The 41,193-nt window shown below is 66.5% G+C and carries 35 protein-coding genes and 1 riboswitch; of the genes, 10 read left to right on the top strand and 25 right to left on the bottom strand.

Annotated features, from left to right (window positions below):
• The 3 genes from BW38_RS00005 to BW38_RS00015 all read left to right on the top strand — a co-directional run.
• Window positions 1-1,515, top strand: a 1,515-nt coding sequence (locus tag BW38_RS00005; RefSeq protein ID WP_032978971.1) for an autotransporter outer membrane beta-barrel domain-containing protein, incomplete at its 5' end; no start/stop codon positions are given.
• Between the two features lie 446 nt (window positions 1,516-1,961).
• A complete protein-coding gene (locus BW38_RS00010) occupies window positions 1,962-4,031 on the top strand; it encodes an autotransporter outer membrane beta-barrel domain-containing protein (protein ID WP_235190003.1) in 2,070 nt (689 codons plus the stop codon).
• Between the two features lie 459 nt (window positions 4,032-4,490).
• Window positions 4,491-4,901: a hypothetical protein gene (locus BW38_RS00015; protein ID WP_032978965.1), complete on the top strand. Its 411-nt coding sequence runs from the start codon at window positions 4,491-4,493 to the stop codon at window positions 4,899-4,901.
• Between the two features lie 505 nt (window positions 4,902-5,406).
• Here BW38_RS00015 and thiL read toward each other — a convergent pair.
• From thiL to BW38_RS00040, 5 genes are all read right to left on the bottom strand, one after another.
• Complete coding sequence (gene thiL, locus BW38_RS00020) at window positions 5,407-6,369, bottom strand: thiamine-phosphate kinase (RefSeq protein WP_051562411.1); 963 nt, start codon at window positions 6,367-6,369, stop codon at window positions 5,407-5,409.
• A gap of 120 nt (window positions 6,370-6,489) precedes the next feature.
• Window positions 6,490-6,969: a transcription antitermination factor NusB gene (gene nusB / locus BW38_RS00025; RefSeq protein ID WP_025876637.1), complete on the bottom strand. Its 480-nt coding sequence runs from the start codon at window positions 6,967-6,969 to the stop codon at window positions 6,490-6,492.
• Window positions 6,966-7,433 (bottom strand): 6,7-dimethyl-8-ribityllumazine synthase, encoded by a 468-nt coding sequence (gene ribH / locus BW38_RS00030; RefSeq protein ID WP_025876639.1) that lies wholly within the window; start codon window positions 7,431-7,433, stop codon window positions 6,966-6,968. Before ribH ends, nusB begins: the two co-directional genes overlap by 4 nt.
• Before the next feature lie 158 nt (window positions 7,434-7,591).
• A complete protein-coding gene (gene ribB, locus BW38_RS00035; RefSeq protein ID WP_032978962.1) occupies window positions 7,592-8,692 on the bottom strand; it encodes a 3,4-dihydroxy-2-butanone-4-phosphate synthase in 1,101 nt (366 codons plus the stop codon).
• Entirely contained in the window at window positions 8,689-9,291 is a 603-nt protein-coding gene (locus BW38_RS00040; protein ID WP_032978961.1) for a riboflavin synthase, read from the bottom strand. Before BW38_RS00040 ends, ribB begins: the two co-directional genes overlap by 4 nt.
• Window positions 9,292-9,368: 77 nt before the next feature.
• A riboswitch (FMN riboswitch) is annotated at window positions 9,369-9,515 on the bottom strand.
• A gap of 242 nt (window positions 9,516-9,757) precedes the next feature.
• On the opposite strand from BW38_RS00040, the gene BW38_RS00045 reads away from it, so the two are divergent.
• The 3 genes from BW38_RS00045 (at window position 9,758) to BW38_RS00055 (ending at window position 12,040) form a co-directional block, all read left to right on the top strand.
• Entirely contained in the window at window positions 9,758-10,381 is a 624-nt protein-coding gene (locus BW38_RS00045) for an outer membrane beta-barrel protein (RefSeq protein ID WP_025876645.1), read from the top strand.
• 149 nt (window positions 10,382-10,530) lie between these two features.
• On the top strand, window positions 10,531-11,412 hold the full coding sequence (locus tag BW38_RS00050; RefSeq protein ID WP_032978957.1) for a hypothetical protein: 882 nt from the start codon (window positions 10,531-10,533) through the stop codon (window positions 11,410-11,412).
• Complete coding sequence (locus BW38_RS00055) at window positions 11,399-12,040, top strand: hypothetical protein (RefSeq protein WP_032978954.1); 642 nt, start codon at window positions 11,399-11,401, stop codon at window positions 12,038-12,040. Before BW38_RS00050 ends, BW38_RS00055 begins: the two co-directional genes overlap by 14 nt.
• Window positions 12,041-12,110: 70 nt before the next feature.
• Here the strand turns inward: BW38_RS00055 and ribD are convergent, their stop codons facing one another.
• The 6 genes from ribD to BW38_RS00085 form a co-directional block, all read right to left on the bottom strand.
• On the bottom strand, window positions 12,111-13,196 hold the full coding sequence (gene ribD, locus BW38_RS00060) for a bifunctional diaminohydroxyphosphoribosylaminopyrimidine deaminase/5-amino-6-(5-phosphoribosylamino)uracil reductase RibD (protein WP_032978951.1): 1,086 nt from the start codon (window positions 13,194-13,196) through the stop codon (window positions 12,111-12,113).
• Window positions 13,197-13,310: 114 nt separating this feature from the next.
• The gene (gene nrdR / locus BW38_RS00065; RefSeq protein ID WP_025876654.1) at window positions 13,311-13,832 is read right to left on the bottom strand and encodes a transcriptional regulator NrdR; all 522 of its coding nucleotides are present in this window, start codon (window positions 13,830-13,832) and stop codon (window positions 13,311-13,313) included.
• Window positions 13,833-13,926: 94 nt separating this feature from the next.
• Window positions 13,927-14,370: a hypothetical protein gene (locus BW38_RS00070; RefSeq protein ID WP_032978948.1), complete on the bottom strand. Its 444-nt coding sequence runs from the start codon at window positions 14,368-14,370 to the stop codon at window positions 13,927-13,929.
• Window positions 14,371-14,400: 30 nt separating this feature from the next.
• Window positions 14,401-14,820, bottom strand: coding sequence for a hypothetical protein (locus BW38_RS00075; RefSeq protein WP_032978945.1), 420 nt, complete (start codon window positions 14,818-14,820; stop codon window positions 14,401-14,403).
• Window positions 14,821-14,887: 67 nt separating this feature from the next.
• A complete protein-coding gene (gene glyA / locus BW38_RS00080; protein ID WP_032978943.1) occupies window positions 14,888-16,141 on the bottom strand; it encodes a serine hydroxymethyltransferase in 1,254 nt (417 codons plus the stop codon).
• A gap of 184 nt (window positions 16,142-16,325) precedes the next feature.
• Window positions 16,326-16,802 (bottom strand): RcnB family protein, encoded by a 477-nt coding sequence (locus BW38_RS00085; RefSeq protein ID WP_025876662.1) that lies wholly within the window; start codon window positions 16,800-16,802, stop codon window positions 16,326-16,328.
• Between the two features lie 253 nt (window positions 16,803-17,055).
• Between BW38_RS00085 and ettA the strand changes: the two genes are divergently transcribed.
• From ettA to BW38_RS00105, 4 genes are all read left to right on the top strand, one after another.
• A complete protein-coding gene (ettA, locus tag BW38_RS00090; RefSeq protein WP_025876664.1) occupies window positions 17,056-18,720 on the top strand; it encodes an energy-dependent translational throttle protein EttA in 1,665 nt (554 codons plus the stop codon).
• 245 nt (window positions 18,721-18,965) lie between these two features.
• Entirely contained in the window at window positions 18,966-19,655 is a 690-nt protein-coding gene (locus BW38_RS00095; RefSeq protein WP_025876666.1) for an outer membrane beta-barrel protein, read from the top strand.
• A gap of 63 nt (window positions 19,656-19,718) precedes the next feature.
• Window positions 19,719-21,035: an NCS2 family permease gene (locus BW38_RS00100; protein WP_025876668.1), complete on the top strand. Its 1,317-nt coding sequence runs from the start codon at window positions 19,719-19,721 to the stop codon at window positions 21,033-21,035.
• Window positions 21,036-21,107: 72 nt separating this feature from the next.
• Window positions 21,108-22,106, top strand: coding sequence for a DUF4434 domain-containing protein (locus BW38_RS00105; RefSeq protein WP_200867516.1), 999 nt, complete (start codon window positions 21,108-21,110; stop codon window positions 22,104-22,106).
• A gap of 25 nt (window positions 22,107-22,131) precedes the next feature.
• Here the strand turns inward: BW38_RS00105 and BW38_RS00110 are convergent, their stop codons facing one another.
• The 14 genes from BW38_RS00110 to BW38_RS00175 all read right to left on the bottom strand — a co-directional run bounded on the left by BW38_RS00110 (window position 22,132) and on the right by BW38_RS00175 (window position 40,975).
• Window positions 22,132-23,265 carry an acyl-CoA dehydrogenase family protein gene (locus BW38_RS00110; protein WP_032978977.1) on the bottom strand — a complete coding sequence of 378 codons (1,134 nt, stop codon included), beginning with the start codon at window positions 23,263-23,265 and terminating at the stop codon, window positions 22,132-22,134.
• Between the two features lie 4 nt (window positions 23,266-23,269).
• Entirely contained in the window at window positions 23,270-23,953 is a 684-nt protein-coding gene (locus BW38_RS00115; RefSeq protein WP_032978940.1) for an alginate O-acetyltransferase AlgF, read from the bottom strand.
• Window positions 23,950-25,428 carry an AMP-binding protein gene (locus tag BW38_RS00120; RefSeq protein WP_032978936.1) on the bottom strand — a complete coding sequence of 493 codons (1,479 nt, stop codon included), beginning with the start codon at window positions 25,426-25,428 and terminating at the stop codon, window positions 23,950-23,952. The genes BW38_RS00115 and BW38_RS00120 overlap by 4 nt, the downstream gene beginning before the upstream one ends.
• A gap of 27 nt (window positions 25,429-25,455) precedes the next feature.
• Window positions 25,456-25,689, bottom strand: a complete 234-nt coding sequence (locus tag BW38_RS00125) for a phosphopantetheine-binding protein (protein WP_032978935.1) — start codon at window positions 25,687-25,689, stop codon at window positions 25,456-25,458.
• Window positions 25,690-25,705: 16 nt separating this feature from the next.
• Entirely contained in the window at window positions 25,706-27,286 is a 1,581-nt protein-coding gene (locus BW38_RS00130; protein WP_032978933.1) for an MBOAT family O-acyltransferase, read from the bottom strand.
• Window positions 27,287-27,299: 13 nt separating this feature from the next.
• The gene (locus BW38_RS00135; RefSeq protein WP_051585189.1) at window positions 27,300-28,424 is read right to left on the bottom strand and encodes a cell division protein FtsQ; all 1,125 of its coding nucleotides are present in this window, start codon (window positions 28,422-28,424) and stop codon (window positions 27,300-27,302) included.
• Window positions 28,425-28,428: 4 nt separating this feature from the next.
• On the bottom strand, window positions 28,429-29,469 hold the full coding sequence (locus BW38_RS00140) for a twin-arginine translocation pathway signal (RefSeq protein WP_152543347.1): 1,041 nt from the start codon (window positions 29,467-29,469) through the stop codon (window positions 28,429-28,431).
• Window positions 29,470-29,490: 21 nt separating this feature from the next.
• Window positions 29,491-32,310 (bottom strand): hypothetical protein, encoded by a 2,820-nt coding sequence (locus tag BW38_RS00145; protein WP_032978929.1) that lies wholly within the window; start codon window positions 32,308-32,310, stop codon window positions 29,491-29,493.
• Entirely contained in the window at window positions 32,307-34,454 is a 2,148-nt protein-coding gene (locus tag BW38_RS00150) for a glycosyl transferase family protein (RefSeq protein WP_032978927.1), read from the bottom strand. The genes BW38_RS00145 and BW38_RS00150 overlap by 4 nt, the downstream gene beginning before the upstream one ends.
• Before the next feature lie 6 nt (window positions 34,455-34,460).
• Window positions 34,461-36,662 carry a membrane protein gene (locus BW38_RS00155; protein WP_032978925.1) on the bottom strand — a complete coding sequence of 734 codons (2,202 nt, stop codon included), beginning with the start codon at window positions 36,660-36,662 and terminating at the stop codon, window positions 34,461-34,463.
• Complete coding sequence (wecB, locus tag BW38_RS00160) at window positions 36,659-37,843, bottom strand: UDP-N-acetylglucosamine 2-epimerase (non-hydrolyzing) (protein WP_032978922.1); 1,185 nt, start codon at window positions 37,841-37,843, stop codon at window positions 36,659-36,661. Before wecB ends, BW38_RS00155 begins: the two co-directional genes overlap by 4 nt.
• 135 nt (window positions 37,844-37,978) lie before the next feature.
• Entirely contained in the window at window positions 37,979-39,175 is a 1,197-nt protein-coding gene (gene pncB / locus BW38_RS00165) for a nicotinate phosphoribosyltransferase (protein ID WP_032978918.1), read from the bottom strand.
• Window positions 39,176-39,284: 109 nt separating this feature from the next.
• On the bottom strand, window positions 39,285-40,124 hold the full coding sequence (locus tag BW38_RS00170; protein WP_032978914.1) for a glycosyltransferase family 2 protein: 840 nt from the start codon (window positions 40,122-40,124) through the stop codon (window positions 39,285-39,287).
• On the bottom strand, window positions 40,121-40,975 hold the full coding sequence (locus BW38_RS00175) for a glycosyltransferase (RefSeq protein WP_032978912.1): 855 nt from the start codon (window positions 40,973-40,975) through the stop codon (window positions 40,121-40,123). Before BW38_RS00175 ends, BW38_RS00170 begins: the two co-directional genes overlap by 4 nt.
• Window positions 40,976-41,193: the final 218 nt, after the last annotated feature.

Genomic DNA, 41,193 nt, shown 5'->3' with positions numbered 1-41,193 from the left:
AGCTTCGATCCGGTGTCCGTCACCAATGGCTGGCTGAATGTCGCCCTGCGCAACAAGGCGCAGATCGACGGCCGTTTCATCAATGTCACCCGTGCCGAGATCGACGGCGACAGCACCTGGCTGATGACCGGTGACAGCAACGTCGGCCAGCTCAGCCTCGGCAGTACCGGCACCGTGGCACTGGGCAATGGCAGCACGTTCAATACCCTCACTGCCGACACCTTCACCGGCAATGGCGGCACCCTGCTGTTCAACACCATGCTCGGCGATGACAGCTCATTGACCGACAAGCTGGTGATCAACGGCGACGCCAGCGGCCAGGCGAACGTGCGCGTGCTCAATGCCGGTGCCGCCGGTGCGAAGACCGACAAGGGCATCGAGCTGATCCGCGTGGGCGGTGCGTCCAATGCGCAGTTCGATCTGCAGGGCCGCGCGGTGGGCGGGCAGTACGAGTACTTCCTGTTCAAGGATGCCAGCAACGGCGGCTGGTACCTACGCTCGGCGCTGGCCGGCGCGCCGGACCCGTGCGTGGTCGATCCCACGCTGCCGGAGTGCAGGCCGATCGATCCGGTGGACCCCGTCAATCCGATCAACCCAGGCCCGGTGCTGCGCCCGGAAGCAGGCGCGTACCTGGCCAACCAGTTCGCGCTGGACCAGCTGCTGCGCCATGGCTTGCGCGACCGCCAGGGTGGCAGCACCGCCACCGACGGCGTGCGCGGCTGGGCCCGGGTGGACGCCACGCAGAGCAAGCTGTCGGCCGTGGAAGACCAGCTGGACCTGCGCGTGGACCGCTCGCGCCTGCAGCTGGGTGCGGACGTGGGCGTTTTCGACAACGGCCGTGGCCGCGTGGGTGTGATGGGTACCGTTGCGCAGTCCAGCGCTACCTCGCGTTCGGATATCACCGGCTACAGCGCACGCGGCAAGGTGGAAGGCGGCGCGCTGGGCGTCTACGGCAACTGGAGCACCGATGCGCTGTATGTGGATGCCAGCGTGCAGCGCGGCCAGTTCCGCAACCGCGTGCAGGGCGAAGGCCTGGCCGAGGAACGCTATGACTCGGATCTCTGGCAATCGTCACTGGAAGCGGGTTATCGCTTCAACATCGGCCAGATCGGCAGCACGGCGCTGACCCTGCAGCCGGAGCTGCAGCTGGTCTACACCGATGCGAACACGGATGTGCACAGCGAAGCCAACGGCACCGTGGTGCGCGCACTCGGTGACAGCGGTTTGTCCGGCCGTGCAGGCCTGCGCCTGCAGGGTGAAGGCCGCAGCGCCGCCGGTGCCTCGGTCAGCCCGTACGTGGTGGCGAACTGGTACCGCGATGGCGCCAGCAACGGCATGGCGTTTGACGAGGAAGCACTGAACGCCAGCGTACCGCGCAATCGCTACGAATTGAATGCAGGTGCGCGGGTGGACTTCCGCTCCGGGCTGAGTGCGTCGGGTGGGTTTGGCGTGATGCGCGGTGACCACGGCTACCGCGAAGCGACGGCTAACGTCAGCGTGGCCTACCGCTGGTAGTGCATCACCGCAGCGGAGATGCCTTGCCAACGCACTCGGCATCTTCGCTGTGCATTCCCCTTCTCTCCCCAGTCACCCATGCCATGAAATCAGATACAACCTCCCCACGCGGGCGGTCGCTACGTCCGCACTCAGCGCTTCCTGGATACTGCCTGCTGACCGCACTTGCCGTGTGCGTCGATACTGCCGCAGCAAGGGAACTGATCGGCGAATCCGCAGAGGTACTGCCGGGCCATCCGATCGAATCCTGGCGCTTGCGAGCGGATTCCCAGCTGCAGGTCAATGGTGCCGAAACGTTTGAACTCGAGGCCTTCGATGAATCCTCCCTTGTCCTGGCGGATGCCACAGTGCGCTTTGACCCCTCGAGGACGGATGTCGCTATCCAGCTGGCCGACAGATCGATACTCACCGCCAACCGCTCTTCAATCCTGGGCCAAGGCTTGATAATGAAGAACGCGGCGTCGGCCCGATTGTCCGGCAGCAGTGTGCAGGTCACGCGCGCTGCAGGGCTGGCTGGCTACGAATACTTCACCATCGGCATCGAGATGGAACCCAGCGCCGGTGCGCCATCGAGCGCAGACGTTGAACTCGATGCGACGTACGTGCGTGTAGAGCAGCCCGACTATCCGCAACGGGGCAATACCGGGGTCGGCATACGCCAGGCGCATGGCAGGGTGATGGTGCGCAATGGCTCCCGCATCGTTGCAGATGACATCGGCGTTATTCTATACAGCGCTGGCGATCCGCACAGCAGCCTTGTCATCGATGATTCAACCGTCATCGGTGGCAGCGGAGCAGCCATCCATGTCGCCACGATCGAGCGGGCACCTGTCTTCGACATCACCGTATCCAACGGTGCGCAGCTTCACGGCGGCGATGGCCACCTGCTGCGTGTCGGCTCATTTATTCCTGGCTACAGTGGCGCCTCCATCGTGCGCTTTACCGTTAACGGTTCGCGCCTTGCGGGCCACGTCGCCAGCGACGATGCCAGCGCACGCCGGGGCAGCTTGCACGTGGCCCTGCGTAACAGGGCGCAGATCGATGGGCGCTTCATCAACGTCACCAGCGCCAACATCGCCAGCGACAGCACCTGGCTGATGACCGGCGACAGCGACGTTGGCCACCTCACCCTGGGCAATACCGGCACTGTGGCGCTGGGCAACGGCAGCACCTTCAATACCCTTACCGTCGATACCTTCGATGGTGCGGGCGGCACGCTGCTGTTCAACACCCACCTGGGCGACGACAGTTCGGCCACCGACATGCTGGTGATCAACGGTGACGCCAATGGCCAAGCCAACGTGCAGGTGCTCAATGCCGGCGGCGCCGGTGCGAAGACCGACAAGGGCATCGAGCTGATCCGTGTAGGCGGTGCCTCCAATGCGCAGTTCGATCTGCGGGGCCGCGCGGTGAGCGGGCAGTACGAGTACTTCCTGTTCAAGGATGCCAGCGACGGCGGCTGGTACCTGCGCTCGGAGATTCCCGCAGGTCCGGACCCGTGCGACACAGATCCCACGCTGCCGGAATGTGCCGCGGTTGATCCGGTTGACCCAGTGGATCCCGTTGATCCGATCGATCCCGTTGATCCGATCAACCCGGGCCCGCTGCTGCGCCCGGAAGCAGGCGCCTATCTGGCCAACCAGTTCGCCATGGACCAGCTTCTGCGCCACGGCTTGCGCGATCGCCACGGCGGCAGCACCGCCACTGACGGCGTGCGCGGCTGGGCCCGGGTGGACGCCACGCAGAGCAAGCTGTCGGCCGTGGAAGACCAGCTGGACCTGCGCGTGGACCGCTCGCGCCTGCAGCTGGGTGCGGACGTGGGCGTTTTCGACAATGGTCGTGGCCGTGTGGGCGTGATGGGTACCATTGCGCAGTCCAGCGCCACCTCGCGCTCGGATGTGACCGGCTACAGAGCACGTGGCAAGTTGGAAGGCGGCGCGCTGGGCGTGTATGGCAACTGGAGCACCGATGCGCTGTATGTGGATGCCAGCGTGCAGCGCGGCCAGTTCCGCAACCGCGTGCAGGGCGACGGCCTGGCCGAAGAGCGTTACGACTCGGATATCTGGCAGTCATCCGTGGAAGCCGGTTACCGCTTCGGCATTGGCCAGATCGGCACTACCACGCTGAGCCTGCAGCCGGAACTGCAGCTGGTCTACACCGATGCAAAGACTGACGTGCATACCGAAACCAACGGCACCGTGGTGCGCGCAGCGGGCAACAGCGGCCTGTCCGGTCGTACTGGCCTGCGCCTGCAGGGTGACGGCCACCCGGCGGCGGGTGCCTCGGTCAGCCCGTATCTGGCGGCCAACTGGTACCGCGATGGCGCCGGCAATGGCATCGCCTTCGACGATGAAGTGCTGAAGGCCGGCATCCCGCGCAACCGCTATGAACTGAGCGCGGGTGCGCGCGTGGAATTCCGTTCCGGCTTCAGTGCCTGGGGCGGGTTCGGGGTGATGCGTGGTGACAGTGGCTACCGCGAAGCGACGGCGAACCTGAGCGTTGCCTACAAGTGGTGATGTAAACACGAACGGCGCCGGTTAGATCCGGCGCTGTTCTGCTCTCCGTAGCGCCAAGCATGCACTCGGCTCCACAACAAATGTCGCAACTGGCACGCGCAGGCGTGCTCGGCTTCGCGCAGCGCGTTCGATATGCGTCTGCAACATTTTCGAAATTGAAACTTTTCTGATTGGTATAGCAGCACCTGCGTGCACATCATGGCGCGCCACCGACAACGGGTGGCACGGGCTTGCAATCCCGTTAGGTTGATGTGTTGTTTACGCTTGCCTGTCGGCGTCGCGCTTTCCTTGTTGGGCGGCGTCGGCAGGCAATCCGTCCGCGCCCTATGGCGGGCGGTGCGTGGGGGTCTCGTACCCGCCGGCGTTTCTACATCAACCTCCGGTATTGCAACCACGCACCGTCCGCCGCCCTCGCCCAGCGCGAGGGCGGCCCCTTGCTCCGCACTCAAGGACGCCGCCATGACTTCTTCGCTCTATCCCTATCTGTTCGCCACACTGGGCGACGCCGTCGAACGCTTGCCGGACGATCTGGCCAAAGCACTGGAAACCACATTGGGCAGCACAATGCGCGCCCACGCCGACGAAGGCATCACCCTGCTCGGCTGCCTGCAGCGCATCCGCCACGTGGACGCTGCAGACGGCCAACCGTGGCCGGACAAGGGACGCAAACAGTGCTTTGGTTTCGCGATGGCACGCATCGACCGCGCCAATGCCGGGCTGACCTTGCTGCTGGAACTGCTGCACGCCATCGAACGCGTGCGCGTGGACGGCGATGCCGACCAGCAGGTGGGCGATGACGTGCGCGAAGGGCTGCTATTGGCCTGCCGTGGGCTGGCCGAGTATGTGGATGTGCAGTTGCGGGTGGCGTAAGCAGGGCTGCTGCACGCGCCGGCCCTGCCCTTGGTAGCTGCCAACCTTGGTTGGCATGGCCGCAAGGCCATATGCAGGACGAGACGGCGTGCCAACCAAGGTTGGCACCTACCGGAGCAACACGGTAGCGCCGGGCCATGCCCGGCGTTCTGGTAGGCGTCGACCTTGGTCGACACAGCGTCGGCACGAAGGCCTGACACATCCGTGCCAACCAAGGTTGGCACCTACCAGAGCAACACGGTAGCGCCGGGCCATGCCCGGCGTTTTGGTAGGCGTCGACCTTGGTCGACGCAGCGTTGGCGCGCAACCCTGACACATCCGTGCCAACCAAGGTTGGCACCCGCTAGAGCAGCGCGGTAGCGCCGGGCCATGCCCGGCGTTCTGGTAGGCATCGACCTTGGTCGACGCAGCATTGGCGCGCAACCCTGACACATCCGTGCCAACCAAGGTTGGCACCTACCAGAGCAACACGGTAGCGCCGGGCCATGCCCGGCGTTCTCGTGTGTCAGGCGAAATGCTCGTATCCGCTCGGGCCGTCGTGGCCTTCGGTGTGCACGCCCTGCCCTTCCATGATGCGGCCGATGCGGGTGATCGGCACGTCCAGCGATTCGGCGACGTAGTGCAGCGCGTCGCGCTGGTCGGCGGCGGCGGTGAAGCACAGTTCGTAGTCGTCGCCGCCGTGCAGCGCGCAATCACGGGCGCCATCGCGGCCGAGCAGTTCGCGCAGTGCCGACGACATCGGCAATGCATCGGCGTCGACTTCGGCGCGTACACCGCTGCGTGCGGCGATGTGGCCCAGGTCGGCCAGCAGGCCATCGGAGATGTCCACGGCGGCATGCGCGAATGCACGCAGCCGCAGGCCCAGGGTGACGCGCGGGGTGGGACGCAGCAGGCGCAGGCGCAGGGTTTCGTAGTCGGCCAGCAGGGTGGCGGCAGTGACGTTCAATGCGCCCTGCTGCCACAGGCGCAGCGCACCGGCAGCATCGCCCAGCGTGCCGCTGACCCAGATGTCATCGCCAATCTGTGCGCGATCACGACGCAGGGCCTGGCCGCGGGATACCTGGCCCATCGCGGTAACCGACAGCGACAGGGGGCCACGCGTGGTGTCACCGCCGATCAGGGCGATGTCGTGCTGGTCGGCCAGCGCGAAGAAGCCATCGGCGAAGGCATCGATCCAGTCTTCGCTGGCTTCGGGCAGCGACAACGCCAGCGTGCACCAGGCCGGGCGCGCGCCCATCGCGGCGAGGTCGGACAGGTTGACGGCCAGCGTCTTCCAGCCGATGTCGAACGCCGGAGTCTCGGCCGGGAAATGCACGCCGCTGTTGAGCGTGTCGGCGGTGACCACCAGTTGCTCGTTCGGGCGCGGCTGCAGCAGCGCGGCGTCATCGCCGATGCCGAGCACGATGTCGTCGCGCTCGACGGTGCGGGCGCGGATGCGGTCGATGAGGGCGAATTCGGCCAGGGACATGGGGCGCTCCCGCGTTTGTACGTGCCGCGCCGTGCGCGGTGGGCGGTAGTGCCGGCCGCAGGCCGGCAACCTCAGAATCCCTGCAGTTGCCGGCCAGCGGCCGGCATTACCACAGGTGGGTCAGTGACCCGATTCGACCTTGCGCCATTCCACGGCGGCACGATCCAGCACGCCGTTGACGTAGGTGTGGCCATGTTCGGAACCGAAGCGCTTGGCCGATTCGATGGCTTCGTTGATCACCACGCGGTACGGCACGTCCAGGCGGTAACGCAGTTCGTAACCGGCCAGGCGCAGCACGGCGCGTTCGATCGCGTCCACTTCGTCGATGCCACGGTCCAGGTACGGGCCGAAGGCTTCGTCGATGTCGCGACGGTTGTCGAGCACGCCATGCACCAGCGCTTCGAAGTACGCCAGGTCGGCGATTTCGCGGGCCTGTTCGTGGGCGAACTGGGCGATCAGCGACTGGCCGTTGCCGCCGGAGATCTGCCAGGCATAGATGGCCTGCACGGCACGACGGCGCGCGCGCGAGCGCAGCACCGGATCGATGCCATCGCGGCGGACGGGTTTACCGGAGGGCTTGCCCTGGGTGTTCTTGTTCATGGCAGCTGCTCCAGAAGGTTGACCATTTCCAATGCGGCGAGCGCGACTTCCTCGCCCTTGTTGCCGTGGCTGCCGCCTGCGCGGGCCTCGGCATCTTCCACGCGTTCCACGGCCAGCACGCCGTTCAGCACCGGCACGCCGAAGTCCAGCTGCACGCGCATCAGGCCTTCGGCACAGCGGTCGGCCACGTGTTCGTAGTGGCGGGTGTCGCCACGGATCACGCAGCCCAGGGTGAGGATGGCGGCGTGTTCATGGGCGGCGGCCAGGCGCGCGGCGACCAGCGGCAGCTCCCAGGCACCCGGCACGCGGATCACGTCGATGTTGGCTTCGGCAATGCCGTTGCCGGCCAGGCTCTGGCGGGCGCCAGCAACCAGCACATCGGTGATGCGGGCGTTCCAGCGGCTGGCCAGGATGGCGAAGCGCGCCGATTCGGGAGTGCGAAGATCGCCTTCGTAGTGGCTCATATGCGGCTTGGGATTCGATTAAGGGGTAATTCTACCGTGGATGGGCCCCGGCCGTGGCTGGCGGGGGCCCGGGGTGTGCCGACCAACGGTCGGCACCCACCAGCTGCAGTGGGCCGCCCCTTTGTGGGTGCCGACTGTTGGTCGGCACACCGAGCGGGTTACGGGGTGACCGTCTCCACCACTTCCAGGCCGTACCCGGCCAGGCCGATCTGGCGGCGGGGCGTGCCCAGCACGCGCAGCTTGCCCAGGCCCAGGTCGGACAGGATCTGCGCACCGGCACCGTTGCGGCGCCACTGGCCCACATCCTTGTCCTTGCCCGGCACCACCGGCGCCGGCTGCTGGCGCAGGCGGGCCAACAGCGCTTCGCCGTCGCGCGGGGCCGACAGCACCACCATCACGCCACTGCCTTCCGCGGCGATCGCGCGCAGGGCATCGGTGGCCGCCACGCCGAAGTCATCGCGGCGCCAGTGCAGCAGGTCGGCCAGCGGGTTTTCCACCTGCACGCGCACCAGGGTGGGCGTGTCCGCATCCGGGGTGCCGCGGACCAGGGCGAAATGCAGGTCGTGGGCGATGCGGTCGCGGTAGGTGACCAGCTTGAACGGGCCGAACTCGGTGTCGATATCACGCTCGTCCACGCGCTCGACAGTCTTTTCGGTGGCCAGGCGATAGGCGATCAGGTCGGCGATGGAGCCCATCTTCAGGCCGTGCTCGCGGGCGAACACTTCCAGCTCCGGGCGGCGCGCCATGCTGCCGTCCGGGTTGAGGATCTCCACCAGCACGCCGGCCGGTTCCAGCCCGGCCAGCATGGCCAGGTCGACGCCGGCTTCGGTGTGGCCGGCGCGGGTCAGCACGCCACCGGGCTGGGCAATCAGCGGGAAGATGTGGCCCGGCTGGTGCAGGTCCGACGGCTTGGCATTGGGCTTCACCGCGGTGCGGATGGTGTGCGCGCGGTCGTGTGCCGAGATGCCGGTAGTCACGCCCTCGGCCGCTTCGATGCTGACGGTGAAGTTGGTCTGGAACTGCGCGGTATTGGCCTGCACCATCGGCGCCAGGCCGAGGTCGGCGGCGCGGGTGCGGGTGAGCGGCAGGCACACCAGGCCGCGGCCATGGGTGACCATGAAGTTGATGTCGCTGGCCTTGACCAGCTCGGCGGCCATGATCAGGTCGCCTTCGTTCTCGCGGTCTTCGTCATCGACGATGACGACCATGCGGCCGAGGCGGATGTCTTCCAGGATGTCGGGAATGGGGGCGAAGTTCATGCGCGGGCTCCTTCACCCAGCAACCGCTCGACATAACGAGCGACCAGGTCGATTTCCAGGTTCACCGCGCTGCCCACGCCGGTGGCGGAGAACGCGGTATTGGCCACGGTGTGCGGGATCAGCGCCACTTCAAAGCCTTCCTCGTCCACTTCGTTCACGGTGAGGCTGACGCCGTCCACGCAGATCGAGCCCTTCTTGGCGATGTAGCGGCGCAGGGCGGCCGGCGCGGCGAAACGCCAGCGCTGGGCACGCGCATCTTCATGGATGGACAGGACCTGGCCGAGGCCGTCGACGTGGCCGCTGACCAGATGGCCGCCGAGGCGGTCGGTCGGGCGCATGGCACGTTCGAGGTTGATGACCGCACCTTCGGCCAGTTGGCCCAGCGTGGTCAGGCCCAGGGTCTCGGTGGACGCATCGGCCTGGAAGCTGCCGGCGTCGAACGCGATGACGGTGAGGCAGACGCCGTTGATGGCGATGCTCTCGCCCATCTGCACGTTGTCGAACGGCAGGCTGCCGACGTCGAAGGTGAAGCGGACATCGCCGCCGATGGATTCGCGTGCGGCCAGACGGCCGACGCCTTCGATGATTCCAGTAAACAAGTAACGTTCTCCGCGAAAAGTGAGCGAAAAACGCCGCAAGGCAAACAGGCGGGCGCAGGGCCGCAAAGGCCCTGTGGCACCGTCTTCTTTCATCCGGACTATGACCGTCGGCTCCGGCATTGGACCGGATCTGCTGACCCCCGACGGTAAGGCCGGGGCGCTCGCGGGCTCGTGCTTGCGCACCTACCGCCGGTGGGGAATTGCACCCCGCCCTGAAGACGTTTGTGTACCGGCGAACCGGCCCGCCAAGTGTAACAGCCCGGGCTGAACGGGGCCGGATGCCCCGGGGGTCGGATCCCTTTCCGCAGGAAAGGGCTCTGACCCCACCCGGGCGCGTCCGAGCCTGTGACGGCCGTCGCTCGCATTTCGTAAAACTTTCATTAAAATCGGCGGTCGGACGACATGAGGTCGCCACGGACTGCCGCACAGGTGGGCCGCCAATGGACTGAAATTCACAGGAATTCCCATGCGCAAGATCCTGATCGTGGCCGCCCTGCTGGCCGCTGCCCCGTTCTCGGCCTCCGCCGACGCCCTGAGCTACACCTACGTCGAAGGCGGCTGGACCCAGGTCAAGACCGACGACGACGTGTTCAACGACCCGAAGGTTGATGGTGGTTACGTGCGCGGTTCGATCGCGCTGGCCGAGCAGGTGCACGTGTTCGGCGGCTGGAACTACGGCAGCAAGTCGTACGACTACGACTACGGCTCGATGAAGCTCAAGCTGAACCAGCCGGAGCTGGGCATCGGTTACCACATGCCCTTCAGCGACCGCGTCGACTACACCGCCGACATCGCCTGGGTCCGCCAGCAGGCTGAAATCACCGTCAAGGACGTGGACTACGGCCGCTTCAGCGTGAAGGACCACACCAACCTGGTGCGCGCCACCATGGGCCTGCGTGGCAAGCCTTCGCGCATGACCGAAGCCTGGATCAAGGCCGGTTACATGGACGGTGGCAACGAATTCAAGGGCACCTGGGTCGGCACCGTCGGCGGCCAGATCAACTTCACCCGGACCTGGGGTCTGGTGGGCGAGATCTCCGGCTACCGCGACGTCACCCAGTACTCGGCCGGCGTGCGCGCCAGCTTCTGATTGCCCGATCCTCGTCGTGCGATCGAACGGGCTCCGCAAGGGGCCCGTTTTTTGTTGGCCGTCGCGCGCAATACGCTTGGCTGCGGCACGCCATCGAATGCAATGACAATTGCGCTAGGCTTGCCGCCCTCTGGAACAGGAACACCGTCATGAAGACCCCGATCCGCGGCCTGCTGGCCACCGCACTGCTGTGCGCCCCCTTGTTCGCCGCGGCTGCCCCGGCGCAGCTGAGCCCCGAACAGACCTTCGATCTGTACGCACGCGCATTGCTGGAAGACGATGCCGCCGCCACGCGCACGCTCAACGATGCATTGAAGCCGGCCTTCGACGGCCAGGATTCGGTAACGCCGGTGCCGGGCATGATGGCCCAGGCGCTGGCCGAGCCGTGGCAGACGGTGCTGGCCGTGGCTGGAGTGAAGGGCGATCCGGCAGCGGCGGAAGCGATGTATGCCAAGGCGCTGAAGGCCTCGCAGTGCCGTGCCACGCGCAGCACGGTGGAAGACAACGAATTCGTGGACGACCAGAAGATCGCCAAGGTCGATTTCAGCTGCCAGCTGGCCGACCTGGGCAGCGTGCAGCCGTTGTTCCTGGCCAGCCTGACGGGTGGGGACAAGGCTCCGCGCGCGCGCTTCACCGAGGCCTATACCCAGGCCCTGCAGAGTGGCCCGCGCAAGGCCGTGACCGGCACCCTCACCCTGTACACCGCCAAGGACAAGGGCTACTGGTACAGCAGCAACTTCGATGATCTGGTGGGCCCGGTGCTGGATGCGCTGGCGCCGTTCGATAGCTGGATGCAGGACGTTGAAGCAGCCAAGGCACCGAAGGTGACCGGCGTGCCGGCCTGCGATCTGCTGCTGCAGCAGCACCGCAGCTGCGTGGCGAAGATCGCACCGGACCAGATCAGCGGTGTGGATGCGATGACCGAAGAGTTGAAGGCCAAGACGCAGGTGATGTCGGCCGAGGAAATGACGCAGGAGTGCAAGGCACTGCGTCCGATGGCCGAGATGATGTGGACCGATGCGTGCGCGTGAGTTCACTGCGCTGAAGCGACTGGGGCTGGCTGCATTGCTGGCCCCGGTTGCGGCACTGGCGGCGCCGCCTGTGCCCACGCCCGGACACGTGTTCGAGCTGTACGCACAGGTGATCGTGCACGGCGATACCGCCGCCCAGGCCGAGCTGGGCCGCTATCTGGGTACATCCAATGGCCCGGCGATCGCGGCGGCGCTGGCGAGCGTAAGCCATCTGGAGCAGGCGCCTGAAATGGCCGATTGGCCGCAGGCCGCCGCGGCCCTGCGCAGGCGCCAGACCTCGGTGCGTTGCAATGTCGGCAGCGTGCACCATCCGCAGGCAGACATTGCCGATGTTGACTACCGTTGCCACCTGCCGGACCTGACGGCCCTGCTGCCCGTCTATCGGCATCACCCGGTGCCATTCAACGGACCGCATCCCCCGCAGATGGCGAGCGAACTGGCGAGCGCGTATACGCAGATGATCGCGACGGCACCGGACCGGGAAAGGATCATCACCGTGTCCTTCGAGCGCGATCATGACGGCGGCGCTTGGCGCGTACAGAACCCCTCGCCGCTGATGGGCGAACTGGCCGATGCGTTCCTGCCGTTCTTCGAGTGGAACGAGCACCCGCCTGGCGAGGATCGTTGAACTGAAAAAGGGGACGGAGGGGATTACGGCGTTTTTGCCACAAACGACGTAATCCCCTCCGTCCCCTTCTTCATGGCCGCAGCAGCAACCGCAGATCCTCACCCACCTGGCGCTGGTCGACCACATGCAATCGACGCTGTTGGTCCATCACGTCGATGCCGAGGTCGGCCAGCAACGGGCGGCCGCTGTCGCCCAGCAGTGTTGGCGCCTGGTACATCAGCAACTCGTCCACCCAGCCACCACGCACCAGCGCGCCGGCCAGCGTTGCACCGGCTTCGGTGTGCACCTCGTTGATGCCGCGCTCGGCCAGCAGTGCCAACACCGCGCCCAGATCAAGGCGACCGTGACGCACCGCCACGCTGGCGAACGCAGCATCGGCAGCGTCGGGCGGGCTGATCATTGCATCGTGCAGGTACAGCGTGGGCGCCCCACCTTCGCGCACACGGCTGCATTCCAGCGAGCGCAGGCGTGAATCGAGGACGACGCGCAGTGGCGGCATGACTTCAGTGTCAGCCAGGCGCACGGTCAGCATCGGGTCGTCGGCGATGACGGTGTCGGCGCCGGTGAGGATCGCGCCAGCGCGCGCGCGCCAGTGCTGCACATCTTCGCGAGCGGCGGGGCCGGTGATCCACTTCGAGCTGCCGTCGGCCATCGCGGTACGGCCATCGAGGCTGGCGGCCAGCTTCACCCGCAACCACGGACGACCGCGCTCCACGCGCGACAGGAAGCCCTTGTTGAGTTCCCGCGCCTGTGCCGCCATCAAGCCCTCGGCGACCTCGATGCCGGCGTCGCGCAGCAGGTCGAAGCCACCGCCATCGACTTTCGGGAACGGGTCGCGCATTGCCGCGACCACGCGCGACACGCCGGCTTCGATCAGCGCCAGTGCGCACGGCGGCGTGCGGCCGTAATGCGCGCACGGTTCCAAGGTGACGTAGGCGGTGGCACCACGCGCTTCGGTGCCGGCTTCGCGCAGGGCGAACACTTCGGCATGCGGGCCGCCAGCGCGCTGGTGCCAGCCCTGCCCGACCACGCGCTCGCCATGGGCGATCACACAGCCGACCATCGGATTGGGACGGGTGGTATAGGCACCGCGCTCGGCAAGCCGCAATGCGGCAGCCATGTGCAGGTGGTCAAGGACGGTGAACGATATGCTCATGCCGCCATGGTACCGCCGTCAGCACGATGCCAGCCAAGGCCCAGTAGATCCACGCCATGCGTGGATGGGCGGCACGGCGCCAACCAAGGTTGGCGGCTACCGAAGCAAAGGCCGTCAGCCCTTCTTTTTCTTGGTCAGGGCAATCACATCGCCCAGCAGTTGCAGTTGCTCGGTGCTGGAAGGCAGGTCGCGTTCGAGCTTCTCGATTTCCTCGCGAAAATCGGCCACGTCCTCAAAGCTGCGGTACACCGAAGCGAAACGCACATAACCGACATGGTCAAGCTTGCGCAGTTCATTCATCACGAACTCGCCTACTTTGATCGACGGCACTTCGCGTTCGCCGCTGATGCGCAGCTGATGCACCACTGCGCGCACCGCCGCTTCAATCTTCTCTTCCGGCACCGCACGCTTCTGCAGCGCGCGGTCAAAGCCGGCGCGGACCTTGCGGGCATCGAAGGCTTCACGGGTGCCATCGCTCTTGACGATGGCCGGCAGCTTCAGTTCAACGGTTTCCAGCGTACTGAAGCGTTCGTTGCACGCCTCGCACTCACGCCGACGGCGAATCGTCGCGCCGTCTTCGGAGACGCGCGAGTCGATGACCCGTGTATCGGCATGCTGGCAGAAGGGGCAATGCATTGAACGCCTGGCTCAGGGGAATACCTGCTGCCACGGTCGTGGTAGCGTCGCAAAGGTACCTGAGAAGGGGTTTTGCAGCAAATGCAGGCGGCAATCAGCCTTGTCCGGCAAGGCCCGGAGCGCGACGCAACCACACCAGATGCGCAGTCGGCACCAGCAGCGGCACGCCCGGTACCAGATAGCCCAGTACCTGCCAGGGGCTGCCGGCAAACAAGCTGAAAAGCACCACGCCGATCACCGCCAGCGCCGCCATGGCGCCCAGCGCCAAGCCGATCCAGGGAATACGGGCGGTGTGCCGCAGGCCATCGCGCCCGCGCTTCAAGTAGCAGATGCTGAGCCACAACCAGGCCAGCAAGCCGATCACACCCGCCAGCGCCCACAGCAACAGCACCGCACCTTCGTCGCCGCGCATCAGGCCGTGGCGGGTCAGGAAGGTGTAGATGCCGAAGCCGGCGACGCCGCCACCGGCCACCAGTGCAGGCAACCCCAGCAGCAGGCATTGGGCGATATACAGGCGTTTGTGCAGGCGCTCATCCATGCGTTCGAATCTCCTTGCTGGCTGCTTGCTTCACGTGCGTGGTCGCAGCCACAACAGCATGGCGGCCGGGACCAGCATCGACGGCCCCAGCAGCAGCAGTCCGAAGCCTTCGGCGTGAACCTTGACGCTCCACCACGCCGCCAGCCCCAGCGGCGGGAAGGCGGCCAGACCTCCGGCCAGCAACATCCACCACCAGACCGGCCGCACCCGCAGGCCGGCACGTCCGTGCATCAGGTAACCCGCACTGAGCCACAGCCAGGCCAGGCAGCCGGCCATGCCGGCCAGGCCCCACAGCGGCATCAGCGTCACCGATGCCAGGGTGCCGTGACCAAACTGGCCCAGGCCCATCAACAGCAGCAGCATCGCTGCGGCCCCGCCGCCTACCAAGCTGGGCAGGCCGAAGAGCACAGCCAAGGCTGCATAGAGATACCTGAGGCGGCGCTCATCCATGCGCGGGTACTCCGGTGCCGGGGTCAGAACCCTTCCCGCAGGGAAGGGCTCCGACCCCAGTGCCCGATCAACCGTAGACCGGGTACTTGCGGCACTGCGCGCTGACCGCATCACGCACGCGGGCGATCACGGCCTCATCGGCCGGGGCGTCGAGCACGTCGGCGATCCAGTTGGCCAGGTCCACGCAGTCCTGTTCCAGGTAACCGCGGGTGGTCACTGCCGGGGTGCCCAGGCGCAGGCCCGAAGTCACGAACGGCGAACGCGGGTCGTTCGGCACCGAGTTCTTGTTGACGGTGATATGGGCCTTGCCCAGCGCAGCTTCCGCGTCCTTGCCGGACACGTCCTTGCCGATCATGTCGACCAGCATCAGGTGGTTCTGGGTGCCCCCGGAGACGATCTTGTAGCCGCGCGCGATGAGCGTGTTGGCCATCGCCTGCGCGTTCTTCACCACCTGCTGCTGGTAGGCCTTGAAGCCCGGCTCCAGCGCTTCCTTGAAGGCCACGGCCTTGCCGGCGATGACGTGCATCAGCGGACCGCCCTGGATGCCCGGGAACACGATCGACTGCAGCTTCTTGACCAGGTCTTCGTCGGCGCCCTTGGCGACGATGATGCCGCCGCGCGGGCCGCGCAGGGTCTTGTGGGTGGTCGAGGTGACCACGTGCGCATGTTCCAGCGGGCTCGGGTAGACGCCAGCAGCAACCAGGCCGGCGACGTGCGCCATGTCGACGAACAGGTAGGCACCGACCTTGTCGGCGATGGCGCGGAAGCGCGCCCAGTCGATCACCTGCGAGTAGGCCGAGAAGCCGGCCACGACCATCTTCGGCTTATGCTCCAGGGCCAGGCGCTCGACTTCGTCGTAATCGATCAGGCCCTGGTCGTTGACGCCGTACTGCACGGCGTTGAACAGCTTGCCCGAGGCGTTGACCTTGGCGCCGTGGGTGAGGTGGCCGCCGTGGGCCAGGCTCATGCCGAGGATGGTGTCGCCCGGCTGGAGCAGCGCGAAGTACACGGCCTGGTTGGCCTGCGAACCGCTGTGCGGCTGCACGTTGGCGTAGTCCGCGCCGAACAGTTCCTTCAGGCGGTCGATCGCCAGCTGTTCGGCGATGTCCACGTATTCGCAGCCACCGTAGTAGCGCTTGCCCGGGTAGCCTTCGGCGTACTTGTTGGTCAGCTGGCTGCCCTGGGCTTCCATCACCGCCGGGCTGGTGTAGTTCTCGCTGGCGATCAGCTCGACGTGGTCTTCCTGGCGCTGGGTTTCGGCGGCGATGGCCTTGGCCAGTTCGGGATCGTAGGTTTCGATGCGGACGTCACGCGGGAACATCGGTTACTCCAGCAGGCGGGGAAAGGGATGCGGCTCAGCCCTTGATTGTAGCCCCGCCCCGGCCTGCTGGGGCCGAAACGACCGGGGCCGGATTCGACGAACGAATCCGGCCCCGTATGGTGTCGAATGGCGTTGTGGGGTCGGAGCCCCTTCCGTTGGAAAGGGCTCCGACCCCGGCGCTGCATCAACGGTTGTTGATGATGTAGTCGGCGATGATGCCGGTTGCCACGGCCACCAGCAGCATGTTGCCGCGGTCATCGCGGATCCAGTGGTGGCCGGACGGCGGGCGGCGCAGGTGGTAGCGCGGGTAGTCGTTCACGACGTAGATCGGGCCGCGGTAGTAATCGCGATAGCGGTGGCCGCGCTGCCAGCCATAGCCATAGCCGGGCCGGTAGCCCGGGCTGTAGACCACGCGCGGCGGCGGCGGTGCCGGGCGGTAGTAGCCATGGTCGTAGCGGCGGTCGTGGCGGTAGTCACGGCGCGCTTCGCGGCGGTCGCGTTCCCAGTCGCGACGGTCGTGGCGCCACTCGCGGCGATCTTCGCGCCATTCTCGGCGGTCGTGGTCGCGACCACGGTGATCGTTGTCGGCGAAGGCCGGGGCGATGGCGCCCAGCGCCAGTACAGAGGCCACGGCGCCGGCCATGAGTCGATGGATGTGCATGGGAGACCTCTGCTGGGGTGGGTGGTGAGCCCATATTGCGCATTCGATCTGAACGGTTTCCGGCTGGAAACGCTTCCCGCTGAGGGACTGTGACGGCCCATTCAGTCCTCGGCCAGCCCCGGGCGCTGCGGACGGCGCGGGGCGTAAGCGGTTCCGGCTATAATTGGGGGTATTCCATTCAGTCTGTGCCCGCTGCCGCAACGGGAAGTTCCCCGTGACGGACCGGGCGCAGGGTCGCGCCTACGGAGACCTCATGTCCTCGCAATACATCTACACCATGAACCGCGTGTCCAAGGTGGTCCCGCCCAAGCGGCAGATCATCAAGGACATCTCGCTGTCCTTCTTCCCGGGCGCGAAGATCGGCCTGCTGGGCCTGAACGGCGCCGGCAAGTCCACCGTGCTGAAGATCATGGCCGGCGTGGACACCGATTTCGAGGGCGAAGCCCGTCCGCAGGCCGGCATCAAGGTTGGCTACCTGGCGCAGGAACCGGAGCTGGACCCGACCAAGACCGTGCGTGAAGCGGTTGAAGAAGGCGTGGGCGAAGTGCTGCAGGCACAGGCTGCGCTGGACGCGGTCTACGCCGCCTATGCCGAGGAAGGCGCCGATTTCGACGCGCTGGCCAAGGAACAGGAGCGCCTGGAGGCGATCCTCGCCGCCGGCGATGCGCACACGCTGGAAAACCAGCTGGACGTGGCCGCCGATGCGCTGCGCCTGCCGCCGTGGGATGCCATCGTCGGCAAGCTGTCCGGTGGTGAAAAGCGCCGTGTGGCGCTGTGCCGCCTGCTGCTGCAGAAGCCGGACATGCTGCTGCTCGACGAACCGACCAACCACCTCGACGCCGAGTCGGTGGAATGGCTGGAACAGTTCCTGGCGCGCTACACCGGCACCGTCGTGGCGGTCACCCATGATCGCTACTTCCTGGACAACGCCGCCGAGTGGATCCTGGAACTGGACCGTGGCCGCGGCATTCCGTGGAAGGGCAACTACACCGACTGGCTGACCCAGAAGGATGAGCGCCTGAAGCAGGAAGACAACCAGGAAAAGGCTCGCCAGAAGGCGATCCAGAAGGAACTGGAGTGGTCGCGCCAGAACGCCAAGGGCGGCCGCACCAAGGGCAAGGCCCGTCTGGCCCGCCTGGAAGAGCTGCAGTCGGTCGATTACCAGAAGCGCAACGAGACCAATGAAATCTTCATCCCGCCGGGCGAGCGCCTGGGCCAGGCGGTGATGGAATTCAAGAACGTCTCCAAGAAGTTCGGCGACCGCCTGCTGTTCGACAACCTGAACTTCCTGGTGCCCTCGGGCGCCATCGTCGGCATCATCGGCCCCAACGGTGCCGGTAAGTCGACCCTGTTCAAGATGATCACCGGCCAGGAAAAGCCGGACACCGGCGAGATCGTGGTCGGCCCGACCGTGCAGCTGTCCTACGTGGACCAGAGCCGCGACGCGCTGGAAGGCAACCACAGCGTGTTCCAGGAAATCGCGGGCGGCCTGGACATCCTCAACATCAACGGTATCGAGATCCAGTCGCGCGCCTACATCGGCCGCTTCAACTTCAAGGGCCAGGACCAGCAGAAGATGGTCGGTTCGCTGTCCGGTGGTGAGCGTGGCCGCCTGCACATGGCCAAGACCCTGCTGCAGGGTGGCAACGTGCTGCTGCTCGACGAACCGTCCAACGATCTGGACATCGAAACCCTGCGTGCGCTGGAAGATGCGCTGCTGGAGTTCCCGGGCAACACGTTCGTCATTTCGCATGACCGCTGGTTCCTGGATCGCATCGCGACCCACATCCTGGCGTTCGAAGGCGATTCGCACGTGGAGTTCTTCCAGGGCAACTACCGTGAGTACGAAGAAGACAAGCGCCGCCGCATGGGCGACGACGCTGCGCCGAAGCGCCTGCGCTTCAAGGCGCTGAAGTAAGCAAGAACGAAAGGCCGCGCTCGCGCGGCCTTTCGCCTTTCATGGGCCGCAATCGATTTTTGTTGACGCTTTTGACCTCTTCGCGACGCACTTCAACGCGACCCGGCTGAAGGCTGCCCGTGTAAAGCAGTGTTGATTCCTTGTCGCACACGGCATCCTCCGTACTTTGCAACTCGTTGTATGTTCCCGGCCCAATGCTTCGGTTTTCCTACGCACCCGATTCATCCCCCTCGTAGGAAAACACCATGAAAGCACTGATCTCCACCACGGCAGCGCTGCTGCTGTCGGGCACTGCCGCGGCCGCGCCGGCGAACTGGGAAGGCATCTACCTGGGTGCCCATGCCAGCCATGGCGAAGGCCACAGCCAGGACCGCAGCAACGCCAATGCCTCTGAAAAAAGCATCCGTGGCTTCGCTGGCGGGCTGCAGGCCGGCCGCAACTGGCAGTTCGACAACAATGTGGTTGCCGGGATCGAAGGCACCCTTTCCTTCGGCAACATCACCCAGGAGTGGAAGGACCGCGACAACCACCAGTACAGCCCTTACTACGGCAAGGATGCGGTGACCCGTTCGGGCGCAGTCAACCTGACGCTGGGTTACGCGGCAGGCCAGTGGCTGCCGTACGTCAGCGCCGGCGTGAGCGTGGCCCGCCAGGAGTTTTCGCTGGGCTGCGACAAGTCGCTGGTGGAGGCCACCAACGGCTGCCGCGTTGCCGAATTCGAAACCCGCGCATCCCATGTATCCACCGGCGCGAACGTCGGCGCAGGCGTGCTGTACCGCTTCAGCGACCAGCTTTCGGCGGGTGCGGAGTACCGTTACACCCATCTGGGCTCCAGCCCGGTTTACCTGGAAGATCCCAACTACCCGGCTGCGGCGCGACGCAGCTTCCATACCAACTACAGCAGCGTTACGCTGAAGTTGAACTACCACTTCTAACCGCCTGGCGACGCACCCGCCGGTCCTTCGGGCGGCAGGGCGTGCAGGTACGAGAGATCTGCGATGTCCCTGTTCGAACGCCTGTTCCAGCTGCAGCAGCACGGCACCACCGTGCGCACCGAACTGCTGGCCGGTGTCACCACCTTCCTGACGATGTCCTACATCGTCTTCGTCAATCCCGAGATCCTGGGCACCACCGGCATGGATGCTGGGGCGGTGTTCGTGGCCACCTGCCTGGCCGCGGCGCTTGGCTCGGTGGTGATGGCGCTGGCGGCCAACTTCCCGGTGGGCATGGCCCCGGGCATGGGCTTGAATGCGTTCTTCGCCTTCACCGTGGTCGGCGCTGCCGGGCTGCCCTGGCAGCAGGCGCTGGCGGCGGTGTTCATTTCCGGCCTGGTGTTCCTGGTGCTGTCGCTGACCGGCGTGCGCGCGTGGCTGGTGTCGGGCATTCCGGCGTCGTTGCGGTCGGCGATCGTGGCCGGCATCGGCCTGTTCCTGGCCATCATCGCGCTGCAGAAATCCGGCGTGATCATCGGCAACGAGGACACGCTGGTGGCGCTGGGCCCGCTCAATACCGCGCCGCCGCTGCTGGCACTGGGCGGCTTCCTGCTGATCGCGATCCTGGAAGCGCGGCGTGTGCGCGGTGCGATCCTGATCGGCATCCTGGCGGTGACCGCGGCCGGCTGGGCGTTGGGCGATCTGCAGTACCACGGGCTGGTGTCATTGCCGCCGAGCCTGGCGCCGACCTTCCTGCAGCTGGACCTGCCTGGCCTGCTGCACCACAACGGCGGCGCGCCGATCGCCGTGCTGCTGCAGGTGGTGCTGGTGTTCGTGCTGGTGGAAGTGTTCGATGCCACCGGCACGCTGTATGGCGTGGTCGGCCGTGCCGGCCTGCTGAAACTGCCGGGTGCGCAGAAGCGGTTCGGCCGCGCACTGCTGGCCGACAGCACGGCGATTGTGGCCGGCTCGCTGCTGGGCACCAGCAGCACCACCGCCTTCGCCGAAAGCGCCTCGGGCGTGCAGGTAGGTGGCCGTACCGGTTTGACCGCACTGGTGGTCGCTGCGTTGTTCCTGGCCGCGCTGTTGTTCTCGCCGCTGGCGGCGATGGTGCCCGGCTATGCCACCGCGCCGGCCCTGCTGTTCGTGGCCGGACTGATGCTGCGCGAACTGGTGGAAGTGGACTGGAGCGACCTGACCGAATCCGTACCCGCCGCGCTGTGTGCGCTGGCGATGCCGTTCACCTATTCCATCGCCAACGGCCTGGCCTTCGGCTTCATTGCCTATGCTGCGCTGAAGGCCGGCACCGGCCGCTGGCGCGAGGTGCACCCGGCGGTGTGGCTGGTGGCGGTGCTGTTCGTGCTGCGTTACGCGCTGGAGTGATCCGGCGGGCGCAGTTTCATCGTGCGTGGCCCGGTTCACTCGTTGCGAACGGTGCTCTGGGATGATGCCTGCATGTCCACGCCCCTGCTGCCTCCCGATCCATCTTCGCCGCTGCGCCGGCGCCTGCTGCGCGCTGCCCTGCTGGCGCCCGTTGCGGCGGCATTGACCACCCTGCCCGGCTGTTCGCTGCCGGAACAGGTGGACGGCACCTTCCTGCAGCCGTGGCGCAGCCACCTGCAGTGGCGCATGGCCGATTGGCAACGCTCGCTGCAGCTGGCACGCCGACTCGGCTGCAGGCAGCTGGTGCTGCAATGGAGCGGCATCGTCGGTGGCGCCGAGGGTGATTGGCAGCTACCCGATACCAGTGTGCGCATGCTGTTCACCGCAGCCTCGGAAGCCGGTATCGCGGTTCGCGTCGGCCTGCCGTTCCAGCAACGCTGGTGGCAGGCCATCGGCGGAGACGACGCCGCACTGCAGGCCTTCTTCGCCGACAGCCTGACGCAGGCGCGGGCCTGGCTGGCACAGGCGCCCTGGTCTCGCCTGCAGGCATTCAATGGCTGGTACATCCCCTACGAACTCGAACAGTACCACTGGGCCGATCCCGCCCGTCAGCAATGGTTGGCGCAGTGGCTGCACGGCATCTCCCAGGCGGCGGTCGAGCGTGGTGGCGACTGCGCGATCTCCTGCTATTTCAGCCGCCTGCAGACCCAGGGCGACCTGGTGACCCTGTGGGATGCCGTTCTCGCGCAGGCATCGGTCAGACCCATGGTGCAGGATGGCGTGGGTGTTGCCGGCGCCGGCAACGTACAGCAGCTGCAGCCGCTGCTGCAGCATCTGCGCACGCGTGGCGTGGCCTTCGATGCCATCGTCGAACTGTTCCGCGAGCTGCCCGGCGAGAACAACGACGGCACCCAGTTCAAGGGCGAAACCGCTGATGCCGCCCGTATCGAGCGACAGCTGGCCTGGGCGCGCGACAGCGGCGCCGAGCACGTGCTGGTGTACGCGCTGGACCCTTGGCTGTCGCAGGACACGCCGGAAGCGGCCGCATTGCGCAAGCGCTGGGGGATCTGACCCCGGTACCGACGCGCAAGAAGCGTTACAGCGTGCGGCCGATGATGTCGCGCAGGATCTCGCTGGTGCCACCGAAAATCCGCAGTGCACGCGCGTCGGCCCAGGCACGCCCTATTCCATATTCGCTGCTGTATCCGTAGCCGCCGTGCAGCTGCAGCAGGTCGTCCAGCACCTTCCCTTGGACTTCGGTGGCGTTGAGCTTGGCCATCGCCGCGCGGGTGGGATCCAGTCGGCCGCTGATCTGCTCGCCCAGGCACTGGTCGAGGAAGCTGCGCAGCATCGCCAGCTGTGCCGTGGCCGAGGCCAGCACGAAGCGCGTGTTCTGGTGGTCGATCAGCAGCCGACCGAAGGCCTTGCGCTGCCGCACGTAGGCCACCGTCTCAGCCAGCATGCCTTCGGCCGAGGCGGCCGCGCGCAGCGCGATGGCCAGCCGTTCGGCCGCCAAATGCTCTTCCAGGTAGGCGAAGCCACTACGCTCCTGGCCCAGCAGGTGATCGGCAGGCAGGAACACGTCTTCGAAGAACAGTTCGGTGGTGTCCTGCGCATGCTGGCCGATCTTGGCCATCGGGGCACCGCGGCTGACACCGGCAGCGGCCAGGTCCACGCAGAACAACGTCAGGCCGCCGGCACCGAGTTCCGGGGCGACAGTGGCCACCACCACGGCGACGTCGGCATTGCTGCCATTGGTGATCCAGGTCTTCTGCCCGTTCAATCGATATCCGCCGTCCACTACGTCGGCACGGGTGCGGATCGTCTTCAGGTCACTGCCGGCGCTGGGCTCGGTCATCGCGATCGCACCGATCGCTTCACCCCGTGCCATCTTCGGCAACCAGGCATCGCGCACGGCTGGCGTGGCGTACTGCATCAGGTAGGGCGCGACCATGTCCGAGTGGATCGAGAAGCCGATGCCCAGATAGTTGGCGCGTGCCAGTTCTTCGATCACGCAGGCGGCGTGACCGTAGTCGCCTCCCATGCCGTACGGCTCGGGCAACTGGCAGTTGAGCAGGCCGGCCTCGCCCGCCGCGCGCCACAGCGCACGTGGCGTGATGCCATCGCGCTCCCATTGCGCGTACCCGGGCGCGATCTGTGCGTCGATGAAGCGACGGACCTGGTCGCGGAACAGTGCGTGGTCCTCGCGGAATACCGGCCGGTCTGCCATCGGATCAGCGGCCCACCGCGTCGGTGCCACTGAGCTGGCCCTGCAGCACCGGTGCGTTGGCGGCGCCGGTCAGGAACAGGCTGTAGTGATCGCCGGGCTGCAGCGCGGGAAGTTCGAGTGCGGGACTGTCCTTGCCACCGCAACCGGCCACCAGCCGCGCCTTGACCGGATTGATGCCACGCGCGGCGCTGCGGCCAGCGGCAACCGCCGGGAACACCACTGCGCCCTTGTCGGCCATTGCCAGCTTGCCCTGGGTGCAATTGCCGGCGAGGTTGTAGAAGCGGATCTCGGCCTTGAGGGCGTCACTGCTGCCACCACCGTCTTCGAGCACGTTGAAGGGCTTGGCCGCTGCGCCGGGATCCAGCACCAGGGTGGTGAAACTGCCGGCGGCCACCGCTGGCTGCGTGCGGGCCTTGCCGGCCACGCGCACGCTGAACGGCTTGCCGCCTTCAACGATCGCATAACGGGTAGCGCGTGTTGCCGGCCCGACGTTCTGGTCGGCGCCATTGCCGATACCGGCCTTGAGCACCGTGCTGCCCGGGTTGAGCACGCGCACGAAGGCAGAGCCAGCGGGCGGGCGCGCGGCATACAACTGGGCCAGGCGCCCTTCCGGTGCGCCTTGGGCGAAGGCTGCGCACGGCGACAGCAGCAGCGCGGTGGCGACCAGCGATTTCAGGACAGTGTTCATGCGGGTTTCTCCGTCGTGCGGAGCGTGCGCGCCAGGATCTGGTAGCGCTGCTCCAGTTGCTTGCGATCCACCTTGTTGCTGATCGTCTGCGGCAGGGCATCCACGGCGAACAGCTCGGAAGGAATCATATAGGGCGGCATGTAACGTTCGAGCTGGCCCTTCCAATCTGCCAGGTCCGCTGGCGGACGCTGCAATGGGCCGGTCTGTGGCTGCGTGGTTTCGACAAAGCCGATCATCCGCACCAGGCTGCCATCGGGCCGCCGCAGTACCACGGCGGCTCCTGCGACCACGCCAGGCAGGCGGGCCAGGCCGACATCGACCTCGGCCAGTTCAATGCGGTAGCCATTGAGCTTGATCTGGTCGTCGCGGCGGCCACGGAAGTAGAACCGGCCCTGCGCATCGACATCACCGAGATCACCGCTGCGGTACGCACGCTTGCCGTTGTGTTCGAACAACACGCCGGCATCCAGGTCCGGGCGCTCGAGATAACCACGCATCACATGGTCGCCGGCCATGCAGATCTCACCATCATCGAGGAACACCTCGGCATAGGGCTTGCCGATGCCGATCGGGAACGGGTTGGGTGCCGCCGCACGCAGGGCCGGATCGATCTCCACCCATGTGGTGGAACAGGTCGCTTCGGTCGGCCCGTAGGAATTGATGATGCGCACCTGCGGGAAACGCGCCCACAGTTCTTCAGCCACGCGCGGCGTGAGTGATTCGGCACCGAACACGAACACCTGCAGGTCGGGCAGGTGCGTGGCATCGAAACGCGGATTGAGCATCTGTTGGCGCACGAACGAGGGCGTGGATGCCCATACGGCCACGTGCGAATCGCGCAGATGGTCGACGAAATGTTCGCTGCTGGCGATCACCTCGCGCGGGCACAGCACGCAGCAGCCACCCAGGCCCAGTGCGCCACACAGGTCGAACAGCGAGAAGTCGAAGCTGAAGAGCATCTGGTTCATGAACGCCGGCGCCGGGCCCAGCGCCAGGCAGTCGCGGATCCAGCCGGTGAACAGGGCAACACTGTCGCGGCCGATCTGCACGCCCTTGGGGTCGCCAGTGCTGCCGGAGGTGAACATGATGTAGGCCAGGTCCGGCACCGCCAGCGCTCGTGGCGCATCGGCACCAGGCAGGAACGCATCGACGGCCGCATCGTAGATCGCACGCGCATGCACCAGCGTGGTGATGCGCTGCAGGCGGGCTGGCGGGTTGATGGTGTCCACCGGTACGTAGGTCACACCCAGGCAGAGGCAGCCGAGCATGGCCACCACGAAGGCCGATTCCTTGTGCCCGGAGATCACCAATGCGTCACCGTGCACCAGGCCGGCAGCACGCGCACGGTCGATCCACTGCTGGGTGGCACGATGCAGCCCGGCCCAATCAAGTACCCCATCGGCCGCGTGCAGGGCGGGAGCCTGCGTGGCGACATCCAGGTCGGCGAATCGGCATTGGTCGAAATCGAAGTACATCGCGCTACCTCCGGTGCCCGCAGGCGTTCAGCTGGGGCGGTGCTCGGCCACGTAGTCGGCCAGCACCTGCACCGAATCAACCAGGGCGTCGATTTCATCCACCGGCAGAGTGACGCCAAGACGGTCCTTGACCTCGACCATCAGCTGCACTTTGGACATCGAATCGAAGAACGATTCCATGTATTCGTCCGGCTGCACGCGGGTACCAATCACCGCCTCGACGATATCGATGAGCTGGTTCTGGATTGTCTGCTTGTCCATGTTGGAATCCACCTTGTCAGAACTGGAAGTAAAGGAAACGGGCTTCTTTGTGCAGGTTCAGCAGGCACAACGTCAGCAGCACCAGCATCATCAGCAGCCAGGCCCAGTTGGGCTGCCAGCGCATCCACGTGCGCGGTGCCGGGCTGGGTTTTGCCAGCGCGGGAGAGTACACACCCATGATCTGGTGCGCGTTCGGTGCCAGCCAGACAATGGCCAGTGCCAGCAGGATGTACAGCAGCTGCAGGTGATGGCCCAGCAGCAGGCGCGCACCGTCGGCCAGGCCCATGCCCGCGACATGGCCCAGGTTCTCCATGCTTTCCCAACCGCGCACGCCGAACATGCCCTGCACCAGCTGCCACGCATCGTGCACGCCATCGGCGCGGAAGAACGCTTGCGCCACCAGCACCGCGCCGAAGGTCAGCAGCAGGTAACCGGCGTGCTGGAACGGATTGAGTTTTCGCATCGCGGCCGGCTTGCGACCGCCGACAAAGACCCGCCACGCATGGTTGATGACCAGATAGGTGGCATGCAGCAGGCCGAAGATCAGGAACTGCATGCCGGCGCCATGCCAGATGCCGGCCAGGCCCATCGCCCACACCGTGGGCAGCACGATCATCGAGAAGAAGCCGCCGGCCGATGCCACCGCAGTGGGGCCGGTGGCACGGCCATGGCGGGTACGCCAACGGGTCACGGCCATCGCTACCGGGTAGTACAGGTAGGCGGTGATGTAACGGGTGAGCGTCATGTGCCAGCGCGCCCAGAAGTCGATGATGCTGGTGGCCTTGTACGGCGAATTGAAGTTCAGCGGGAAGCGGATGCCGAACATGCGGGCCAGGCCCAGCGCCATGTCCGAATAGCCGGAGAAATCGAAGTACAGCTGCAACGCATAGCTGAGCGCGGTGGCCCACGCGCCCCAGAACTGCACATCGCCGGTGGAGGCGAAGCCGGCATCGGCATACGGCGCGATGCTGTCGGCGAGCAGGACCTTCTTGGCCAGGCCGATGACGAACAGCATGCCGCCGATGGACAGGTTCTCGGCCTGGAAACGATAGGTCTCGCGCTTGCTGAACTGCGGCATCATCTCCTTGTGGTGCAGGATCGGGCCGGCAATCAGGTGCGGGAAGAAGGTCACGAACAGGACATAGCTGAGCGGGCTGCGGTCGTTGACCACGCCGGCACGGCAGTCCAGCAGGTAGCCGATCTGGGTGAAGGTGAAGAAGGAAATGCCCAGCGGCAGGATCAGCGTGTCCATCGGGCCGACGTTGAAGCCGATGTCGTGGACGAAGTTCACCATTGCCGCGAAGTACTTGTAATGCACCAGCAGCAGGATGTCGGCGGCCACGCCCAGCGCGGTGGCCAGCAGCTGCAACCGGGGACGCTTGGCCAGCGACAGGATCACCAGGCTGACCAGGTAGTTGAAGATGATCGAGCCGGCCAGCAGGATCACGAACTGCGGATTCCACCAGCCGTAGAACACGATGGAGGCCACGCACAGCCACAGCGCGGCCAGCCGTGGCCGCAGCGCGCCCAGCAGGTAGTGCACGCCCAGCGCGATCGGCAGGAAAATCAGCAGGAACAGGAAAGAGTTGAACAGCATGGTCGGTCGGCGCTCAGTCGATACCGGCCAATGCCTTCTGCTCGCCTTCGGTCAGCGGCAGGGACAGGGCCATTTCGGAAAATTCCCAGATCACCAGTTTCACGGTGGGTGGCCACGTCGGCTGCTGCGGCAGCGCCGCCAGCAGTGCGCCGGAAAACTGGCCGCCGTCCATGCTCTGGTTCCACACTTCGCGCCCCAGGCCATGGCCCAGGCGTTCGGCAAACAGGCTGCGACGTCCGTTGGAGCTGCCCAGCAGCAGCACCTCCACCGGCGGGGTGTCGTCCAGCAGTCCACCGCTGCGCAGCGGCGCGATGACCTGCTCCGGCTCCAGGTCCAACGGCGGCCGCCATGATGGCGGCGCGTGTTCCAGGCCTGCCAGCACGATCAGGTCGCCCATGCGTGGCTTGGGCGTGCCCGGCGCTCCGACCTCGAATGCCTGGCTGCCCTGCCCGCCCAGCAACGGCAGTGCCACCGCGCTCACCGCGTCGGCGGCACGCTGCGCGCCGATGCGGTTCATGTGCACGTCGGTGCGGAAGAACACCGGCGCGTCCTGCCCGGACAACACCGGCAGCAGATCGACACTGGGTACCTTCGCCGCCGCCAGCGCCTGCTGCCACTGCCCGTAGCGCGCACGCATCGGTTCGGAATAGCGCAGGCCACAGGTGTGCGCCTGCTCGATGCGCGACTTGTCCGGCACCACCACTACCAGCAGCTTCGCACCGGTGGCCTGCAACTGCTGCGACCAGTGCTGCATCAGGCGCACGCGATCGTTGAATACCTTGGCACCGGCACCCGGCTGCGGACGCAGGCCATCGCGGTAGAACAGCCAGTCCGGGCACCCCAGCGCCACCTGCTCGCCAAGATCGCCCAGCAGGCGATAGCGCACGGCGGCCCCCAGCAGGTCGCCCTGGGCCTGGATCGGCAGCCGCAGGGCCTGGTTGATCGCCTGCCCGGCTTCGCCATCTGCCCAGCGCGAGGGCAGCAGTTTTTCGGCCGGCAGCTTGGCGTTGGCCAGCATCCAGGCACCAGCGCAGACGCCGATCAGCAGCAATGCCGATACCACCACGGCGGTCAGCCGATGGGCACGCGGTGGGGCAGCAGGTGGCAGGGGCGCGGGCGCCCCGGGACGGGCATTCATCGGATCACTGCCCCAGCGCCTTGTGCAGGCGTGCCTTCCATTGTTCGGGGGTCATGATCGAGGCGTTGTCCCACTGGCCGCGTGCATCCGGGCCCTGCGGGTAGGACGGTTCGAACATCTGCCAGACCAGCACCTGTGGTTTGTTCTGCTTGAACCCGGGTGATTCCAGGTATTCCAGCAGCATCACCCAGTGGCCGACGTTGCCGGGCTTCCAGTTCACCGATACCGGGCGGTCGATCAGGTTGGACAGCTTCTGCGGGAAACCGAAATACGGCTGCACCATGCTGTGGCCGGTCACGTGCACCGGCGCCGGTGCATCATCCAGCAGCGACTGCTGTTCGGCCTGACGGCGCACGGTGAAGGTATCGCGGCCGATCGCCCTGCGCTGTTCATCGGTAAGGAACAGCTCGGCCAGATCGCCGAAGCGGCGTTCCTTGATCTCGCTGCCCAGCGGCATGCCGCTGCCGGCCTGCCCGGCAAGGGTCGGCACCTGCTCTTTCACCTTCGCGGCGACGGCAGCGGCCACTGCGTCGGCGGCGGGCTGGGTCCAGTGCTGGTCGCTGCGATAGAACACCTCCTGGCCGCCCTGCTTGACCTGCCGCATCGCCTGCAACGCATCGACAGCCGGCACGTGCGCATTGACCAACCCCTCCAGTTCCAACGCATAGCGACCACGCACCGCATCGCCCAGCCGCTTGCCATCGGGCAGCTTGTCTTCATAGAACAAGGCCTTGTCCGGCAGCACCAGCACCTGCAGCTTGACCCCGGCGGCGGCCAGCGTGCGCTGCGCCTCGGCGATCAGCGCCGTGTTGCGGGCGACGGCGGCACTATCTACGTCGGTCAGGCTGCCCCAGGCCGGGAACAGCCAGCCATCCTTGCCGGTCAGCACGATGGACGAGTCCTGGTTGGCCGCGGCAACGGGCGCGGCAGGTGCCTGCGCCTGCAGGGGACCGGCAGCGGCCAGCGCGCACACGGCGGCCAGCAGCAGCAAGCGCGGTCTACGTGCGGACGGTACGCGGAGCGTTGCAGAGAAAACTGATTTCATCGGCAGATCCTTCATGCAGCATCAGTAGTAAAGGGTGGCAGTGGCGAACAGTCCCTTGGCCCGCTGGGTATCGCCGCCGCCGATGGCGAAGCGGTAGGACACCGACAGGTCCAGGTAGGAGCGCGCCGCGTTGTAGTGATCTTCGCGGAACCAGTAACGGACGCCGACGCCAGGACCGGCCCCGAGCGACCAGCTGCGCTGGGTGTCGGACAGGTTGAACGACTGCGGCCCGATGCCGGGATAGTCGATGCCGCGCACCCGCGAGCGCTGATCCTGCCAGTCCGCACCCAGCACCAGGTACGGGGTGACCAGCCAACGGGTCTGGTCGGCACCGAAGCGATAGTTGCGCCCGGCGCGAAGTTCGGCTGCGGCAAAGGCCTGCTGGCGACGCAGGCGACCGTTGGATTCGCTTACGCGCTGGGACGGGGCGCCGTTGGCATCGAGCGCATCGACGGTGAAGTGGGCGCGGTTGTCATCCCAGCTCAGGCCGGCCTGGGCATAGCCACTGACCGTCCACCACTGGCTGACGTCGGTGCGCACGCCGGTGCCGTTGTAGAACCCGTAGGTGGCGTAGGTCATCCAGCCACCGGCGCTGTCGTTGAGCCGGTAACGGGCCAGCAGGTTGGCCTGCAGCGGGCGTTCGGATTCGATCTGGATCTGGCAGCGCATGGCGGCGGAGTCGGCATAGATGCCGCCGCGCCGGGTCGCGCTGCCGAGGAACTGGCGGCGTTCCAGGCCGACGCTGAGGCCGGTCTGGCCGAAGGCATAGCGCACGCCGAACGAACCGACGGTGGACGGCCAGCCGGTGATCGAACGCGAACGGCTGAGGCGCTCGGCACGTTCACGGTTGTCCGGCGTCGCCTGCCCGGTGCAGGGGTCGGTGAACAGCAACGATTCGAACGTACCGCCTTCGTCGTACAAGGTATTGGCGATGCGCGCGTAGGCTTCCAGCGTGCCGTGCTGGTTGTTGGTGGCCTGCGGCCGCCAGAAGGCTTCCAGGGTGCTGAACACCGAAGCGCCGGGCGTGCTGATCGATGCCCCGCCCAGGTTGGTGGCCGCCTGGCGCGCCCCACGGTAGCCGGCCGAGGCGGTCACGCCCCAGTCGCGCGAGTAGCCGGCGATGGCACTGCGCGTGTTGTAGCGCTGCGCCCTGTCCAGTGGCAGCTGGCCGGCGTCGGCAGCGTCGATCGCGCCGCGCAGCAGGGTCACGGCCTGGCGGTGATCGCCGCTGGCGGCACTGGCATAGGCCTGGTCCATAATCACCGTCTTGGGCGCCTTGCCGGTGGCCTCGGCGGCTCGGAAGTCAGCCAGCGCCAGCGCCGGTTCGCGCGCCGCCTGATTGAGGTAGCCACGCTGCATCAGCAGGCCCGCATCATCGGGGTGGGTGGCCAGCGCGCTGTCCAGGCGCTGGCGCGCCTCGCCCTGCTGGCTGCGGTTGCCGGCGGCCAGGGCCGTGGTCAGCAGCCCTTGCAAGGTCGCACTGTCCGGAGTTTCCTGCACGGCCTGGCGCGCTTCGCTGATGGCCTGCTGGTAATCCTGCCGGCCATAGGCCGCATAGGCGCGCTGTGCCGGGCCGCCTTCGCCCTGCAGATCGGCGGGCATCAGTTCGCACTGGGTACCGTAAGGCGTATCGCGGCACTGCTGGAACGGCGCCGGATAGGACTGCAGCGTCAGGGTCTGGCCGGCGCGTGCGCCACGGATCGCCTTTTCGCGCTGGGTCACCGCCTCGCGGATGCCCTGCCGTGAGGACGCGTCTACGTCGTCCAGGGGATCGGCCTGCAGCGGCGCCAGCAGCGCGGTGGCACGGTTGCGATCACCGGCAGCCACCGCAGCGTCCACCGCCAGCAGGCGCACGTTTCGGCGCTGCTGGTCATCGAGCCAGTCCTGCTGCAGGGCCGCGTCGAAATCGGCGTTGGCCTGGGCAGTGTTGCCCTGGCGCTGGCGCAGATAGGCCCGCATCACCAGGGCGACGGTATCGTCGGCATCGTTGTCCAGGGCCTGGTCTGCGGTGCGCTCGGCTTCTGCCAGCTGCCCATCGAGCAACTGCGTGGTCATCAGCAGCAGGCGGTGCGAGGCGACGTCGGGCGCACGTGCCACCGCTTCGCGGGCGAACCCGACGGCGGCCCGGAAATCCTGCGATATCAGCGCCTGGTAGCCTTCCTGTGCCGGTTTCACTGCACGCTGACGGCCCAATGCCACGCGCTTGGCGCGTAGATCTGCCACATTCGGTGCGCCCAGCTGCAGTGCGGTAGCCGCCGCAGCGTCGGCCTGCTCCAACTGCTGCTGCGCTTCCAGCGAGGCGACCCACAGCATCGCCCATGCACCCTGCTGCGGCTGCTGACGGAAGGCCTGTTCGGCCTTGCTGGCGGCCACCGCCATCTGGTCGTTGTTGTAGGCGGTATAGGCTTCGGTCGCGATGGCGAATGCCTGCTGGTAAGCGCGCTCAGCCGGCGTCTGTCGTGCCGCCGGCACGGCGCGGGTACCACCGCCGCTGGCAGCAGCGGCCGCCGGCGCGGTGGCCAGCCCCGGCAATGCCGGATCCTTCAGCCCCGCATCCAGCGCACGCCGCGCCTGCTGGCGTGCCTCATCACTGCGACCGAGCTTCTGCAGCGAATAGATCTGCAGCAACCGCAGGCGCACCACATCCGGGCGCAGCCGCGATGCTTCGCCGGCCTGTCGCAGGGCCGTGCTGTAATCGCCACGCTCGTAGGCGGCGAACGCCTGCTCGGCCATGCGGTAGGCGGGCCCGGACAGCGGCAATGGCACGTCGGCCTGCGCGTATGCCGGGGCAGCGGCCGCCAGGGCAACGGCGATGACGGTGGACAGCAGCGAGGTCTTCATACCGTTGCAACTCCGGGAGGCGGCGACTGCAGCATCGCCGCGCGGCGGCGTTGTTCTTCCATCGCCTGGGCGATGGCGTCTTCGGTGGCGATGCCCCGCTTGACCAGGTAGTCGCCGATGCGTCCATCACGCTGGGGCTTGTACTCATCCAGTGCGATCTCGAAATGTGCATGGTCGATCAGGCGCATTTCCACCAGCAGGTCGCCCAGCAACGGCACGGTATCGATGCGCCAAAGCTCGGCGCCACTGATCATGCGCAGGCCGGCGTTGATCTCGCTTTCGCGGGCAATGCTCTGCTCGACCTGGGCGTTGCCGGTTTCCTGCTTCAACAGGTCCAGTGCGGCCTCCGACAGTGGATTGGCCACGGCCAGCCGCAGGGTACCTTCCTGCAGGGGCGGCAACGGCAGCATGCGCCACTGCACGCAGGCGTCGACGCTGACCGGGAACCCGCCCCGGCCCAGATAATCGACGTCGATCACCGCACGCTGCAGGTCGCCCTGGAAGGCAATCGCCTCGGCCAGCGTTTCATCATCCAGCCAGCCCTGCGACAACAGGATCCGGCCCAGAGGCTGCTGGCGTCCCCCCTGCTGTTGCTGCAGCGCTTGTTCCAGCCGCTCGGGCTCGACGGCCTGCCAGGTGGTCAGCAGTTCACCCAGGCGCTTGCGGGTCTGCACCAGTGCTGCGGCATCGGGGAAATCATGCATGGTCTTGTCCCAGACCATGCGCTTGCCGAAAAACAGATAGGCCAGGAACATCCGCCACGCGCGTGCGGTGGCCATGAAGTTGACCATGTTGCCGACCACCATGCGTGGGATCGACATCAACGCGTGTTCCCATCCATACAGCCGGTTGACGAAGTAGAAGCGCTGCACCACGCGCGTGGCCAGGGCAGCGGTGGTCAGCAGCGCGACGTTCATCTGCCAGCTGCCCGCCTGGAACACGCTGGGGTACTGCAGGTTCCACACACCGGTCATCTTCAGCAGCCAGAACAGCAGCAGCTGCAGGAAGATCAGGTAGGCGATGATGCTGACAAAGGAGGTGATGATGCCCTTGCGATCGCGCGCCAGCAGGTACTTGGTCGCCAGCGAGCCGCGCCAGCCCAGCGTTTCCCAGCTCTGCAGGCCGATACCCAGTACCCAGCGCGCCTTCTGCCGGTAGGACGCACGGAAGTTGTCGGGAAAGTACTCGCGTACGCACAGCGCCATCTGCTGGGTGCGCTCACGCACTGGCCCCCAGCCGAACCAGGACGGTCGCCGCACCAGGAACTGCACCGGGAAGCGGGCGAAGATCGAGTGCATTCCCATCGTCGCCAACCGTGCGCCGACGTCATAGTCTTCGGTCAGGCTGTCTGTATTGAACGGCTGGTTGCCGGTGGCCTCGCTCAGCGCCAGCAGCGCACGTCGCGAGAAACAGGTGCCCACGCCCGCCGACGGCACCATGCCGGACACGCTCTCGCGGACCACCAGGTCCTTGGCATGCCATTCGGCGAACTCATCCATGTACACGCCCGCCACCAGTTCGTACCACTCGCGGTCCAGCGAGGTCACCGGCAACTGGATCATGTCCTTGCGTGGCAGCAGGTAGTTGAAGAAACGCAGTTCCATCGGGTGCAGCACGTCTTCACTGTCGTGCAGGATGACGCCGGCGAACTCCATGTCGTGGCGCTTTTCGTAGTCGAAGATCGACAGGATCAACCAGTTCAGGCAATCGGCCTTGCTGGTGGGGCCGTCATGCGGCACTTCCACGCGGCGCAGACGCTTGTAGCGCCGGCGCATGCGCTCGACTTCGTCGATGGTCTGCTGGTCGTTGGGATAGGTCCCGACGAATACGATGTACTCGCGATAGTCGAGCACATCGATCATGTTCTCCACCATCTGCGCGATGACGTCGTATTCCATCCACGCCGGCACCATGATCGCCAGCGGCTGTTCCGGCCGCTGCAGCAGGTCCTGCTGGGTCAGCGGCTTGTACTCACGGCGCTTCTTGACCGTCAGCGTGCGCCAGCTTTCGCGGACCCAGTACCAGACGTCGATGAACAGGTCATCGAGGCTGGAAATCAGGATCAGCACGGCCACCGCCGCTGCCACTGTCTCCAGGGCAGCGTAGTAGTTGGCCAGCTGGATGTTCCAGAACAGACCGTCCACGTCCGGTCAATGCCCGACGTTGGCAGACTTGCGGCGACGGCGGACCTGGGTAATGCGGGCAGCGGCCAGTGCGAACACCACCACGCCGACCAGCAGCAGCAGCCACACCATGTGCTGTTCCCACTTCGACTGCGGATTGCCTTCCTGGGCGATCCGCGAACCATAGGGGTCCTGGCTGTCGAAATCGCGCACGACGTCGCTGCCATCGATCACCGCCAGGTCACCCCGCAGCAACCGGAACGGCGCAGCCAGCACCGGTCCCTCGGTGCCCAGGTCGCTGTACAGCACACCGATCTGCCCGCCTGCCGAGGCGACCTGCACGGCGGCCGCCCGCTGCAGGCCGCTCAGATCGAGCAGCGGCTGCGGCTTGCCGGCAATCACCAGCTGGCCATTCTTCAGGCCCGCCAAGGAGACACCGGACGGCGCCAGGGCGAAGGCCAGGTAAGGCCTGGTCGGACTGATCGCCGCGCCCGCATCCACTACCTTGAGGCTGGCCGCTTCCGGCGATGCCCCCACCGCGCTGGCAATGGCGATGACCTTGGCCAGCGAGGCCGGTGCATCCTGCAGCCAGGTAGCCGGCACGAACACTTCATTGGCATGCGCCAACTGGCTGGCCGCGCCGATGAAGTCTGCGCCAAGCGTGCGCTTGGCCAGCTTCAGGTGGCTGCTGGGCAGGATCGACACCGGGAACGCGGTGGCGGGATCATGGCAGTAAGGCCGCGCCGGCTGGCGCAGGAAGCTGACCCGCACTTCATTGCGGGCCGACAGCGCGTAGGTGGGTACCTTGGCAACCAGCCGCTGCGGTTTGCCATCGGCCGACAGCACCTTGGCCCCCAGCAGGTAGTCGTTGAAGTAGATCGTCGCAACCGCGCCCTGCCCGGCCGCATTGGGCGCAGCCGATACATCCAGCACCACTTCTTCCGGCAACCGGCCATCGGCCGACAATGCACCCAGTTCAAAGGTGGCGCTGCGATCGCCACGAGTGACGATGTCCTGCGTACCGGCGATGTTGCCCAGCCGGCTCAGCAGTACGCGATCCCCTTCCATCGCGGGTGCGACCGCCTGCGTGACCTGCAGTGAACGCCCCAGTGCATAGTTGCGCCACTGCTCGGACAGCAAGCCTGCCACCTTGCCCCCGGCCGCGGGGTCGACCACCAGGGTCGGCCGTCCGGCAACAGTGGTCACGCTCACCGAGGCATTGGCCACCGGCTTTTCCAATGCCGCCATGTCGGCCGCCCGCCAGGTGCTGAATGCACTGGCGGCATCGGCGCCGCTGGCCCCGACCTGCGCGGCCAGCGCATCCAGTGCAGCGCGTACGCCATTGCGCAGCGCATCGCTGCCGATCATCACATCGGCGGCGAGCGGGCCGCTGTCACGCAGCGACAACAGCGCGCCGACTTCGGCCAGATCCTTGATCGCGTGCGCGCGCTCACCGGCCGCCAGCGCCGCATAGGCAGGCACGCCCTGCAGGCTGGCGGGAATGTTGATGCCGGTCAGGTCCACGCTGTCACCGACCTTGGGCAGCGCGACCACGTCAACCTGCTTGCCTCCGGTCTGCAATGCTGCACCGATGCGCCACGCCGCATCGTAGGTCGATGCCTGCAGCGCCTTGCCCTCCACCAGCAGGCGCACGCGCGGCGGCAGTGCGCCCCAGGCCTTGGCCACGGTGTCCACCGCACGTCCATCGAAGCGATAGCTGAAGCGCGAATCCGGCGACAGCCGCAGCACGTTGGCTGGCGCGCTCTGGTCCGCGCAGCGGTAGTCGGAAACGATCGACCACCAGCCCACGCCGACGCGGACGAAGCCGTTCTCACGGGGCTCGCCGTCAATGGCCAGCAGCTGGCTGGCGTCGCCCTGCGCATCGGTGATCGAACGGGCCGCCATCGGATCGCCATCGACCGACCATAGCCCGGACGTGCGCCCGGTATGGCCACGCACATAGCGGCCATCGAGCTGCAGCTGCGCATCGCGGGTCGGCACGCCCACAGGTACGGGCAGGTAGACCTCGCGCTGGCTCTCCTGCCCGCTGAGCACCAGCGGCTGGCGGAAGCCAAGCTGGCGCAGCGTCATCTGCCGGCTTACCGTGCTGTCCCCGGTCCATTCGGTGAACTGGCCGGCAGCGCTGTCGGCAGCGCCAGCGGCAGCGGAGCTCGCCAGGGCCAGCACGGAGGAAACAACGAGGAAGCTACGTCGGCCGGTCTGGGTCATGGCGTCACTTCTTGTAGAGGGGTGGGAACAGGGCCGGCACTGCGGTGGCCGGTAGCAAATTCGGGCAGTGGATGTCCGCGCAGGGCCGCGACGATGCGCGCACTGGCTCGGCCATCACCGTAAGGACTGGCGTCGGGGTCGAAACGGGTTGCATGTGATGGTTGTTGCAACGCGGCGTTGACGGCATCGACGATCCGCGTCGGCGCCGTGCCGACCAGCTTCACCACCCCGGCATCGACCGCCTCCGGGCGCTCGGTTACATCGCGCATCACCAGCACCGGCTTGCCCAGCGCTGGCGCTTCTTCCTGCACACCGCCGGAGTCGGTAAGGATCACGTCGGCGCGTTGCATCAGGCGCACGAAGCTCAGGTAATCCTGCGGCGGCACGAGGTGCACGTTGCCCAGATGGCCCAGCTCGGCATTCACCGGGCCCTGCACGTTGGGGTTGAGGTGCACCGGATAGAGCACCTGCAGGTCTTCGCGCTGGGCCAGCTCGGCCAGTGCGCGGCAGATGTCCAGGAAGCCCTGGCCGAAGCTCTCGCGGCGATGGCCGGTGACCAGCAGCAGGCGACGCTCGGGATCAAGCATCTGGAAGGGCGCATCGGCGCGGGCGCGCAGTGCCGGGTCGCGATCGAGCTGCTGTACGGTCTGCTGCAGGGCGTCGATGACGGTGTTTCCGGTCACCAGGATCCGGCCGCCGAGGTGTTCGCGTTCCAGGTTGGCGCGGGAACTTGGTGTGGGGGCAAACAGGAAATCAGAGACGACATCGATGACGCGGCGATTCATCTCTTCCGGCCACGGCCGGGTGATGTCGCCGGTACGCAGGCCCGCTTCGACGTGTCCCACCGGAATGCGGTGATGGAAGGCAGCGACTGCAGCGGTCATCGCCGTGGTGGTATCACCGTGGACCAGCACGCGATCGGGTCGCACCTGCGCATACAACGCATCCAGGCGCTCGAACAGCTTGGCGCACAGGCCGTTGAGGGTCTGGTTGGGAACCATCACATCAAGATCGTGATCGGCGGTGATCTCGAACAGCGACATCACCTGGTCCAGCATCGCCCGATGCTGGCCTGTGGTGCAGACGATGGATTCGATATCCGGCGCCTCACCCAGCGCCTTTACCAGCGGCCCCATCTTGATTGCTTCAGGACGGGTACCGAAAACAGAAAGAACCTTCACCGCAGAACTCCCTCAAGACCTGCAAACATCCTGTACGCGGATCGTAAGCGATCTCGTGAAGTTCGGCCACGTAAATGTGATACGCATCACAAAGACGCGTAGCAAGCCGGATGAAGCAACTGACGCAAAGCGTCACTATGTGACGCTAGGGCCCGTTTCAGGAGGCAGTTCGAACACTTGCCGCAGGTAGGACAGGTAGCCCGGGTCATCGCACATGCTCTTGCCCGGCGAGTCACTGAGCTTGGCCACCGGCTGGCCGTTGCAGCGGACCATCTTGATGACGATGTTCAGCGGGGTCGGCCCCAGATCGTTGGTCAGGTGGGTGCCCACGCCGAACGCCACCTGGCAGCGGCCACGGAAGTAGTCGTACAGGCGCATCACCTTGGTGATGTCGAGCCCATCGCTGAACACCAGCACCTTGCTGCGCGGGTCGACGCGGCGCAGCTGGAAGTGGGCCAGCATGCGGTCGCCCCAGTCGAACGGGTCGCCGGAATCATGGCGCACGCCGTCGAACAGCTTGCAGAAATACATGTCGAAGTCGCGCAGGAACGCATCCAGCCCGACCACGTCGGACAGGGCGATGCCAAGGTCGCCGCGGTACTCGCGCGCCCACGACTCCAGCGCCGCCACCTGCGAATCGCGCAGGCGCGGGCCCAGTGCCTGGAACGCCTGCAGGTACTCGTGGGCCATGGTGCCGTGCGGCGTCATGCCGTACAGGCGCGCGAAGTGCACGTTGCTGGTGCCGACCAGCTGCGGGCCCAGCGCATCGCGCAGCAGCGGCAGCAGGCGGGCATGCCAATCGCGCGAGTAGCGGCGGCGGCTGCCATAGTCGGCGATGCGGCACTGCTCGAAACCAGGGGTATCGCGCAGCAGCGCCGCCTTGGCCTGCAGGCGGCGTTCGCCTTCGGCGAAATCCGCCGTGGTGGTGTTGCGGAACCAGACTTCGTTGATGATCGCCAGCAGCGGCACTTCGAACAGGATCGTGTGCAGCCACGGACCGGTGATGTCCAGCTCGATCTCGCCGGGCACCGTCTTCGACGCGCGCAGCTGGATGTATTTGCGGTCCAGGTGGAACAGGCCGAGGAAGTCGGCGAAATCGGGCTTCACAAAGCGCAGGCCACGCATGTAATCCAGCTCTTCATTGCTGAAGCGCAGGCTGCACAGGTGGTCGATCTCCTCATCGATCTGGTCGATGTAGCGGGCCAGCTCGATACCGGGGGTGCGGCATTTGAAACGGTATTGAACCTGCGCGCCGGGGTGCTGGTGCAGCACCGCCTGCATCATGGTGAACTTGTACAGGTCGGTGTCGAGCAGGGACTGGATGATAGGCATGGGGGAATTATGCGCCCGTTCGGGTGAACCGGGGTCCGTGCTGGAGGTGGCGCCCTCACGCGCTCTGCAGTCGATCCACGCCATGCGTGGATGATCCTGTGGCAGCGCGCTACAGCGACCTGCGCAGCAACCTCGGCACCTGCACCAGTGCATGGGCCCAGATCGCCCCCCACACCGCCACCCGCACCGGCAACGACCGCTGCGGCGCTTCGAACTTGCTGAAATAGCGCCATAGCCCGCGATGCTTGTGCCATTCAACGAAGAACGGGCGCGAGCGGCTGGACACCCCGCGCACGTGGGTCACCTGCAGGTCGTTGGCGATGGCAACCACGCCACCGGCCTCACGCACGCGGCGGCACAGGTCGAGGTCTTCGGCGTGCAGCCGGTAGCCGGCATCCCAGCCGCCGATGCGATCAAACAGGGCGCGGGGCATCAGCAGCAGCGCACCGGACAACGCCGGCACCTGCTGCAACGGCTGCGCCGGGTCGCGGGCAATGGCCAACCGCGCGCCACGACCGGGCGAGCGCAGCATGGCAAGGAAGTCCGGATCACGGCGCCGTACCGCTTCATCGGCCTGGCCCTGCTCGTCCACCTGCTCCACCCCCAGCAGACTGTCGCCCACCGCACCGGCGCGGTCTCGCAGTGCGGAGAGCGTATCGACTTCGACCATCAGGTCGGGGTTGATGAAGGCCAGCCACGGGCTGCGTGAATCGGCAACGCCCTGGTTGTTGGCTGCGGCAAAACCGGGGTTGTCCGGGTTGGCGATGAAACGTACACGCGGATCATGGCTGGCGTGGCGCTGCACGACTTCCAGGGTGTCATCCAGCGATCCATTGTCGACCACCCGGATCTCGGCCACGTCCTGCGCCTGGCGCAGCCGCGACAGGCACGCATCGATGGTGCTGCCGCTCTGGTAGGTGACGACGATGGCGGCAATGGCGGAATTCAAACAGGCGGCTCCAACGGTGATGGCGGGACGAACAGGTCGCCCTGCCCGCGCGGCATTATCGCCTGCTGCAGGCCGTGCTGCAGGTCCTGGCGCAGCGTGTGCAGCGGGTCGTGCATCAGGAAGTCAGCCAGCCGCGGTACCCAGCCCGGCCAGCGCGCGGCCAGTGCTTCCAGATCGCCGTCGCGGCTGGGTGCTTCACTGGCACGGCTGACGAAGGCGTTTTCGCACAACACGTTGCGCCAACCGAGACCAGCCATGCGCAGGCTCAGATCGACCAGCGCCGCGTTCCAGCCCAGGTAGCTTTCTGTATCCAGGCCACCAGCGCGCCGCCGTGCATTGGCGCGCACCAGCACGGCGTGGGTGACCGCCGAAGGGAGTTCAGGATGCAGGCTCGGCAGTGCGGCGCAGACATGTGCCAACAGCGCCGGGTCGCCCGGTTCGGGGTTGAGCTCGCCCAAGCGCGGCCACGCCGCGGTTTCGCCCACGTTGCACCACGGCGTGGCCGTGGCAATGGCCGCGTCGCGTGCAAACGTGGCCTGCAGCTGCTGCAGCCATCCCGGTGCGGGCACGCTGTCCGGGGCCAGCACCGCCACGTCCAGGCCATCGCAGGCACGCAGCATTTCGTCCAGGTGGGCAACCTCGCCCAGCGGCCGCGCGCGGCGGGTGTATTCGGCCTGCAACGGCGTATGTGCCAGCCAGTGTTCGACCACCGCCTGTGCACGTGGCCCGGCCTGTGCGTCATCGGCCAGCCAGATCGATGTTCCCGCTGCGGTACCGACATCAAGCGCGGCCAGGCAGCGGTCAAGTACCGCGTCGTCCACGCCCAGCGGCAACAACACGATCGCCCCCATCCCGCCTCCGTGGTTGTCGGTGGCCACAGCGTAGCATCGGGTGGGTGTCGGCCGGGTTGCACCCGGCACCCGCAGAGGCCGCAGCAACGGCAACGGCAACAGCAAAAGCTGGCTTCCTGGGAATGGCGGGGTGGGGGGGGCGGGGGGGGGGGGGGGGGGAGGCCCCCCCGGGGGCCGGGCCCGGGGCCCCCCCCCCACGCGCCCCCCCCCCGCCCCCC

This window comes from Stenotrophomonas sp. RIT309 (assembly GCF_000632045.1).
Lineage (GTDB): Bacteria > Pseudomonadota > Gammaproteobacteria > Xanthomonadales > Xanthomonadaceae > Stenotrophomonas > Stenotrophomonas indicatrix.
Note: the sequence above shows the minus strand (reverse complement) of the source record. Positions and strands in the feature narration are given on the sequence as shown.

What these genes read in the sequence shown, in the direction of transcription:
- BW38_RS00050 (WP_032978957.1), top strand. Translation starts at nt 10,531, where the DNA reads ATGAAGACCCCGATCCGCGGCCTGCTGGCCACCGCACTGCTGTGCGCC.
- BW38_RS00075 (WP_032978945.1), bottom strand. Translation starts at nt 14,820, where the DNA reads ATGGATGAGCGCCGCCTCAGGTATCTCTATGCAGCCTTGGCTGTGCTC.
- ribD (WP_032978951.1), bottom strand. Translation starts at nt 13,196, where the DNA reads ATGAGCATATCGTTCACCGTCCTTGACCACCTGCACATGGCTGCCGCA.
- nusB (WP_025876637.1), bottom strand. Translation starts at nt 6,969, where the DNA reads ATGAACAAGAACACCCAGGGCAAGCCCTCCGGTAAACCCGTCCGCCGC.
- BW38_RS00155 (WP_032978925.1), bottom strand. Translation starts at nt 36,662, where the DNA reads ATGACCCAGACCGGCCGACGTAGCTTCCTCGTTGTTTCCTCCGTGCTG.
- BW38_RS00055 (WP_032978954.1), top strand. Translation starts at nt 11,399, where the DNA reads ATGCGTGCGCGTGAGTTCACTGCGCTGAAGCGACTGGGGCTGGCTGCA.
- BW38_RS00120 (WP_032978936.1), bottom strand. Translation starts at nt 25,428, where the DNA reads ATGTACTTCGATTTCGACCAATGCCGATTCGCCGACCTGGATGTCGCC.
- ettA (WP_025876664.1), top strand. Translation starts at nt 17,056, where the DNA reads ATGTCCTCGCAATACATCTACACCATGAACCGCGTGTCCAAGGTGGTC.
- BW38_RS00045 (WP_025876645.1), top strand. Translation starts at nt 9,758, where the DNA reads ATGCGCAAGATCCTGATCGTGGCCGCCCTGCTGGCCGCTGCCCCGTTC.
- ribH (WP_025876639.1), bottom strand. Translation starts at nt 7,433, where the DNA reads ATGAGCCACTACGAAGGCGATCTTCGCACTCCCGAATCGGCGCGCTTC.
- BW38_RS00140 (WP_152543347.1), bottom strand. Translation starts at nt 29,469, where the DNA reads ATGAAATCAGTTTTCTCTGCAACGCTCCGCGTACCGTCCGCACGTAGA.
- glyA (WP_032978943.1), bottom strand. Translation starts at nt 16,141, where the DNA reads ATGTTCCCGCGTGACGTCCGCATCGAAACCTACGATCCCGAACTGGCC.
- BW38_RS00015 (WP_032978965.1), top strand. Translation starts at nt 4,491, where the DNA reads ATGACTTCTTCGCTCTATCCCTATCTGTTCGCCACACTGGGCGACGCC.
- BW38_RS00105 (WP_200867516.1), top strand. Translation starts at nt 21,108, where the DNA reads ATGTCCACGCCCCTGCTGCCTCCCGATCCATCTTCGCCGCTGCGCCGG.
- BW38_RS00130 (WP_032978933.1), bottom strand. Translation starts at nt 27,286, where the DNA reads ATGCTGTTCAACTCTTTCCTGTTCCTGCTGATTTTCCTGCCGATCGCG.
- BW38_RS00125 (WP_032978935.1), bottom strand. Translation starts at nt 25,689, where the DNA reads ATGGACAAGCAGACAATCCAGAACCAGCTCATCGATATCGTCGAGGCG.
- nrdR (WP_025876654.1), bottom strand. Translation starts at nt 13,832, where the DNA reads ATGCATTGCCCCTTCTGCCAGCATGCCGATACACGGGTCATCGACTCG.
- BW38_RS00110 (WP_032978977.1), bottom strand. Translation starts at nt 23,265, where the DNA reads ATGGCAGACCGGCCGGTATTCCGCGAGGACCACGCACTGTTCCGCGAC.
- BW38_RS00145 (WP_032978929.1), bottom strand. Translation starts at nt 32,310, where the DNA reads ATGAAGACCTCGCTGCTGTCCACCGTCATCGCCGTTGCCCTGGCGGCC.
- BW38_RS00135 (WP_051585189.1), bottom strand. Translation starts at nt 28,424, where the DNA reads ATGAATGCCCGTCCCGGGGCGCCCGCGCCCCTGCCACCTGCTGCCCCA.
- thiL (WP_051562411.1), bottom strand. Translation starts at nt 6,369, where the DNA reads ATGTCCCTGGCCGAATTCGCCCTCATCGACCGCATCCGCGCCCGCACC.
- BW38_RS00010 (WP_235190003.1), top strand. Translation starts at nt 1,962, where the DNA reads ATGAAGAACGCGGCGTCGGCCCGATTGTCCGGCAGCAGTGTGCAGGTC.
- pncB (WP_032978918.1), bottom strand. Translation starts at nt 39,175, where the DNA reads ATGCCTATCATCCAGTCCCTGCTCGACACCGACCTGTACAAGTTCACC.
- BW38_RS00070 (WP_032978948.1), bottom strand. Translation starts at nt 14,370, where the DNA reads ATGGATGAGCGCCTGCACAAACGCCTGTATATCGCCCAATGCCTGCTG.
- BW38_RS00095 (WP_025876666.1), top strand. Translation starts at nt 18,966, where the DNA reads ATGAAAGCACTGATCTCCACCACGGCAGCGCTGCTGCTGTCGGGCACT.
- BW38_RS00175 (WP_032978912.1), bottom strand. Translation starts at nt 40,975, where the DNA reads ATGGGGGCGATCGTGTTGTTGCCGCTGGGCGTGGACGACGCGGTACTT.
- ribB (WP_032978962.1), bottom strand. Translation starts at nt 8,692, where the DNA reads ATGAACTTCGCCCCCATTCCCGACATCCTGGAAGACATCCGCCTCGGC.
- BW38_RS00100 (WP_025876668.1), top strand. Translation starts at nt 19,719, where the DNA reads ATGTCCCTGTTCGAACGCCTGTTCCAGCTGCAGCAGCACGGCACCACC.
- BW38_RS00115 (WP_032978940.1), bottom strand. Translation starts at nt 23,953, where the DNA reads ATGAACACTGTCCTGAAATCGCTGGTCGCCACCGCGCTGCTGCTGTCG.
- BW38_RS00085 (WP_025876662.1), bottom strand. Translation starts at nt 16,802, where the DNA reads ATGCACATCCATCGACTCATGGCCGGCGCCGTGGCCTCTGTACTGGCG.